The 49,193-nt window shown below is 45.2% G+C and carries 43 protein-coding genes (1 of these 43 only partly in view); 12 read left to right on the top strand and 31 right to left on the bottom strand.

The features are described from left to right. Positions 1 to 189 precede the first annotated feature (189 nt). Positions 190 to 1,800 carry a CotH kinase family protein gene (locus K6G33_RS09145; protein WP_296778593.1) on the top strand — a complete coding sequence of 537 codons (1,611 nt, stop codon included), beginning with the start codon at positions 190 to 192 and terminating at the stop codon, positions 1,798 to 1,800. Positions 1,801 to 1,860: 60 nt separating this feature from the next. Here the strand turns inward: K6G33_RS09145 and K6G33_RS09140 are convergent, their stop codons facing one another. The 15 genes from K6G33_RS09140 to K6G33_RS09070 all read right to left on the bottom strand — a co-directional run bounded on the left by K6G33_RS09140 (position 1,861) and on the right by K6G33_RS09070 (position 21,224). Continuing rightward, a complete protein-coding gene (locus tag K6G33_RS09140) occupies positions 1,861 to 2,130 on the bottom strand; it encodes an acylphosphatase (protein ID WP_296778589.1) in 270 nt (89 codons plus the stop codon). A gap of 39 nt (positions 2,131 to 2,169) precedes the next feature. Further along, on the bottom strand, positions 2,170 to 2,946 hold the full coding sequence (locus K6G33_RS09135) for a response regulator (protein ID WP_173450469.1): 777 nt from the start codon (positions 2,944 to 2,946) through the stop codon (positions 2,170 to 2,172). Positions 2,947 to 2,957: 11 nt separating this feature from the next. Next, positions 2,958 to 4,211 (bottom strand): sensor histidine kinase, encoded by a 1,254-nt coding sequence (locus K6G33_RS09130; protein WP_296778604.1) that lies wholly within the window; start codon positions 4,209 to 4,211, stop codon positions 2,958 to 2,960. A gap of 120 nt (positions 4,212 to 4,331) precedes the next feature. Continuing rightward, positions 4,332 to 4,763, bottom strand: a complete 432-nt coding sequence (locus K6G33_RS09125) for a hypothetical protein (protein WP_296778585.1) — start codon at positions 4,761 to 4,763, stop codon at positions 4,332 to 4,334. A gap of 10 nt (positions 4,764 to 4,773) precedes the next feature. Further along, positions 4,774 to 5,082, bottom strand: a complete 309-nt coding sequence (locus K6G33_RS09120) for a hypothetical protein (protein ID WP_296778582.1) — start codon at positions 5,080 to 5,082, stop codon at positions 4,774 to 4,776. An 85-nt stretch (positions 5,083 to 5,167) separates the two neighbouring features. Continuing rightward, a complete protein-coding gene (locus K6G33_RS09115; RefSeq protein ID WP_296778579.1) occupies positions 5,168 to 6,406 on the bottom strand; it encodes a sugar ABC transporter permease in 1,239 nt (412 codons plus the stop codon). 18 nt (positions 6,407 to 6,424) lie between these two features. Further along, the gene (gene mmsA / locus K6G33_RS09110; RefSeq protein ID WP_296778577.1) at positions 6,425 to 7,960 is read right to left on the bottom strand and encodes a multiple monosaccharide ABC transporter ATP-binding protein; all 1,536 of its coding nucleotides are present in this window, start codon (positions 7,958 to 7,960) and stop codon (positions 6,425 to 6,427) included. Between the two features lie 91 nt (positions 7,961 to 8,051). Further along, positions 8,052 to 9,269: a sugar-binding protein gene (locus tag K6G33_RS09105; protein ID WP_296778575.1), complete on the bottom strand. Its 1,218-nt coding sequence runs from the start codon at positions 9,267 to 9,269 to the stop codon at positions 8,052 to 8,054. A 335-nt stretch (positions 9,270 to 9,604) separates the two neighbouring features. Then, positions 9,605 to 15,256 (bottom strand): Ig-like domain-containing protein, encoded by a 5,652-nt coding sequence (locus K6G33_RS09100; protein ID WP_296778574.1) that lies wholly within the window; start codon positions 15,254 to 15,256, stop codon positions 9,605 to 9,607. Positions 15,257 to 15,258: 2 nt separating this feature from the next. After that, positions 15,259 to 16,233, bottom strand: coding sequence for a hypothetical protein (locus K6G33_RS09095; protein ID WP_296778571.1), 975 nt, complete (start codon positions 16,231 to 16,233; stop codon positions 15,259 to 15,261). Continuing rightward, on the bottom strand, positions 16,230 to 16,622 hold the full coding sequence (locus K6G33_RS09090) for a hypothetical protein (RefSeq protein WP_296778570.1): 393 nt from the start codon (positions 16,620 to 16,622) through the stop codon (positions 16,230 to 16,232). The genes K6G33_RS09095 and K6G33_RS09090 overlap by 4 nt, the downstream gene beginning before the upstream one ends. Positions 16,623 to 16,638: 16 nt before the next feature. Then, positions 16,639 to 18,339: a serine/threonine-protein kinase gene (locus K6G33_RS09085; RefSeq protein ID WP_296778568.1), complete on the bottom strand. Its 1,701-nt coding sequence runs from the start codon at positions 18,337 to 18,339 to the stop codon at positions 16,639 to 16,641. Positions 18,340 to 18,355: 16 nt separating this feature from the next. Further along, positions 18,356 to 19,135, bottom strand: a complete 780-nt coding sequence (locus K6G33_RS09080; protein ID WP_296778565.1) for a PP2C family serine/threonine-protein phosphatase — start codon at positions 19,133 to 19,135, stop codon at positions 18,356 to 18,358. Positions 19,136 to 19,149: 14 nt separating this feature from the next. Continuing rightward, positions 19,150 to 20,505, bottom strand: coding sequence for an FHA domain-containing protein (locus K6G33_RS09075; RefSeq protein ID WP_296778563.1), 1,356 nt, complete (start codon positions 20,503 to 20,505; stop codon positions 19,150 to 19,152). 263 nt (positions 20,506 to 20,768) lie between these two features. Continuing rightward, positions 20,769 to 21,224 (bottom strand): GNAT family N-acetyltransferase, encoded by a 456-nt coding sequence (locus tag K6G33_RS09070; protein ID WP_296778560.1) that lies wholly within the window; start codon positions 21,222 to 21,224, stop codon positions 20,769 to 20,771. A gap of 207 nt (positions 21,225 to 21,431) precedes the next feature. Between K6G33_RS09070 and K6G33_RS09065 the strand changes: the two genes are divergently transcribed. Continuing rightward, positions 21,432 to 21,944, top strand: a complete 513-nt coding sequence (locus K6G33_RS09065) for a GNAT family N-acetyltransferase (RefSeq protein WP_367270497.1) — start codon at positions 21,432 to 21,434, stop codon at positions 21,942 to 21,944. After that, positions 21,941 to 22,483 carry a GNAT family N-acetyltransferase gene (locus K6G33_RS09060; RefSeq protein WP_296778557.1) on the top strand — a complete coding sequence of 181 codons (543 nt, stop codon included), beginning with the start codon at positions 21,941 to 21,943 and terminating at the stop codon, positions 22,481 to 22,483. Before K6G33_RS09065 ends, K6G33_RS09060 begins: the two co-directional genes overlap by 4 nt. A gap of 12 nt (positions 22,484 to 22,495) precedes the next feature. Here K6G33_RS09060 and K6G33_RS09055 read toward each other — a convergent pair whose 3' ends face one another. Both K6G33_RS09055 and K6G33_RS09050 read right to left on the bottom strand, forming a co-directional pair. Then, a complete protein-coding gene (locus tag K6G33_RS09055; protein WP_296778554.1) occupies positions 22,496 to 22,969 on the bottom strand; it encodes an ATP-binding protein in 474 nt (157 codons plus the stop codon). Continuing rightward, the gene (locus K6G33_RS09050; protein WP_296778553.1) at positions 22,962 to 23,396 is read right to left on the bottom strand and encodes a GNAT family N-acetyltransferase; all 435 of its coding nucleotides are present in this window, start codon (positions 23,394 to 23,396) and stop codon (positions 22,962 to 22,964) included. The genes K6G33_RS09055 and K6G33_RS09050 overlap by 8 nt, the downstream gene beginning before the upstream one ends. A gap of 313 nt (positions 23,397 to 23,709) precedes the next feature. Here K6G33_RS09050 and K6G33_RS09045 point away from each other — a divergent pair, with 313 nt between their 5' ends. The 3 genes from K6G33_RS09045 (at position 23,710) to K6G33_RS09035 (ending at position 26,667) form a co-directional block, all read left to right on the top strand. Beyond that, a complete protein-coding gene (locus tag K6G33_RS09045; protein WP_296778550.1) occupies positions 23,710 to 24,663 on the top strand; it encodes a D-alanyl-D-alanine carboxypeptidase family protein in 954 nt (317 codons plus the stop codon). 217 nt (positions 24,664 to 24,880) lie between these two features. Further along, on the top strand, positions 24,881 to 25,456 hold the full coding sequence (locus tag K6G33_RS09040) for a sigma-70 family RNA polymerase sigma factor (RefSeq protein ID WP_296778548.1): 576 nt from the start codon (positions 24,881 to 24,883) through the stop codon (positions 25,454 to 25,456). Next, positions 25,453 to 26,667 carry a hypothetical protein gene (locus K6G33_RS09035; protein ID WP_296778546.1) on the top strand — a complete coding sequence of 405 codons (1,215 nt, stop codon included), beginning with the start codon at positions 25,453 to 25,455 and terminating at the stop codon, positions 26,665 to 26,667. The genes K6G33_RS09040 and K6G33_RS09035 overlap by 4 nt, the downstream gene beginning before the upstream one ends. Before the next feature lie 41 nt (positions 26,668 to 26,708). Here K6G33_RS09035 and bioB read toward each other — a convergent pair whose 3' ends face one another. From bioB to queD, 6 genes are all read right to left on the bottom strand, one after another. Beyond that, positions 26,709 to 27,659, bottom strand: a complete 951-nt coding sequence (bioB, locus tag K6G33_RS09030) for a biotin synthase BioB (protein ID WP_296778602.1) — start codon at positions 27,657 to 27,659, stop codon at positions 26,709 to 26,711. 99 nt (positions 27,660 to 27,758) lie between these two features. Further along, the gene (gene queF, locus K6G33_RS09025) at positions 27,759 to 28,256 is read right to left on the bottom strand and encodes a preQ(1) synthase (RefSeq protein ID WP_296778543.1); all 498 of its coding nucleotides are present in this window, start codon (positions 28,254 to 28,256) and stop codon (positions 27,759 to 27,761) included. Positions 28,257 to 28,258: 2 nt separating this feature from the next. After that, positions 28,259 to 28,945: a 7-cyano-7-deazaguanine synthase QueC gene (gene queC, locus K6G33_RS09020; protein WP_296778540.1), complete on the bottom strand. Its 687-nt coding sequence runs from the start codon at positions 28,943 to 28,945 to the stop codon at positions 28,259 to 28,261. Positions 28,946 to 28,955: 10 nt separating this feature from the next. Further along, positions 28,956 to 29,525, bottom strand: coding sequence for a GTP cyclohydrolase I (gene folE, locus K6G33_RS09015; protein WP_296778599.1), 570 nt, complete (start codon positions 29,523 to 29,525; stop codon positions 28,956 to 28,958). Then, positions 29,525 to 30,190: a putative 7-carboxy-7-deazaguanine synthase QueE gene (queE, locus tag K6G33_RS09010; RefSeq protein WP_367270496.1), complete on the bottom strand. Its 666-nt coding sequence runs from the start codon at positions 30,188 to 30,190 to the stop codon at positions 29,525 to 29,527. Before queE ends, folE begins: the two co-directional genes overlap by 1 nt. Then, positions 30,187 to 30,609 (bottom strand): 6-carboxytetrahydropterin synthase QueD, encoded by a 423-nt coding sequence (queD, locus tag K6G33_RS09005; RefSeq protein ID WP_296778537.1) that lies wholly within the window; start codon positions 30,607 to 30,609, stop codon positions 30,187 to 30,189. The genes queE and queD overlap by 4 nt, the downstream gene beginning before the upstream one ends. Positions 30,610 to 31,085: 476 nt before the next feature. On the opposite strand from queD, the gene K6G33_RS09000 reads away from it, so the two are divergent. The 4 genes from K6G33_RS09000 to K6G33_RS08985 are packed head-to-tail and all read left to right on the top strand — an operon-like array spanning position 31,086 to position 33,176. Continuing rightward, positions 31,086 to 31,418, top strand: coding sequence for a PadR family transcriptional regulator (locus K6G33_RS09000; protein WP_173449286.1), 333 nt, complete (start codon positions 31,086 to 31,088; stop codon positions 31,416 to 31,418). Further along, positions 31,405 to 32,073 carry a DUF1700 domain-containing protein gene (locus K6G33_RS08995; RefSeq protein ID WP_296778535.1) on the top strand — a complete coding sequence of 223 codons (669 nt, stop codon included), beginning with the start codon at positions 31,405 to 31,407 and terminating at the stop codon, positions 32,071 to 32,073. The genes K6G33_RS09000 and K6G33_RS08995 overlap by 14 nt, the downstream gene beginning before the upstream one ends. Continuing rightward, complete coding sequence (locus K6G33_RS08990; RefSeq protein WP_296778532.1) at positions 32,066 to 32,950, top strand: DUF4097 family beta strand repeat-containing protein; 885 nt, start codon at positions 32,066 to 32,068, stop codon at positions 32,948 to 32,950. The genes K6G33_RS08995 and K6G33_RS08990 overlap by 8 nt, the downstream gene beginning before the upstream one ends. 7 nt (positions 32,951 to 32,957) lie before the next feature. After that, positions 32,958 to 33,176: a hypothetical protein gene (locus K6G33_RS08985; RefSeq protein WP_296778531.1), complete on the top strand. Its 219-nt coding sequence runs from the start codon at positions 32,958 to 32,960 to the stop codon at positions 33,174 to 33,176. 14 nt (positions 33,177 to 33,190) lie between these two features. On the opposite strand, the gene K6G33_RS08980 is transcribed toward K6G33_RS08985, so the two are convergent. Genes K6G33_RS08980 through K6G33_RS08960 form a run of 5 tightly spaced genes read right to left on the bottom strand, consistent with a single transcriptional unit; the run spans position 33,191 to position 39,803 of the window. Continuing rightward, positions 33,191 to 34,501, bottom strand: a complete 1,311-nt coding sequence (locus K6G33_RS08980) for a sensor histidine kinase KdpD (protein WP_296778530.1) — start codon at positions 34,499 to 34,501, stop codon at positions 33,191 to 33,193. After that, complete coding sequence (locus K6G33_RS08975; RefSeq protein WP_296778527.1) at positions 34,494 to 35,183, bottom strand: response regulator transcription factor; 690 nt, start codon at positions 35,181 to 35,183, stop codon at positions 34,494 to 34,496. Before K6G33_RS08975 ends, K6G33_RS08980 begins: the two co-directional genes overlap by 8 nt. Positions 35,184 to 35,205: 22 nt before the next feature. Continuing rightward, entirely contained in the window at positions 35,206 to 36,606 is a 1,401-nt protein-coding gene (locus K6G33_RS08970) for a hypothetical protein (RefSeq protein WP_296778524.1), read from the bottom strand. 12 nt (positions 36,607 to 36,618) lie between these two features. Further along, positions 36,619 to 37,377: an ABC transporter ATP-binding protein gene (locus K6G33_RS08965; protein WP_296778522.1), complete on the bottom strand. Its 759-nt coding sequence runs from the start codon at positions 37,375 to 37,377 to the stop codon at positions 36,619 to 36,621. Positions 37,378 to 37,391: 14 nt separating this feature from the next. Continuing rightward, on the bottom strand, positions 37,392 to 39,803 hold the full coding sequence (locus K6G33_RS08960) for an ABC transporter permease (RefSeq protein ID WP_296778520.1): 2,412 nt from the start codon (positions 39,801 to 39,803) through the stop codon (positions 37,392 to 37,394). Between the two features lie 264 nt (positions 39,804 to 40,067). Between K6G33_RS08960 and K6G33_RS08955 the strand changes: the two genes are divergently transcribed. Both K6G33_RS08955 and K6G33_RS08950 read left to right on the top strand, forming a co-directional pair. Continuing rightward, entirely contained in the window at positions 40,068 to 41,336 is a 1,269-nt protein-coding gene (locus K6G33_RS08955) for a hypothetical protein (RefSeq protein WP_296778518.1), read from the top strand. Positions 41,337 to 41,543: 207 nt separating this feature from the next. Then, positions 41,544 to 44,882, top strand: a complete 3,339-nt coding sequence (locus K6G33_RS08950) for a leucine-rich repeat protein (RefSeq protein ID WP_296778517.1) — start codon at positions 41,544 to 41,546, stop codon at positions 44,880 to 44,882. 48 nt (positions 44,883 to 44,930) lie between these two features. Here K6G33_RS08950 and K6G33_RS08945 read toward each other — a convergent pair whose 3' ends face one another. From K6G33_RS08945 to rpoC, 3 genes are all read right to left on the bottom strand, one after another. Further along, on the bottom strand, positions 44,931 to 46,070 hold the full coding sequence (locus K6G33_RS08945; RefSeq protein ID WP_296778515.1) for a family 10 glycosylhydrolase: 1,140 nt from the start codon (positions 46,068 to 46,070) through the stop codon (positions 44,931 to 44,933). Positions 46,071 to 46,123: 53 nt separating this feature from the next. Next, complete coding sequence (locus K6G33_RS08940; RefSeq protein WP_296778512.1) at positions 46,124 to 46,588, bottom strand: GNAT family N-acetyltransferase; 465 nt, start codon at positions 46,586 to 46,588, stop codon at positions 46,124 to 46,126. Positions 46,589 to 46,698: 110 nt separating this feature from the next. Then, a protein-coding gene (gene rpoC, locus K6G33_RS08935) for a DNA-directed RNA polymerase subunit beta' (protein ID WP_296778511.1) crosses the window boundary here: on the bottom strand, positions 46,699 to 49,193 show its 3' portion. The gene runs 1,228 nt beyond the window's last position; only the last 2,495 of its 3,723 coding nucleotides appear in the window; its start codon lies beyond the right edge, outside the window — the gene reads right to left on this strand; it ends in the stop codon at positions 46,699 to 46,701.

The following is a 49,193-nucleotide window of genomic DNA, read 5'->3' as shown; positions in this document are numbered from 1 at the left end:
TCGTTCTTAATATGAACTGCAGCTCATCTTACCGCATCGACTCGACCATGAATAATGATTAGTGGCTCATTATTTTTTTATCAAAACCGGCTCACTTTTTTATTAGCGCTGTGGCTCAGTTTTTTATTGACAAAGGCATCATAAATTGTGATACAATGAACACATATTGATCTAAGAGGTGTTAATACTATGAAACAGCTTAAAAAGTTGATATCAATTTCTCTTGCAGCTGTACTGCTTTTTGGCTGCTCATCTGAAAAAGATATAACAGAAAATGCAAAAACTAACGACACACCTGCTCAGGAGAACCTGAGCGGCGAACAGAGCACTTTGCCTGTTCTCTCCATTGAAACTCAGAACAAGGACGCCAATGTACTGGATTTTGTGAATCTCCCCGTATCACGGCACGTTGCTGAGAGTATCACAACATGGGACAAAAGTTACAAGATCCCTATCGAGCCCTACTATGAGACCTGTACCGTCACTCTCAAGGACAGCGACGGCAAAAGCCTTCTTGCCCCTGCCGAAGCTCAGGTCAAGGTACGCGGAAACTGGACTACCACCTACGACAAAAAGCCTCTGCGTATAAAATTTACGGAAAAACAAAATCTGCTCGGACTCAATGACGGAGCTGAGCAGAAAAACTGGCTCCTTCTCGCTGAATACAAGGACGCTTCAATGCTGAGGAACAAGTCCGCCCTTTACGCCTCACGGGAGATAATGAAGGACGACGGGCTGTACGCTGCTGATTCAGACTTGGTAAGCGTGGAGATAAACGGAGAATACTACGGTGTGTACCTTCTGACCGAGATGCAGCAGATAAGCTCCGCAAGAGTCAATATCGCCGAGCCTGCAAAGGACTACACAGGTACGGACACCGGCTATTTTCTTGAATATGACGGATATTTCTACAATGAAGACGAACTCCACCAGTTTTCACTGGATTTTGCTGATAACGCTCCTCTTATACCTTTCAACGGCGAAGACGACAAGGGAAGCTATGTAAGATGTCTGCCCATGTCAAAGAACGACCCTAAGAAGGAAGTCGGCATAACCATAAAGAGCACCATAAATTCTCAGGAGCAGCATGACTTTATCGAAAATTTCGTGAATAACGTCTACAGGATCATGTACGAAGCTGCCTATAACGACAAAGCCTTTGTATTCGATAAAAACTTCAAAAACATCACCGAAAGCAAGGATATCACTCCTCAGCAGGCTGTGGAAAATGTCGTGGATATAGATTCTCTTGTTGATACGTACATTATCAGCGAACTCACCTGTGATGCCGATATATACTGGTCAAGCTTCTACATGGACGCTGATTTCAGTGCAGACGGAAAGAAGAAGCTCACCTTTGAAGCTCCATGGGACTTTGACTCGTCAATGGGCAACAAGGATCGCTGCCTTGACGGTACAGGCTTCTATGCAGCAAATCTCGTCCCCGATGTAAACGGCGGAACAAAAGGCGGCGGAGAATACGATACCATTAATCCGTGGCTCGTTGTGCTCGCTCACGAGGACTGGTATCAGAGCAAAATAAAGGACAAATGGACAAAAGCTTACGACAGCGGCGTGTTTGAACGCATGATAAAGCTCATAAACAAGGACAGCACCGAACTCGAAGATGAATTCAGGAACAATTACCGCAAGTGGAACAATATCATTATGAATTCCGACTTTGTGAACGAGCTCTCTGAGCCTGCAAAGGCTTGCATAAATGAATTGCAGGCAGCAGAGTTTCTGGCACAGTGGCTGCAAAGCAGAGTAGATTTCCTCAATAGCTGCTGGCACAAGTAAACAGAAAGTATCAAAGCCCGAAGGCGCATAAAAATGCACTTTCGGGCTTTTCATTAATATCTATCTTACTTCAAAGCTGTAATCTCCGTGTATGGGTACATACTCCGATTCAATTCGGTCAACGCTTCCCCATCTATGTTCTTCAAGAGCGCTTATGAGATCTTCGATATCCCTTTCATTGCCCTCTGCCTCCATTTCCACTGAGCCATCGTCAAGATTTCTTACCCAGCCGCTCACACCGAGCCTTGAGGCTGTGCTTCTCGCCTTCCAGCGAAAGCCTACTCCCTGAACATATCCGTAAAAGACAATATGTCTGCGAACCTTATCCATATTTCTCCTCCGTTCCGAACAGTATGACTTCGCAGTATATCAGTGCAGGAACGGATCAGCTCTCTCAGCCCACTGGTACTGCTCCATAAAGCCTATCGAGCGCTTTACAGGTCTTATGCCGTCTACGTGTTCGTACCAGTCGCACTCTATTTTGGATACATCTATACATATCCCGTTGCGCTTCTTGATGATAATATCATCAGCGCCAATATTCTTCATCTTTTGTCTCAACTCTGAGATTATCTGACGAAGGTACGAACTGTTGCTGGCAGTTACGGGTTTATCCTCCCATAATACGCTCATAAGCTCGCTCATTGTGACCATTGCACCGCGCTTAAATACAAGATAAGCCAGCAATTCAAGAGTTTTTGACTTGCTGAAGACTACGGGAACATCACCTTTAAAAACAGCAAAGCTGCCGAAGCACTGCACTCTGAGCATACTTTCGGTCTTTCCCTTTATGGGATATCTGAGGTGAGCCAGAGCATTGGCAAGATCACTTTCACTGACAGGCTTTACCAGATAGCCGCTCACAAAAAGATCAAGAGCTGCCGCCTTGTACTCCGAATGTCCCGTATAGATAATAACATTCAGATCAGGCTTCATCTTTGAAAGCTTCTTTGTGATAGCGATGCCGTCCGTATCGTAAAGATCCACATCTATGAAAGCGATATCCACCTCATGATTCTTTATGTACTCAAAAAAGTCCTCAACGTATACCGTTCCAACATGATTTCCGTTGGGATCTGCCTTTTTCATCATTCTAAGCAATGAATTCACAGCAAATCTTTCATCGTCCACTGTTATAGTATTCACTTTAATTCCCCCTAATTTTTATCGCATATCCTTATCCTTATTACAGTCCAACCGTCATCACGGTCGATATTGAGTTCACCTCCGCACATAAGTTCAAGACGCTTAGCAGCATTTTTCAGTCCGATGCCTCCCTTTCCAAGCGTTTCCTTGTTCATATCGAAGCCCTTGCCATTGTCTCTTATCTCAATAAAAACATTATCCCCTTGTTTGTATGAGATTATTCGCACTTCCGATTTTTCCGAATATCTATCCACACCATGCTTTACAGCATTCTCCACCAGCGGCTCAACGCTGAGCGAAGGAAGCTCAAAATCAGTATACCCAAGCTCGAACACCGTTTTGAAAGCCTTGCTCGAATCCGCATATTCAAGGTTAAGATACTCCTTTACCGCATCTATCTCTTTAGTGAACGGTATCATCTGATTATCCGCAGCCTCGATGTTATTTCTCAGATACAGTGAAAAGTGGTTGATAAGCTCAGCAGCCTTTTCGGGGTCTTCGTAGCAAAGCTCCCGAACGGCTATCAGCGAATTATTGATAAAATGCGGCTTGATCTGAGTCATCAGCAGCGTCAGTTTGCTCTGTTCCAGTTCAAGCTCCCGCTTATGCAGAGCTGCATCGACCTTACTCTGATGAACAGTCGCCAGATAGCAGTAGTACACAAACAATGACAGCGCGACCACTTCATCTGCATATCCTGATGCAAAATTCATGTATTCAGCCAATATCGTGACGATTATCATTACAATGATGAACTGCATGATAAGTCCCCTCGCCTTGTTTTCAGACCGTATATACCTTACGGAATAATAAGCAAAAAGCACGGAATAAAAACATATTACGAAAAACTGCATACCTCTCATAGGTCCGCCGTGAAAGCTGTGATCCTGCGAAAAACTGTACACAAAGCCCGTACCCGTAAGATCGACTGCCGTAATGACCATATTCACGAACTGAGGAACTGCCAGAAGCAGCTTATTCTTAATATGAACTGTAAGATATATACCGAGCAGAGCCATCAGCGGATACAGCCAGTACACCAGCATAGTCTTGACGTAAAGGATACGGTAATCCTTATTATACTTATCGCACCAGTCCTCTGTGAACTCGCATACCACTATCACAAGGGATATCATCATCATGATAACAATGATGTTAAGCTTATCTATCTTGCTTTTTCTGTTGGCGTAGATTACAGATGCAAGTCCGAAAAGTATCATAAGCGTCATGTATCTTTCAGAGATAAAATCGAGAATGACATACATAGTTATCACACTCCCCTATCCGACTATTAATATTATACCACTTTCCACACTGTTTTTCAATGATTCTCACAAAAATATGCCATATAAACAAAAAAGCAGCTCTTAATGAGCTGCACGATGTTATTTTTTTCTCAGCCTGTCAAGTTCAGAGAATATTTTCTTCTGAACAGGCAGCCTTTTCCAGCGGGGATACTCTTTTCGGTACATCACATATAGCCTTTCCGCGTCCGCCTTTTCGAGCTTCTGCACCAGCTCTGACGTAAAACCTTGTACTGCATTCATCAGCCAATACACACTGAGGGGCTCCTTATGTTCCGCAGGAGCACTGTAGATATACTCCAGCACCTCGTATACCTCCGCAGGGGCGGGATCTCCGTCAGCGAACTCCTTCAGCATCGCTTCCAACTTCTCCGAAAAGCGGTCATGGCACGGATCGTCCGAGGGCTTTCTGCCCATGCCGAAAAGTCCGTCGGCAGGTTTGCTTTCACGCTCTACCTTTTCTGCTTCGGCTGTATATTCCTCGTAAAGAGCCTTTATATCTGCAATTGTCATACAGTTGTATTCACTCCTTATCGGTATCGTCTGTATTGTTGTCAGCTGCATCGTCTTCCATAGCGTTCAGCGTATCTTCAGCTATGTCAGCTTCCCTGATATCTCTGCGGTAGGTATAAAGGGAATACACTGCAAATGAAAGAGCTGCCAGCATAAAGACCGCACCTATCACACGACAGAGCACAATGCTCATGCTGGTATCCTCTTCTGATGCTATCTTGAACGCAAGATAGCATATATATACCGCCACAACAATTCTCAGGGTAAGAGCTGTCAATGCCTTGGAACGTTTACCGGAATCGTTTTTAGTATTATTCATATACGGATATCCTTTCAGAGTTGATGTGTAAATTTTCGGCTCGGGCAGCATATGCTGCTCCGAGCCGTTGTAAAAAACTAATTTATCAGCCTGCCTTACCTGTCTTCTTATTTGAAACAACGTCAAATATAACAGCAACAAGAAGAACTGAACCCTTGACAACATACTGCCAGTTGTTATCAAGACCCTTGATAGACATACCCTGGTTGATAACACCGAGGAGGATAGCTCCGACCATGATACCGCCGACTGTACCGCTTCCGCCGTATGCTGAAGCACCGCCTATGAAGCATGAGCCGATAGCGTCCATTTCAAATGAGTTACCTGTATCACCGTTTACAGAACCAACACGAGCAGCAACAAGGAGACCCGAAAGACCTGCAAGCAGTGACATTGATGTATAAGCCAGGAAGTAAACCTTCTTTGTGTCGATACCTGAAAGCTTTGTAGCCTTTTCGTTACCGCCGACAGCATAGAAATAACGTCCGAAAGCTGTCTTTGATGTAATGAAAGCATAGATGAATACTACTGCGAGTACCCAGAGTGCCATTACAGGGATACCCTTGTAAAGTGCAAGCTTCCATGAGTAAGCAAGTATAAGTACATCAATAATGATGATCTTTGCGAACTGCGATACGATAGGTTCCTGCTTATAGCCCTTCTTAGCCTTCTTAGCACGCTTCATCACAGTAATCGCAATAAGAGCTACTGCAATAGCGATACCTGCGATGAATGCAGATAACCTAACTGTTACCTCTTTTCCATCGACCATGACCTTCCATGAGTTGTCGATGGAGGGAACTTCTATATAAGAAGTAAAGATATCAAGGAACTTCTTACCGTTAGAACCTTCTGTCTGCTGGAATGCGATAGTCTTTGATTCAAGTATCGCACGTCCGAAACCTCTGAAGAGGAACATACCCGCAAGAGTACAGATGAACGGCGGGATATGAACGTAACCTATCCAGAAGCCCTGCCACATACCGATAACAATGGATATCAACAGACAAATTATTATAGCGGCTATAGGATTCATATTATGTTTCGTCAGCATCTGCGCCGATATTGCACCGATGAGACATACGGTCGAACCTACTGAGAGGTCGATGTTACCACCTGTAAGGATACACATAAGCATACCGCAGGCAAGAACCAGAACGTATGCATTCTGTATCAGAAGGTTGGAAAGATTCTGTGCATATAAAAGACGTCCTTCTGTCCAGTAAGAGAAGAAGATAAATACCACGACCAGGGCTATGACCATGGTATAATTCTTTACTAACGTCTTAATTTTATTTCTATCAAATAACGTATTTGTATTCATGTTGCATTCCTCACTGTTTTATTTTTTGTCGGACTGGAGGATAGCGGCCATGATCTTTTCCTGCGTTGCCTCGGCAGCAGGCATTTCCGCCACCATTTTGCCCTCGTTCATGACATAGATGCGATCGCACATACCAAGAAGCTCGGGCATTTCCGAAGATATCATTACCACTGACTTGCCCTGAGCGACAAGATCATTCATGATGCAGTATATCTCATACTTAGCGCCGACATCTATACCACGGGTCGGCTCATCAAGGATAAGCACTTCAGGATCGGCAAACATCCACTTTGCCAGAAGCACCTTCTGCTGATTACCGCCTGAGAGATTTCCGACAGCCTGCTGAACGGAAGGAGTTTTTGTGTGAAGTTTCTCCTTATATTCTTCAGCCACCTTGTTTTCCTCATTGAAGTCGATTATACCCTTCTTGCAGACTTTTTCAAGTCTCGCCATAGTTGTATTTTTAGCGATAGTTTCCTCAAGAACGAGACCGTTACCCTTTCTGTCTTCGGTAACGTAAGCAAGACCTGATTCGATAGCAGCACGAACATTTTTCAGTGATTTCTCCGAACCGTCTATCCTGAGCTCACCGCTGATATTCGTACCGTATGATTTTCCGAAAATAGACATAGCCAGCTCAGTACGTCCTGCCCCCTGCAAGCCCGAGAAGCCTACTATCTCGCCGCGGTGAACGTTGAACGAAACGTTGTCAACGACCTTTTTCTCTGTATACAGCGGGTGGTAAACGTTCCAGTTCTTAACTTCTATGCCTATCTTATCGCTGATATTATGTTCACGGGCAGGATAACGGTCGCTGATCTCACGACCAACCATTCCGCGTATGATACGCGCCTCGTCGATATTGTGCTCGGCATTGTCGATAGTCTCGATAGTCGAGCCGTCACGCACTACAGTGATCTTATCGGCAACGTAAGATATCTCATTGAGTTTATGAGAGATGATGATAGAGGTCATTCCCTCTTTCTTGAAGCCTATAAGGAGATCAAGGAGCATACGCGAATCCTCTTCGTTAAGAGAAGACGTAGGCTCGTCAAGGATCAGCAGCTTAACGTTCTTACTGAGCGCCTTGGCTATCTCGACAAGCTGCTGCTTACCTGTACCGATATCCTTTATAAGCGTGGTAGCTTCTTCTTTAAGACCTACCTGACGCATATGCTCTCCGGCCTCGTGATAGGTACGATCCCAGTCGATGCCGAATTTACCTTTTCTCTCGTTGCCGAGGAACATATTCTCCCCTATTGAAAGCTCGGGGATAAGAGCGAGTTCCTGATGTATGATAACAATGCCTTTTTCTTCGCTGTCATGCAGTGTTTTGAACTGACAGGTCTGACCGTTGTAGATGATATCTCCGGTATACGAACCGAATGGATAGGTACCGCTGAGAACGTTCATAAGGGTAGACTTACCCGCACCGTTCTCACCAACAAGCGCATGGATCTCTCCGCGCTCAACCTGAAGGTTTACATTGTCAAGAGCCTTAACACCGGGGAACTCCTTTGTGATATTTTTCATTTCCAGAATGTAATCTGCCAAGTTGTATCCCTCCTCGCATCTTATTGCCTTTTATTCATAAGAAGGGCGGGCAAAGCCCACCCTTTTAAGACAATGTGATGCAATGTTTTTATCAGGTCGTTGAAGCTGTAGACTCAAGGTACTTATTGTCGCTGTCCCACTTATAAAGGCCTGTATCAACGAGAACGTCGAGGTTATCCTTAGTGATAACATAAGGAACGAGCAGGTAAGAAGGAACTGTCTTAACACCGTTATCGTAAGACTCTGTATCATATGTAGCTTCAGCTGAAAGTGAGCTTATAAGACCTGCATCAGGAGTCTCGCCTGAAAGGATAGCCTTGGAAACTTCAAGAGTTACACCGGCCTCATCATTTACGTTCTTGTAAACAGTCATAGACTGTCTGCCGTCAACGATGTTCTTGAGGTTAGCGATATCGCCGTCCTGACCTGTAACGATAGGTGCATTGCCGCCTGTATAGTCAGACTTGATAGCCTGAGCAACACCAAGAGCAGTAGAGTCGTTAGAGCAAAGTGCAACATCAAGGATAGTACCGTCTGAGTAATATGAAGCAAGAGTATTCTGCATATTCTCAAGAGCGTTATCTGTTGACCATGATGGAGTAGCTACCTGCTCGAAAGTCTTCTTGCCTGAAGGAATTACAAGCTTGCCTTCCTTGATGTAAGACTCAAGAGTCTCATAAGCACCGTTGAAGAAGTATCCTGCGTTATTATCAGCAGGATCGCCTGCGGTAAACTCGATATTGAAAGGTCCTTTCTCGCTGTCGAGCTTGAGCTCGTCGATTACGTACTGACCCTGGAGCTTACCAACTGTATAGTTATCGAATGAAACGTAGTATGAAACAGCATCAGTGTTCATAATAAGACGGTCATAAGCGATAACAGGGATATTAGCGTCCTTTGCCTCAGCAAGTGTCTGAGAGAGTGTATTTCCGTCGATAGCAGCGATAAGGAGAAGGTCAACGCCGTCAGCGATCATACCCTGGATATCGTTGTTCTGCTGGTTTGTATCGTTATCGGAATACTTCAGTTCAACATCATAGCCTGCTGCCTTGAACTGAGCCTCAAGATACTCGCCGTCTCTGTTCCAACGCTCAAGCGACTTTGTAGGCATTGCGATACCAACAGTTTTCTTGTCACCTGACTTTGTGTCAGAATTAGAATTTGAATCAGCGTTTGAATTTGAATCAGAATTGGAATTTGAACTTGAATTTGAATTTGTACTTTGATCTGTGTCTGATGATCCACACGCTACGAGTGAACCTCCCATAACAACAGTCATCAGAACTGCCAGAAACTTTTTCATTTTCATATCAAATGTCCTCCTTTGTAAATAATTTATGTGAAAAAATTGTTGCCTTGTAAAAACAAGTTATAAGTTGCTTCCTACTTAGTATTTTACACAATATCAATCACAATGTCAATATGTTTTATGTTAAATTTGGTTGATTGAATAATACAAGCAGCTCAATTATGTGCACTTTGTCAATTGACTATGACATTTCGTGCATTTTATATTTCCCGATAAAATCTGTTACTTTCAGACTGTTTATTCTTATTAAATTAATGTCCAAATCGTTGTGGAATTTTGTTGAACTTTTCAACAAAAAAGCCGCTCTGAAAACCAGAGCGGCTTTACTTATGATATCAGCGTAAACGTCTTCTTCTCCTGATAAAGAATGTGGCAGCTCCTGCCAGCAGCAGTGCAGCTATTCCAGCTATCTTGAACCATGTCTTGCGGATAAGAAGTCTGAGCACACTTGTTGTGACAAGTATGTTCCTGTAATTGTATTCGATCTCGTTGTCTGCCATATCTGTCAGCACAACCGATATCTCCTGAGCATGAGGAGAGTTGTATATCTCGAATGAATACTCGTCATTATCTATTCTTGTCGGAGCCGGATCGCCGTTGACATATACCTTTACCTCTTTCAGTGCAACGTTGTCGGAGATGCAAAGCTTTGCTGTATGGCTCTCGCCCTTGTAAGCACTGTTTTCGGAAATGTTCAGCGGTATACAAAGAGGAGCTGTCTTATCTACACTGAACGATACAGCAGCATTCTTCTTCAGAGCAGCGCTGACGTTTATATTGCCGGCTTCGTCCACCGAGTGGATAGAGACCGTATACTTAGCGTCCTTATCGAAGTTCTTTGCATAGATGACGTATCTGTACTCAGCCCATTCATTTTTGCCGCCCTTTTCTTCAACGGCATAATCCTTTCTCTCGGTGAGCTCTATCATCTCGGTATCTCTTGTGATGTACACCTTGCTTGGTTCAGCGTGTTTATCGGCATTACGCTCAGTGATGACGATATCGCGCGGCTCCGAGATGAACCTGCCGATAACGAACGCCGTAGCCTCATCAAGTGAGAATGTGGAACCGAATCTGTTTACTGAGAAGCTCACATTCTGTTCGAGCTTATTGTTGGCATTGTCCTTTGCACTTGCCCTGATGGTATAAATATCGTCATACTCGGCGGTCTGCGGGAAATTATCGAAGACATACTCGTAGCCGTCCTTCTTCTCGATAAGCTCACCGCTGTACTCCAGCGACTTGCCTCGGTTAGCGCCGTCCAGCTCGATCTTGATGCTGTCCTTATTAAGATTAGTGTCGGTGAACTCGATACGCGGACGTATCTCGCTTCCGTTGTTAGATCTGCTCACATTATCTGTACGGATAGCAGGCTTCTTGGTATCAATGCAGAAGCTTCCGTTATAAGTCTCAAGCGCATTGCCTGCCTTATCGCGGCCCGATACAGTTATCTCGTACTCGCCGTTCTTCTCGAACCTTATGGACGAAACATACTCATTTCCCGACTTTGTCCATGCAGAAGCTGTCGGGAAGCCATCGGACTTGTTATTGTAAGTACCTGTGATATTTATGCTCTGAGCATCGAAATTCACATCGGATATCCTTAATGTTGCTGTAACAGGCTCATTATAGTAATGAGAATTGGTCACAGACTTATCGAAGCCTACACTCAGCGATGGCGGAGTGCGGTCGATCTCAAAGCTCTGTTTATACTCATTGGCAGTTCTGCCGCCCATATCTGTACACTTGACATTAAGATCATAATTTCCGTCAGCCTCAAATGTTACCTCTGCACGATACTTAGCGTCATCAGTGCCCTCAGTTCCGCTGACGTGAGACCACGAAACGCTGCGTCTTGAACCGTTTACAAGCACCTCGGCAAGTGAGCTGTCGAAATTGCGTTCGGTAACAGTTATCAGCGCACGTCTTGCGGTATTGTAAAGGGTCTTGCTGCCGTTTTCGGGATTTCCACTCAAATCGGTATATGTAACATCTATCTTCGGGTCGGTCTTGTCGATGCTGAAATTAACTGTCTCATGAGGAGTATTCAGCGGATTTCCTGCCTGATCCTTCAGACTTATGTCAACAACGATATTGTTTGAATCCTGAGCTATGTCCAGCTTGCGCGAGAGTCGGGAAACAAGGTTGTATTCCCTGTTATTCGGAGTATCGTGCCATTCACCTGCATCGGCTCCCGATACTTCACCTGCCGCATTAACAGTTACGGAGCTGCTGTTTCTTCCCGTAACGGAAGTAATTATCTCCGCGATGCCCGAGAACTTATCCTCCGCAGTGATATCAACGGAGATATCGCTGCTGTAGAGAGGTCTGCCGTCCCTGTCCTTGTGGCTTGTCGAAGGGAGCACGAAGTTTATATGCGGCTCCTCCGAATGTTTTTCCTCACTCTCTGTGATTATGCCGTTAGTACGGACTTCGGGGGAAATCCTTCCCACATTGTCAACTGCATATATCACAAGGTAGCCCTTGAAATCAACAGGAACTCTCACATTCCATATATCCGCAGACTCCAATCTCTCGGCAATGATCTTCTCAGCAGCAAGCTCATCATTTTCGTTGTAAAGTGAAGCATACACACTTGCGAAACCTGAGCTTGGAGCATCGTCAGTCACTCTGATGCTGACAACGGCTTCACTTCGTCCGAAAATATCATAGCAGTAATCGCCGCTCCTGATGAAATTCCTGCCGTTCACCTCTGCCGAAACTACCGTAGGATCAGAAAGATCCACGTAGACTGTCTCGTACTTGACCGCGCTGTAATTATGAGCAAAGTCTTCAACGCAGAAGCCTATTCTTACGCTGCCATTTTCGATATTCTCACTCTGATCGCCTTCGCTGATACAGGGAACATTTTCGCATATGAGCACGTTGAGTTTCTTGTCATCGCTGCTTCTGAGGAAAGCGTTGAAGAAGTTCTCATCTTCTGCGGATTCAAGCGCTACATAGTATTTTCCCGCAGCATTCAGCTTTTCCTCACTGATGCCGTTGTCGGCAAGAACTATGTTCTTTTCGCGTCCGTTGACACTGATACTGAGACTTCTTATACCCGAACATTTGTCAGGATACAAATCAGCCGCCCTGATGTCCATTCTTACATCGCTGTAGTTCCTGAACCACTTCTTTTCCTGCTTGTCTTCACCCTCGCCTGTCACCTGAATGAAACAGTTCTCGGAAACAGAGCTATTGAGGATCTCGCTTTCCGGAGCGGTTTTATCAATGATAACCTTTATCTTTTCGGCAGTTTCGCCGCTGTTCAGCGAAGCATCGTTGCCAGCCCTGTCGGAAGCCTTTATGCTTATGAAGCTCTTGAGCTCTTTGTCAAGTTCTTCATCACTGAATGTATAGGTGAATTTGCCGCTGTCATCGCCGCTCATGATGAAAGATGGTTCTTTTTCGGTGCCGAAGCCGCATTTTCCCTTATCAAGACCCATGCCTTTATCAGTGATATACGCACTGATAACAGAGCCCGCCCTGATGACATACTCACTGACACCATCTTTCTCTCTGACAAATTCAGCTGTTCCGCCCACGCTTATCTTCTTATCATTTTTATCGTGGATCACAGGAGCTTCGCCGTCAAGATTAACAGTGACAGTCTCCGACTTGCCTGTAGGGTCTGAATTTCCGTTATTATCGACAGCATATACGACAAGTTTCTTGTTCTCGATCACTGTGTCCTTCAGCTTGTCAACAGCTTTTACCTTTATAATGAATTTGTTTTCCTCAGCGTTATATACAAGTGTTGGGACAACCTTTCTCTTTAATGCTGCCGCCTCAGTTTTTTCGCTGTCAACAGCTTTATTATAAGCTGCAAAAGCGTGTTCAAAGGCAATTGCCTCTGCGGGCATCTCGTCCTCGGGAGTGGTCTTTGCCAGCTTTGTGTAGTAAGCTGAAAGGCTTGTACAGCCGCCGCCCCTGACAAAGCCCTGATAGAATACATCTGTTTCGGGGTGAGAAGCGTATTCCGATCCAAGTATTGAAAGGTCTGTCTCCGCAAGAACGGTTATAAGCGCATTTTCAGCCTTTGTAATGCTTAACGTCTCGACTGTGCCTTCCTGTTCAACGCCATCCTTCCAGCCATCAGCAGGACGATCGAACCTGTAATCGCCTACATAAAGAGCGCTTATCTGCTGCTTGTCATCGGACTTATCATTGATGTACTTATCAAATACTTCCTTTATGAGATTCTGCTCATAGAAAGATTCACCGCCGCCGCTTACGGGACATTCTTCGCTGTCATCGGTATTTACTCTGAATTCGAGACCGTCTTTTCCGCTCCAGCCGTCTTTCGGTTCAACGGTAACACCCGGAGCATTTTTGTCGTCATAGAAGCAGATACTGTTTTCAAGACCGCCCTCCAGCACATCACCGTTCTTTAAGATATTAGTAACGAAAATGAACTTAGGATAGCCGATATTCTTAACATCTACAGCAAACGTCCTTGATCTCTCAACAATGCTGTACTTTCCGCTTTCCAAAGAGTTTTTGTCTCTGAGAAAGCTGTAATAGATGTTGCTTCCGTCAAAATCAGCGCTGAAATTCATAAATTTCGGAGTCGGTGACGCTGAGTCGTACACATAGCAGTGTTCGCTCCTTCTGTATACATCTTTTGTGGGAACGAAGGAGTATTTTCCGAACATACTGATCTGTGAATAATTGAGAGTTATGTTCTTTTCCTCACTGTCAACAGTTATCCTGTAGAAATTTTCCTTGTCGATCAGTTTGTCCTGATATTCATTATTGACATAGAACGTGTTGCCCTTGTAGTCATAGCTTACAAGGCGGTAATTGTTGCTCTCAAGGTACGGCACACGTATGATATAGTCGCTGCCGTCGCCCTTCTCAACATTTATATCCGACTCTTTTGTCGTTTCAGAGCCGTCAAACATAGACTTTACGTGAAGCTTATGATTGACACCTGTGATGTTGAACCTTGCTCCGTTGATGTATTTGAATTTCTCCGATTTCAGGAGATCCTTCAGGTAGAACCTCTCATTTTTGAGCTCGTATGTCTCAACCTTGTTATCATAGGAAACTATAAGGGCGCACTTATCTTTACTATAGATATAGAAATCATCTATCTCGTTCCATTTGAATTCTCTCTGACCTGTCTCATCGGACTGGTTCTCATTAACCTCATGATAGACCTTATGATAATTCGAGATATTTATGCTGAATTTCTTGGGCTTGACGCTGTGCTTCTGGTTGCTTATATCGAGATTGAAGCCTTCGCCGTTCTCGTCGGTCACCTTGACCCACATCGCAGTATCGAGCGTAAAGGACTTCGCATCGTCGCTATCATCAAGCATATACGCAGGGAGCGGCTTGACATTGACTTTCGAGCCGTGCGGCAGATATACGCTTTCGTTCAGCTTTTCGCCGTTTTCATCGGTAATTTCGACGTTCCTGACGTTTTTATCCACGCTCACCCTGTAGCTGACATCATAGACAAGCTCGTTATTCTTGAAGGAAACGAGGGTAAACTTTATGCTCTTCTGGTAGATGTAGATATCTCCGCGATTCACCGTATTTGCCTTCGGTACCTTTACGGTATTGCTGTAATTACGCTCAGGATCGACATCTATGATGATATTATCTCCCAGTGCCTTTGATGCAAGGCTTGAAAATCCCTCATAATCAAGCTCGATCGAATTGACTGTAATTTTATATTCATTATACGGATTCTGCGTTGTTGTGACAGCAGCTGTAGTTTCCGATACAGTAGTTGTTGCAGCAGCAGCCGATGTGGTCACGGCAGAAGTTGTGACCGCAGCCGAAGTCGTTGTTTCCGCAGGAGCAGCTGGCTCTTCGTTATTCTCTTCCGCCTTTGTCTGTCTGTTGACATTCTGCACCTTCACAGACACAGGAGCAGCCGAAGCTATGGGCATAGCCCCGACAGAATGTGATACTACAATAAGTGCCGCAGCAAAAGCTATTTTTCTTTTAAGATCAAATCCGCCATTATTCATTATCAACTGCCTCCCTTAATAATAGATATAACGACTGCCGCACAAACAGCGATCATTATTGCCGAACAGATAACAGGAAACAGGAATCTTTCAAGTGTATTGTTTTCCTGTTTCTGAGATGCTATTTCCTCATAGTCTGTACTTTGAGGATTTATGCTGCTCTGAACGTAGGACACTGTAGAAGACACTGTTACTGCTGCATCCTCAGATGTCACGCTCGTTTTCTTTGCAATCCCGCTTGTAGTTACCTTTGCAGTCACCTTAGTCGTTTCCGAGCCTGCCGATGTAGTCACAGGATCAGGCGCTTCATTCTGGGGATCATCATTTTTCTTTTCGTCGTGCTGATCCTCATTATTCTGCTGTTCCTGAGGATTCTCCTCATTGATCTGCTGTACCGGCGGACGTTCCGAAAAATGCTCGACAACATCTATCACACCGCCGTCAACAACAGAAAAACATTCCAGACCGAATACAGCCGCACTATTGTTATGAGTCATTATCGTGGTACTGAAATCTCCGCATGATTCCCAAATATTTACACGATAAGTGCCTACCGGAGTACCTGCGGGAACGGTAACGATGAACGAACCTATCTTACCTTCATCATTAAAACGGTTCTCCGCAATAAACGAAGCTGATATGGTATTATCACGCCCTGAGCAGCCGTAAATATTTACTCCCATGAGACCGTTGACATCGCTTTTGATAACGTGATCGCTGTCAAATCTCAGTCTTTCATCAACATCAAAGATGACATTCAGTGACACGAATCCCGGATTGTTCCAGATGTATACAGGTATCTCCACTACCCTGTCAGTATTCAGCGTCGATCTGTCTATCTCGGCGCTGCCCATATTCAGCTCTATATCTGACGGAGCAGTATAGCTTATCGCATCTGCTGTCGGGTATGAATTCATACCCGCTGCCATAGTTAAAGCAGCAGCGGAAATTCCAAAGGCTGTTCTGATAACTTTCATTTTTTACTCCTACGGTCGTCGATCACATCAGGATCGGCGTTTATAACAATAATATTTCTTATTATCCTGAAATCGTTTTCAGGACTGTTATTTCTGCTGACCACAATTGTATCATTCACGGTTTCGGCTTTTTTTCTGCCAACAACAACGGTTATATTTTCATCGTCATTCTGAGCGTTAACGGCAGTTTCTGTAACGCTTCCCGAGCCTGACATCACCGCAGAATGGACTTCCTTCAATGGTTCTGAAGGGCTCTTTTTAGCCTTGATCTCAGATACGAGATTGGCGACGACCTTATACCTTGCCGCGATCACAACGGTACATATGAGCAGCAGTATCCCCAGCCACAGAAATATCTGTGAGATCATCTGCCAGCTATGTGAATCCATTCCGCACCTCCGTTCATTATGCGCCCTGTATCTCCTCAATTATGTCATTATAGAAGCGAAGCACGTACTTCTTTGCTTCATTTGCAGAATCATCTGCGGTATTGATACTCTCGGTCTTTTCCTTTATATCATCAAGAAAGCTCTTCTGCTCATCATAGTTTATACCTGACTTTGCAAGCTCTCTCATATTGGCGTATTCAAGATTAATAAGAGTTTTATATGTCTCCAGGATTATTATCTCAGAATCGGCATTAGCCTCCTCCACAAGTTCGCTGAGAGCCTTCATGCTGTCCCAGAGATCGCTGCAGTAGTTCTTTTTGAGCAGCTCATTCTCCTTTTTCTGTGTCTGCGAGCAGAAATCACCAATAGCACAGTATACCTGAGCTATCTCGTACTTATCGGGCGAGCGCTTCTTGAAATTCTGCGTCTGGGCTTCCCTGAACCACTTTACGGAAGCTATCTTGCCCGAAGTACTGCCGCTCTGCTGAGAAACATCGTCACTTGTATTCCCGTAAAAATAGTAATACCAGTAAAGTATGCCCAGCTCATAGGCGACTTCCTCATACTGCGGATCTTTTTTGAGCAGATTGATATTCTCATTGATGAGGGCAAGTATCTGTTCGGTTTCATCGGCATCGAACACCATATCGTTCTTGTACAGCTCGATGAGCTTCAGGTAAGCATCGGCATAAGAACCGTCAGCGATTATCACCTTCTCAAAAGCGTCTGCACGGGCAGAATACTCGGCGGTATTTTCAGCTCTTTCGACAAGCTTTGTGAAGTCCTCGCTCCTGCTCTTATTCGCCATTATTCCTGCGAAAAGGGATACGCACAGAGACAGTGCCGCCAGTCCCGCAACGATGCCTGTTGCTCTGAAGTATGTATGATTATCCGTTCTTTCGAGCTCCTCATAAAGCTCATCACACGAACGGTAGCGTTTTGTCTTATCATCGCTGACACATTTACGGATTATCCTGACAAGGCCTGCATTTGCACCCTTGTCGAAAACGAATCTGTCCGCAGAGCTTACAAGCTCACCGTTTGCAGAAACGTTTTTCGGCTTTTTTCCCGTGAGCATATGGTACAGAGTAGCACCTATATTGAAGATATCGGTCTGCTCGTCCAGCTCCTCCTGATTGAACTGCTCGGGAGCTGCATAGGCGGGAGTATAGGCAAAAGTACCTTCCTGTCTCTCGATAACAGAGCCGAAGTCTATGAATTTCAGCTTGCCGAACTTATCGGGGCGCTTTGCGTTCTCAAAGTCCTCCTCATTCCTCACGACCATGATATTGTCGGGCTTCATATCGCTGTGTATGAAGCCGCACTTATGTATGAACGACATTACATAGCATATATCCTTGGCATATCTCAGCACGGTCTTGTGACGGAAGGGATCATAGGCAAGGAGCTTCTCCATAGAGACTCCGTTGATATAGTCCTGCACGATATACAGTGCATTCGGGTCATTGTCAATGATCTCGATTATATTGGGAAAGAAGGAGTTTTTCACGTCCTTCTCATAGAATTCTTTTATCAGGAGCGACTCCTGTCTTGCATTGTAAGCGTCCGTACCATTTGTCTTCATGACCTCTTTTACGGCTCGCTGAGCGTTATTCGCCTTCAGATCAACGGCTCTGTACACCACAGATGTACCGCCCTTACCTGCGACATTAACGATCTTGTATCTATTTTCAAGGACAAAGCCTTTGTTGAGCAAACGGATCTCCTCGCTTTCAGCAGAGCTTGACCATAAGGGCAGTAATATTGTCCTTTTCTCCGCACTGAATGACCTTATTTTTCAGCTTTTCAAGGTTAGACCTTATCGTCTTTTCATCTTTGTTTGCCGACGGACAGAGCGCCACCTTCAGCTCATCTGCGGACACCTTTTTCCTGAATCCGTCCGAGCAAAGCATATAGCACTCGCCTTTGCTGAATTCGGAAATGCTGTAATCGTAAGAAGTGTCCTCCAGTCCTGCACCTATACAGTTTGTGAGCTGGTTCTGTCTCGGATCTTTTTCAGCCATTTCCTCGGTTATAGTGCCGTTCCTCAGCTCCTGACCGACAACGGAGTGGTCTGAGGTGAGTATCTTTATCTCGTTCTCGGTTATCTTGTAAAGGCGCGTATCGCCCACATGAGCTGTCAGGAGCACGTTCATATGCGGGATTATAAGTATTCCCGTAAACGTCGTAGCCATATCCGAGGCGTGTTTCTCCGCATATGAATTTATGCAGTCATTGAGTTCGTGGAGCCTGTCGTCGATAGACTCCCTTATCTTCAGTACCGATGCAGAGCAGCGCAGCAGCTCGGGAAACTCGTCGGCGAACCACTCGTTCATGCGCTTGCAAACGAAGCCGCTGGCTTTTTCGCCTGACGAAAGGCCGCCAACTCCGTCACAGACAGCTGCAAACAGCACCTTGTCGTCCTCGAAGGCAGCCTCCGCGATAAACAGCGAATCCTGATTGACCTTTCGTACAGCGCCTTCGGTCGTCACATAAGAAAAAACATATTCCATATCATTTCCCACCGTCAGTTTTCTTCGTAGAAGGTATACACGATACCGTGATACAGGAAATTACAGCCTGAAAATATACTCGTCTTTTCACCCGACGGCACTTCACAGCCCTCAACGCTCAGTGACGGACAGGATATATTCTCGATGAATATGCTGTGTCTGCTGCCGTTGTTTTCACGTCCGATGATAAGTCCCGAAAGCTCGGCACAGGTGAAAGGATAAACGAACACAGGTATGCGCTCCTTGCTTGATGAATTCACAAGGTAAGCGATTTTTTTTGCCATTGCAGGATCGGCTTTTCTGGCAGCTGCACTGTTTTTGTCCCCCACTATGACAGTGGCGGAATCACTTGCATTGACTGTAAACACGTAAGGCACATCGCAGAAATAGATCACGTCGCCGCTGTTGAGCTGTTCCTTTGATATCCTCTTTGCATTATCCGTACAATTATTGAGGAAGGTGCCGTTAGCAGATCCCTTGTCCTCGATATAGAAGCTTCCGTCCGAACAGGTTATAACAGCGTGTTCCTTGGAGACAGTTCCCTTATCGGTAAGCGCAAGATCGTTGTCGGGTCTGCGTCCGATAGTGAACGGGAAGCGTGTGATAGGTATTTCCCTGTTGTTCTCGTCTTTCAGGAAAGCAGGGCAATCCGCATTCCTGTTCCTGTTCACAAGAATGGTATGGTCAGAGTCGTCGTCCGCAGGCGCAGTGCTTTTGACCTCCGCAGCAGCGATATTCACGGGAGCGGCATTGCTGCTCATCTGCTGCTCGGCTGCCTCAGGCACCATGAGCACATCATGGAGCACGGTGTGAAGGCTTTTCGGCGAGATAAAGCCGCCCTTGTCCTTCTGAGCGTTCATCTGCTCCTCAAGGAAGAAGCTGTACTTCTGCATGACCGTTCCGTTGGTGATAGTGATATTTGCATTCTTGTTCAGCTTATTGAGGAACTTTATCATATTGGCACTTCTATAGCCGTTTTCGAGGAGCGGCAGATAAGCTACATAGAGCTTCTGCTTTTCCACATCAAAATACACGTTCTTCAGATCATTCAGCAGGATATTGTCATAGGGGATAGTTGCGCTCATACAGAACTCCACTATCTTCTGAAACTGGCTCAGTATAGCGAAATACTTATCCTGCGGCATAGTCTGCTTGATATATTCCGACAGCGCAGTCATGTTGCTTACATTATACTTCAGCACATTTCTTGTAGCCGTTTTTTCCCATCTTACATTCAGGAAGCCCTTATCAGTATTCCCGTTGATGAACTGCAACTGTTTCTCGTTTATTTTATCTCTTTTTTTCAGAACTGCCTGCAAAAACGTATCGCAGCCCTGATAAAGCAGCTTTGTAGTGATATTACCAGCCATCTTCTCACCCCTAAATGAAACTAACGCGAAATCTCGCCTTTTTCTGCACTTCACCCACCTTATTGACACACAACGTACAGAAAAAAACAAACTTACGAATTATTATACCACTTTGAACACGATTTGTCAATATTTTGAATAAGTTTATTGCACAACTCACAAACATATATAATGCAAAACGCACAAAATACCGATATGTCATTATTTACGCAAAAACGCTTCCGCAGCCTCAGTGCTGCAAAAGCGTTTTTTTCAGTATATTATCACTGTTTATCGTCCGGTCGGCGTACAAGAGAAACATGGCCTTCAAGCTCTCTGAAGCCGTTTTTTACGTAGAAATCAAAAGCAGGCAGAGATCTGTCAGTCTGCAAAAAGATATGATCCACGTCAAGTCCTCGCACATATTCGTCTATCAGGCGCATGAACTCACTGCCCAGACCCTTCCCCTGCTTTTCCGTCTTTACGCAGAACTCATGGATATAGTACTCCGTGCCCGCAAACCAGTGCATGATATAGCCAAGCGCCAGTCCCACAAGCACATTATGTTCGTAAAGTCCCAGCGAAAGAGAATTGTTATTCCCTATCAGGTCAAGGATATAGCTGTTCAGCTGAACAGGGTCGCTCCAGTCATCGAACCACGGTTCGCTGGTAAAGACTGATATAAAAAGCTCTTTTATAATATCAATATCATCTGCCCCAAGTCTTCTGATCTCCGTCATAATATCTCCTCCTGTCTGTTGAAAATGCGGATCGTATACGTTAAGCGTTATGGTATGAACGCACGGTATGCCGCAGCATTAAATCAATTATAATAATTATATCACGCAATAAACAGAAAAGCAATGTATAAATATTTAATTTTGTTTAGCTTATCTATTGAAAAAGCGGCTCATTCAATATATAATATTATAAAAGGAGAAACTATCATGATATACCTGAAAGCAGCAAATACAGACGATATCGAAAAAGAATACCTTTTCGTCCGAGATATCCCCTCCGACGAAAACGGCTATATCAATGAATATAACGGCATTTCACGTCAGGACTTCGTCGATGCTCTCGACTGTATCATCGCAAACTCTAAAGGCGGACGCCTCCCCGAAGGCTATGTTCCGGCAACTTCCTACTTTTTATGGGACGGCGAAAATATCGTCGGGAAATTCGACCTCCGCCACTATCTTTGCGAGTCGCTTATAACGGGAGCAGGTCATATAGGATATTACATAGCTCCGGAACACCGCAGAAAAGGCTATGCTTCGGCAGGTCTTGCACTTCTGCTCAAAGAAGCTGCCAAAACAGTTCCCGAAGACGAGGTATATCTCTGCGTTCACAAAAATAATCCCGCCTCTCTCAGAGTTATGCTGAAAAACGGCGGATATATCAAAGATGAAGACGATATATCATACTATGACCGCGTTGCAAAGGAGCGTATCAGATGAAACACTGCGGCACACAAACCATAAGCACACCACGGCTCACACTGCGCAGATTCGCACAAAACGACCTCGAAGATATGCTCACCAACTGGGCAGGCGATGAGGCTGTGCAGAGCGAATACGGCGAGCCTTCATATCCCACAGCCGAAGAAGCTCAGGCGCTTCTTGACAAATACATGAGCGGTTACGCCTCTGACAGCTTTTACCGCTGGGCTGTGATTGAAAAGGAAAGCGGTCAGAACATCGGTCAGATAGCCTTTTGCAGAGTATACGAGGACATACGTACAGCCGAGATCGAATACTGCATAGGCAGAGCTTTTCAGGGGCATGGCTACGCAGGAGAAGCTCTTTCGGCTGTCATCGCCGAGATAATGAAAAGCACGGATTTCAAGCGGCTCGAAGCCTATCACCGCGCTGAGAACACAAAGTCGGGACGAGTTCTCGAAAAATCAGAAATGCACATCACCGACAATGTTGAGCGCTTCCGTCAGCAGGGAGAGCTCCCGACAGGTGAGGTGTGCTACTGCATCGAACGCGATTAAACGCAAAACATTTTAAACAAGTACATCGACCTCAGATCTGTCAGGCATCTGGAATATCGACCTGAACTTTTCCGCAAGTCCCTCGTCGATGAAGTACGCATCGTTCGTGCCTGCTTCCACTTCGGCATTGCGCTGAGCTATACGCCGCTGCCACTCCTCATCACTGACGTGTATATAGTGCAGCTGACAGTCGATACCGCGCTCGGCAAAGAAGCACCTTGCGAAGCTGCGCTGCTCCCTTGTCCAGAATCCCCAGTCGAGGATAACATCAGTTCCCGCAGAGACTATCTCTGCGGCTTTTTTGTACAGGTACTTCTCGCTGCGGCGAACATATTCATCATGCATATCGCCTGTTTCCTTTCCGAGAATTGATATCATAAGCTCGTCGATAGAGAGTATCACTGCACCGAGCTCCATGCCGAGCTTTTGTGCGTAGGTACTTTTTCCGCTGCATATCCTGCCGCAAGTCATAATTATTTCAGGCATTTTTTCCTCCGATCAGTACTTTTGTGAATCCTGCTCCGCTTCTTTCATGGGGGTGTGCTTTATAGCCGCATTTCAGGTAAAACTCCTCTTTATCCTTAGCACTCATAAGCTGTAGGTACGACCACCATCCCTCTTTAAGCTGACTGCGGATATACTCCTCAATATGAGTGAGCAGCCGCCTTCCCACACCTTTCCCCTGATACTCAGGCAGCACAACAAGATCTTTCAGAAAGAATGCCATTGCGCCGTCACCGATAAGCCTTGCCATAGCTATAGTCTTTTCGCCGTCCCTAACTTCAAAAGTAACATAGCTGTTCTTCAGTGAAGTTTCAACGAGTTCGCGGTCGAGGCTGCCCCAGCCCGCAGACTCCCAAAGCTCAATAAAGCGATCTGTTTTCAGTGTATTTTCGTGTATCGTGTAGTCCATGAATTACCTCCGCCGTGTTTTTTATGATTATATCATAAAAACATATTTATTTCAATGGGATATTTTTTTCACAACCTGACAATTGAATATCGCTGCAAAATGTGATATAATGAATGCAAAAGAACTTGCAGATACGCAAATCTTAGATTTACTCCCTGCAATCGGGACATTATAGCATAACGCTTCGCTTATACGCTATAATGGCTGAAAGAAATATTTTTCAAAAGTTGTTCTTTTATGTCACACCTTGTTTTTTAGATTCGATTATTGGTATGAAAGCACTTGAAGTTCATACCAAAAGGAGATTTTTAAAATGAAAAGACGTTTATTTATTACATTATTACTCGCAGCTGTCATTTCATGCACAGGCTGCGGAAAAGACATCGTAGGTCAGTCTGACGTGCTTCCTTCTGCGTCAACTGCAAAAATAACATCGGGCACTGCCAAGGTGCAGAGCGAAACAACTTCGACTACAAAGGCAGCTGCATCTGCAACCACTTCAGCTGCCAATATCGAGACAACTGCGACCACCACTGCTGAAACTCCCACACAGGCACCAACAGCTGCTCAGTCAAACGAAGCTGCTCCCGCAGGCGGCGGTGCAGCCGCACAGCAGCCCGTTCAGCAGCCAGCTCAGCAGCAGGAACAGCCGCAGCAATCCGCACCTGCTCCGTCATATACTCCTTCCAACACCACAGCTCCTTCACCGAACGACAGCAATTACGGTGCTGCACCTACAGTATACAACTACGACGGCATGACATACATTCAGGGCGTACTCATCGCAAACAAGTCCTACAGCCTCCCTGCCGGCTTTGCTCCAGGTCTTGACCAGACCTGCCTCAACCAGTTCTACAAGCTCCAGAATGCAGCTTCACAGCAGGGTCTCAACATATGGCTGTCATCAGGCTACCGTTCATACGATTATCAGGCTCAGATATACAATAACTACGTAGCCCGTGACGGACAGGCAGCAGCAGATACATATTCCGCACGTCCAGGATATTCCGAGCATCAGACGGGTCTTGCCATTGATGTCAACCAGATAGACGACTCCTTCATAGGCACTCCCGAAGCTGTCTGGCTCGAGAATCACTGCCACGAGTATGGATTTATCCTCCGTTACCCGCAGGGCAAGCAGAACATCACAGGCTATAAGTATGAATCATGGCATATCCGCTATGTAGGTACTGATATGTCTTACGCTATCCATAACAGCGGTCTTACTCTTGAGGAATACTTCGGTATAGACTCATACTATCACTGATAAATGCTTTTCCACGAGCTCTGAGGTGCGCCTCGGAGCTCTTTTTCTGTCAGAAAACGCCCTTCTAAATAATGAGTTCAAGGTGAACGCCGCAAATCTATGATTAAAACAAAAAAATATATATTTTCCTGTTACGTTTATGATGCTTTTGCGGAATAGATATTATGAAAGCCGTCGCAATGCATTGAAAAAGCTTTACTTTACGAGGTGATAGATAATGACCAAAGATGAATTCCGCAAAAACGCAGACCGCTCGTCTGAACAGGCTCAGAGAGCTCTGTTCGATGAATACTTCAGCTATGTATATACTATAGTTTACGGTAAACTCCGCAGCTGCGCAAAACCTGAGGATATCGAAGAATGTGTGGGAGACGTTTTCGCCGATGTATACATATACTACAACGAAAACAAAGCTCCTATCGGTAATATATCAGCTTTTATCGGAACTGTTGCAAGACGAAAAGCTATAGATGTTTACAAAAAGCTCACAAAAAATAATCTCGCAACGGTCTCAGTTGATGACGAAGAAACCGCTGAACTAAAAGCTCCTGACAATACAGTTGAAACTGTCGAGAAAAAAGAGCTTCGCTCCATTCTTCTGAAATGTATAGAGCTCCTCGGCACCCCAGATTCAACGATAATAATGCAGAAGTATTTCTTTATGCGAAGCTCGAAGGAGATAGCTGAACTTGTATCAATGACTCCCGAGGCTGTACGTGTACGCAGCAGCCGCGCACTTGAAAAACTCAGGAAACAACTTAGCTCAATGGGAATAAAGGAGGGCTTAATATGAAAGACATGGAACTTGATCTCGATATACTCGAAAATGCAGATGACAGCGAAATAAAACGCATCGCCGAATTCAACAGCGTCCCCGACAGTGCAAAGGAGAGAATGTTCGATATCAGCAGAAAGATATACAACGAAAAGACCAACACCAACGCCAGATCAAATGGCATTGAGGTATCGGGCGTTGAACAGTACAGAAAAACTGTATGGCAGAAATTCGTCGCTGCCGCTGCTGCTCTTGTACTCACAGCAGGAGCTGTCTCAGGCGGTGCTTGGCTTATCAGAAACCGCAAAAATGTCCATACCATATCCACAGAAAACGAGACAACTCTCCCCACCGAAGAAAATACCGCAACAGAAGCAACTACAGAGAATGTTACCACGCTTCCAACAGAATCCGTCACTGTATCAGAAACAGAGAATGAACCTCACTCTTTTTATGATCCTATAACTGACTCATTCATTGAATGTGATCTGAGTTGTTTTTCATTCAATTTATATAACTACAAAGATGATACTCATACGGATTTCAATAATAGATACCCTCAATGGATAAATCTTCTGAATTCATTTGACTATGAAGAACTGCCGTCGGACTACGATATTATCGATCGCATGATTAATTACAATGGAAACACTCTTAACATCGCATACACACCATATGACGAATCTGATGATCCATACTATATCATTATCTATGAAAACGGCATTGTTTCAAACTCAAAAGATAATAATAACATATACTATTATCAGATAAGTGAAGAAAACGCAAAAAAGCTTATTGATATGGCTGAAACAGAATCAAAAAAAATGTATGACAATTTAAGTCCAGACCTTTTCCTAAAACTTTACACACCCGTTTCAGCTGATATCATATGTCAAAACACAGATACGCATGACGAAATACGTACTTTAAGCAATGAAGACTTTGATGCGTTCATAAAGTTCCTGACAGCCTCTGACCAGGAATACGCTCCGAAAGAGCTGCCAAGCACTGATGGAGCTGAATCGGATCATATACTTAATTCTTCCCCTGATTTTATCTTTAATATCGAAATAAAGGAAGATAACCTCAAAATGTACCATATATGGTTCTTTAACGACAATACTATATACTGTCTTTACGGCGGCAGTGCTACGAGAAGACTTTATCAGGCATCTCCCGAAGTTTATGAAGCAGCCAAAAAAATGTACGATAAATATTACACAAGATAAAAATATCCCCTCTGATAAGATTCAGAGGGGACTTTTTGCGGTTATATCGAAAATCCCATACCTTTCAGCATATCCACATCTCCGCGTATATCGTTGCCTGATGTGGTGAGCATATCGCCTGTGATAGTTGAATCAGCTCCCGATAAAAACGCCTTTGCGCCGCTGTCTTTCATGAGGTTCCTTCCTGCTGCCAGACGAATGTCAGCTTCGGGGACTATATACCTGAAAAATGCTATTGTACGAAGTATATCGTCCTCTGTAATACGCTCGGTATTTTCAAGAGGAGTTCCCTTTATTGGCATAAGAGCATTTATCGGTATGGACTTCACGTTCAGTTCGGAAAGGCTCACTGCCATGTCCAGCCTGTCCTCCCAAGTCTCACCCATGCCGATTATTCCGCCCGAACAGACCTCGACCCCTGCCTTCTGCGCTCTGCGTATACACTCTATTTTGTCATCGTAGGTATGAGTTGTGCATATATTCGGGAAATTCCGCCTTGAAGTCTCGATATTGCAGTGGTATCTGCTCACTCCCGCTTCACGGAGCTTCTCGAACTGCTCCTGAGTGAGAAGTCCGTGTGAGCCGCAAAGAGCAATATGACATTCCCTGCTGAGCAGACTGTAGGCATCGGCAGCTTTTGCGAAATCCTCATCGCTGAGAGTTTTTCCTGCTGTAACTATTGAAAAGCGATGTACGCCGCGCTCCTCATTGTGGCGGCACTCCGCAAGTATAGTATCATTATCGAGGAAACCGTACTCCTCTACACCTGTGCAGTGATGTGCGGACTGAGCACAGAACTTGCAGTTTTCAGAGCATTTGCCGCTCCTGCCGTTGATTATGCTGCAAAGGTCTGCGTGATCTCCGTGAAAATGCCTGCGTATCCTGTCCGCGCCCTTGCAGAGCTGTTCAAGGTTGGCGGTGATGAAGTATCCGAGCTCCTCGCCGCGCTTTATGCGTCTGCCGCCGATTATCTCGTCGGCAAGTTTATTCATATCCATTTTATACCTCCTCTTATTCATTGAGATAAGAGTATTATACCACTGGCAAAAAGAAATGTCAACCTATTTTGTATTAACGGGTTGACATTTTTATTATCTGTTATTGACTGATTCTGGGTACATATCATGCTGTGAAAGACGCTCCCATGCCAGCTGCTCCCACTTTGTACCTGCCTTGCCGTAATTGCAGTAAGGATCAATGGAGATGCCGCCGCGAGGCAGGAACTTTCCCCACACCTCTATATACTTTGGATCCATGAGCTTTATCAGATCCTTCATGATTATGTTCACACAGTCCTCGTGAAAATCGCCGTGATTGCGGAAGCTGAACAGATAGAGCTTCAGCGACTTGCTCTCCACCATTCTCTCGGCTGGGATATAAGAAATGTATATCGTTGCGAAATCAGGCTGTCCCGTGATAGGACAAAGACTTGTGAACTCGGGGCAGTTGAACTTTACGAAGTAATCGTTGTCGGGGTGCTTGTTCGGAAAAGTTTCAAGCACGGACGGGTCATAGTCCGAAGAATACTTTGTGTGCTGATTGCCGAGCAAAGTGATATCGCCCTTTTCGTTTTCGTTTCTTCCGCTCATAGTTATTCTCCTTTCATAGCAGGGTCTTTCATGCCGTTTGCTTCAAATGCTGCCATTCTGTCACGGCAGGTGCCGCATACTCCGCAGGGCTTGTCGCCGCCCTCATAGCAGCTCCATGTCAGTTCGTAAGGCACTCCGAGGGAAAGTCCCTTTGCGACCACCTGTGCCTTGTTCATGCCGATAAACGGTGCGACAACGCTCAGTTCGCAGCCGCTTCCGAGGTGTATAGCGCGATTTATGGCATCGTTGAAGTCACTGCTGCAATCGGGATAGGCATTGCCTGCCGCATCGTCGCTGTGAGCTCCGTAGTATATCTCCGTGCAGCCGTTGGAAAGAGCGATACTTGCTGCGGAAGCGAGGAAAAGTCCGTTTCTGAACGGAACATACGTGGAAACAGGCTTGCCGTCAGTCTTTTCGAGCTGTTCTGCGTAGCTCTCCTTCGGGATATCCGCATCAGAGCCAACAAGCAGTGAGCAGTCACTGTCCGCAAATATGGGAGCAAGATCGAGCTCCTTGTGCTTTACGCCGTAGTATGCAGCTATCTTACGAGCTGCTTCAAGCTCCTTGCTGTGCTTCTGTCCGTAAAAAAGTGACAGCGCAAGCACTTCGTCTGCGCCGTATTTATCTGCGGCAATGGCAAGACAGGTCGTGCTGTCAACGCCTCCGCTGAATAGTACCAATGCTTTCATATCATTCACCTCAATCAAAATCTACGAGTTCTTTCAGCTCTGTGCGGTCGCGGAATGCTCCCATGAATGTACCTGTGACAGTTTTAGCGGAGGCATTGCGGATACCGCGGGCGGTCATGCAGCTGTGACTGCCGCGTATCATCACTCCAACATCGGGAGTACCTGCGGCTTCCGAGATTATCTCAGCGATATCCCTGCCGAGGCGCTCCTGCAATTGCAGCCGCTTTGCTGCCATATCGCAGATACGCGCTATCTTGCTGAGACCGAGAACTCTGCCGCGAGGGATATAGGCAACATTCACCGTCATATCGTACATCAGTGCAAGGTGATGCTCACAGTAGCTGAACACCGTTATATCTTTCATAACAACAGCGCTGTCCATATCTGTGCTGCTGTCGTTGTCAAATGTCTTGCCGAACATTTCCGCTATCTGGTGGTTGGTATAGGCAGTACCCTCCAGCACCTCCTCCAGCATACGTGCCACACGGGCAGGAGTTTCTTTCAGTCCCTCACGCTCAGGGTCTTCGCCTATTGCTTCTATAAGTCCGCGTATATGGTACTCTATAGCTTCTTTGTTCATCATACTCCCCTCCTTGTGGGTTCCCATATAAATTTGTGGAGCTGCAATTGCAGACGGACATTGTTCATACGTCGTTCCTCCATGAAATCGACTATCTCAGACGGCTCTATCTCACCGAAAACAGGACTTATGTATACGTGGCAGCGTTCATCGAGCCTGTATGTATTGATTATTTCCGCTGCTTTTTCAAGGTCTTCGGTACTGCCCGATACGAATTTTACCGTATCATGACAGTCAAGAAGTCTGAAATTGTCCCTGCACATGAACTGCTCCATACCGCTGGACGGAAGCTTATAGTCCATTGTGAACACAGGGCGGTACTCAGAAGCTGCAAGCTTTTCAAGGCTGATACTGCCGTTGGTCTCTATTTCCACGCGGCAGCCCTGCTCCATAAGGAGAGCGATGATCTCGCTGCAATCCCTGTTCAGGAGAGGTTCGCCCCCTGTAATAGTAACGTTGCGTACTCCTGTTTCAGCCACCCATGCCGAAAGCTCCTCCGCAGTTTTGTAGTCAGCAGGAGCATTCTCGCTGTTAGCCCATCTTGTATCGCAGTACGAACAGCTGAGATTGCAGCCGCGGAAACGTATGAAAGCTGCAAGCTCTCCTGCGTGTGCGCCCTCGCCGTTAATGCTCACGAATTTTTCAACTACAGGAAACATATTCAATCCTCCTCATATACTGCGCAGTTTTCGGGTGTCTCGTATACCGTGACGCTTTTCACGGGAAGTCCGCTTTCTCTGAGCACTCCGAAGAAATGCTTTGCAAAGTTCTCGGCAGTGGGGCGGAACTCCACTTCGATCAAGCGGAAGTCTTCGTCGCGGAGAGCTGCAAGAGTTGTCTCACGCAGCGAGCCATTCTCATATATAAGTGCGTGGTCAAAGCTGTCGGCAAGAGCTCTTACCTCACGTTTAAGGTCGCCGAAATCTATTATCATTCCACGCTTTTCGCCGTCAGCGATAAGCTCGGGACTTTCCACGATGACCTCTGTCTTCCAGCGGTGTCCGTGGATATTGGCACATTTCCCCTTATATCCCGCAAGGAAATGGGCACTGTCAAACTCAGCAGATGTTTTGAGCCTGTACATTCTATCACCTCATACTATATATAAAAAATGTGCGCCTGCCATCAGCAGACGCACCTGTCCTTCATTACATTGCAGTTCATTCCTGCAAATACACAGATGCCCTGGTTTTGTTTTACGACAGGATGGCGCAAACGAACTGTCGGGAATAGTTCCGCTAATCATTATATCACCCAAAGTTTACCGTGTCAAGAGAAACAGCTTAAAATAGTCATTTTACTTGATACTGAGCCTGTTTTAACAATATTCTTCTTATTATTAATAGAACAAAAAAAGTCGTTTTTCAGCGCTTTTGTTAAATTTTACTAATTTAAAGTTGATTTGTCACGTCTGTATTGTCCAAACGCACAATATTGTATAAAACTTGCAATATTATATTGACAAACTATATTATACGAGATATAATATTATCAGAGCTTAGATATTACAGCTTATAAAATACTATATCTCTTTTAAATCAAACGGAAAGGAGTCAGAATATGGGTTTTTCAATCAATGCGAGCCTTCTCGACGCGATGGTGCTTTCCATAGTTCAGAAGAATGACACCTACGGCTACGAGATCACCCAATACCTGCAAAAAGCCGTGGACATCTCGGAATCGACACTGTACCCCGTGCTTCGGCGATTGCAGAAGGGCGAGATGCTCGAAACTTACGACAAGGAATTTATGGGACGTAATCGAAGATATTATCGGATAACGCCTCATGGGGTAACTTCTCTGGACGAGTACAGAGAAGAATGGCGAAACCATAAAAAGAAGATCGACAATATTTTAATGAATGAGGGAGCTGAAAATCATGAACAAACTTGAATTTCTTACAAGGCTTAGGAACCGTCTTGAAAACGGCGGTATGCCAGCCGATGATATAAATGACGCTTTAACATATTACGAAGAAGTATTTCTCGATGCAGGTTTTGGCAAGGAAGAAGAAACTGCCGCTTCTCTGGGTTCTCCCGAGAATATCGCCGTTGACCTCCTGCGTGAGAGCGGTCTCAATGTTGATCCTGCTCCGAGTATGCCGCCTCAGATGAACAATCCGCAGCCAAATTTCGGACAGTTCGCATACCAGGGCGCATATGCAGCAGCTGCTCAGCCTGTAAAGCAGAAAAGTGCCGGCTTAACAGCAGTAATGATATTTTTTGCAATATTATCATCACCAATATGGATACCTCTTTTAATAGCAGTAGCCGCAGTACTCTTCGCGCTTATAGTCGCTGCATTATCAATAGTATTTGCTCTCTTCGCAAGCGCGGTCGGTATGCTGTTCGCAGGCTTCTTCTGTCTGTTTGAAGCTCCTGCGATCGGACTGATGTTCCTTGGCATATCCCTTTTCTTAGGCGGCTTGATAATACTGATAACAAAACCTGTTTTCAACTCGGTTATCCCCGCTTTCGGCAATGCTATCAAAAAATTCTTCAACTGGCTCATGGGCCTGTTCAAAAAAGGAGAGAAAACAAATGAATGAGTATAATTATGTACAGACTGCACCTCAGCAGGCACCACAGCAGACACCTCAACCCGATAAAAAGCGTTCAGGCAGCAGCTCTGTCTGGATAATACTTCTTATCCTCGGCGCACTTCTTTTCTTCACAGGTCTCATTTTATACAAGACAGTGGGCAGCGGTGAAAAATACAACGTTATCAACTACAACAACAGCTTTGATGCTGATGATATAAATAAACTTGACCTCGATATCGCATGGTCAGACTTCACTATAAATATTAGCAATGATGATAAGATATACGTCGATGCTAAAAATGTTCCCTCAAACTTCAAAGCAGAGGTCAGGAACAATGTCTTCATGATAAACTACAAAAAAAAGGGAGGCTTTATCTCAAATATACATATCCCGTTCTTGCTCGACGACTCATACAAGGATTCGACTGTAGAGATATCTCTCCCTGAAAAGGTATACGATTCGTTCTTACTCAATATGGGTGCAGGCAAAACATATATCTCAGGTCTCAGCTGTGACCAGTTCAAAATGGAGTGCGGCGCAGGAGAAGTCAATATAAACAAGCTCAAGTGCTCAGGCGCAGATATCGACTGCGGTGCAGGTGAGTTGACTTTAAGCAATATTGACTGCGAACACAAGCTTATTATCGACGGCGGCGCAGGCGAAATAAATATCAGCGGCTTCCTCGGCGGCATAGACCTGGATCAGGGCGTCGGCGAATTCACATTCACAGGCGCTATCAACGGAAATATCGACGCTGACGGCGGCATAGGCTCCATGGAGTTCAACCTCACCAATCCGTCAAGCGACTTCGGCTCAAACGGCAAATACAGCATTGATATAGATACGGGAGTAGGTTCATCATCGGTCAACTACGACCAGTGATCCTGCCATGCTCGACCACACAAAAATAAAAAAAGGCGACAGAGTACGCCACAGACTTTTCGGTGAAGGTACTGTTACCGATACGCTCCCTATCGGTGATGATACGATCGTTACGATCAAATTCGACAACGGTGCTACCAAAAAGCTCTGCGCAGTAATATCTGCTCTTGAAAATGCAGACCCTTCTTTTTTACGATCAGCCAATAATAAAAGCTCCGCGGAATGATCTCCGCGGAGCTTTTATGCGTTTTCGATATATATAGTGAATTCCATTTCCGATGTTTCTTCAAGTCTTCTTACATATGCGCTTCCGCCGAGCGCCTTTGCGGTCTCATGAACTACATATAGTCCGATACCGCTGCCGTTCTTGTCTGACGCATTCGAGCCTCTCCAGTAGCTCCTGAACACGTATGGCAGTTCATTCTCGGGAAGAAGCTTTCCGCTGTTCCTGACAGTTATACAGAAGCCCTCATCGTCGCGCATTATCCTGACTGCTATGCTGCTGCCGTCACCGTATTTCACAGCATTCTCCAGAAGCTGGCTCACTGCGCGGTAAAGTGCATATTTATCGCTCTCAACAACTGCTTCGCCGCTGCATTCAACGCTGAATCCTATCATTTTCAACTTCATTCTGTCCTTGTACTCACGCCTTATAAGTTCGGCAAGCTCACTTATAGGGAAGCGGCTCACCTCAATGTCGCAGCCGTCTGCCGAGGCGTTTGAGGACGCGATAAGATCAGCTGCAAGAGCTTCTATCTTCTCTGCGTTGTGGTCTATCTTGTCGGTAATATCAGCAGTCATGCCCTTGTCCGAGTAAAGTCCCGTGCGCACGGCATCTGTGTAAAGGCGGATATTCGCAACAGGTGTCTTTACTCCGTGAGCTATTGCAGAAACGAACTTCTGCCGCTGACCTTCAAGGTCATGTATGCGTCTGCTGCTCGCCTTCAGAACGTCCGTCAGCATATTCATTCCCCAGATGTACTTGCCGAAATATCGGTTCCTGCTCTCAGGCAGCTTCTGAATGTCACGAAGACGCGCAAGGCGCTCGGGATATTCCGACAGCTTCCGAAACGGAGCAAGCACTGCGAAATAAATATACATCACTGCTGCAAGGATAATAATAAAGCATACTATGATAACAGTATTTGCTGCCGTGACAAATCCCATATCAATATCCACTTTATAGGTATATTCCACAAAGCCTTCCAATTCGCCGTTATTGTCATATATACTGCAAACTGCGCTGAGCTTATCCGTCGAGACATAAAAAGCATCTTCACTCTTCATTTTCAGAGGGATATATTCTATCCTTTCGGGAGCATTGCTCCCGTACTCACTGCGCCAGCTGCTGATATTCCGCGCAATGATAACATCTATATCATCAGCTGTAGTGTTATGCTCGCGCACGAGCTCATCATTTATCCTGTTTGTCGTTACATTACGCTCGCCGATGCGTCTTTCCGACAGCTCTCTGCACCAGTAATTCAGCCCTGTTATCAGGACAGCGAACACTGCTGCTATAGACAGTACTGTTTTAACAAATCTACTCATTGCATTCACCAAATCGGTAGCCGTACTTCCATACAGTCTTTATGATCTCAGGAGAATTCGGCGCACTTTCAAGTTTCTCCCTTAACCAGCGTATATGTACGCTGACTGTGCTTGGTTCTGTAAAGCAGTCAGTTCCCCACACCGCATTGAACAGCTCCTCCTTGCTGACGGCTTCACCTTCGTGCTGCATGAGGTACTGTAAAAGTTCAAACTCCTTTGTGTTGAGCCTTAGCTCTCTGCCGTCCTTGGTGACGCGCCTTGAAGCGGTATCGAGAACTATCCCGCAGCTTTCGAGAACAGCACTCTGTGAAGTCTCCGAACCGCTGCGCTTTATAAGTGCCCGTATCTTTGCAGTCAGGACTTTAACCGAAAAAGGCTTGTCTATGTAGTCATCGGCACCTGTATCGTAACCGAGGAGCTTACTGTCCTCGTCCGTCTGAGCACTCATCATGAGTATCGGTATCCCGCAGCTTTTACTGCGTATAACAGTACAGAACTCAAACCCGTTCATTTTCGGCAAAATAACGTCAAGAAGCACTATTCGGAAATCCTCCTCATCAAACAGCTCAAGGGCTTTCCCGGCATCAGCGCAAAGCCGTGCCGAGAAGCCCTCCTTTATCATGAAATCCCTTATCAGTGTTCCTAATTCATGGTCGTCTTCTATTATAAGTATATCAGTCATGTTTTTCTCCGTATATGAAGTATCAGCGGGCATACTCCCAACTGCCAAGATCTATGAATTCAGGGGTTTGCACAACTCCGTCCTCCCCTGTTAATACCGCCTGAAGTCTTTTCGTATCGTAGTCCGCAAGCACCATGTGGACTACACTGTCACTGCGGATATTCTCGCGGGTTTCACTTAGCTTCTCACTTGTTATGAGCTCCTTGAAACGTCCTGTGGTCAATCCCTTCTGACCGCAGAAAAGCTGTTCGTATCTTTTCCACCTTACGTTATTGTTTGCATCAAATGCGATATATCCCGGATTCCCGTCTGCTGCAAAGGAATTCACGACACAGACACAATGGGGATCGCTCCATTCGATCTTGTCCCCCAGCTTCGATGAACCGTCCCTGACAGTCGGTGTTCCGTCGCTGCTTTCCACAACGAGCTCTGCGACAAGCGCGTCATTTTCGTCTGTTGCAAGAACATTCACACAGTATGGATACTTTTCTGCGTTGTCAACGAGAAAATCAACACATTCTCTTGCTGTGGCATAATTCTCGACAGCATACCTCATATCGTAAGTATAGCTTCTTTTTTCCAAATATGTATACGGCTCTCCCATATAACTTCCCACATCGTACTCGCTTATCATCACGCCGTCGTCGCTGACCGCTGTGAGTATAGGGAAGAAGCCAAGATATGTAACAGATGTTAAAGTCTTGCTGCCGTTGATGAAATGCACCAGTGAATGTGCTCTGCAAAGCTGGTTTTCGCTGCCCAGCTGCCATTCAAGGATACGGTTGGATATCCTGCTGCCAGAAGCTGTCATGGTGCCGTCAAGGGATATTGCGCTGCAAGCCGTTCCCCTGAGTGCATCGGGAACGAACTGGCAAAGCCTCACTTCATCGGCACTGAGGATACCGTCCTTTTTTATGCCCTGAGAATCTCCCGAAACTGCGTCCGCAAAACCGTCAAGCTCCTGCTTGTAGTCGCTGTACAGCGCGTTGTAGAACGAATCCACTCTCTCCTTGATACTGGAATAATCGCCGTTAAGATTCATAAATACCGCACTAATATTCTCGAAAAGGTACTGTTCCATCATCTCGCCGTAATCCGCCCGAACTTTCAGTGTCATCTCTCCGTAGGCTTTTCCCACATCGTAATACGACCCTTTTTCGTAATCAAGGGTAATATCATAATAGCTGCTCATACATTTTATAGTGCAGAGCCCGTCAGCGGAAGTCTCTGTACTCTGAGCCTCCTCAACTGTAGGCTCAACGCCTTCATAGTGATTCTCCACAACGTTTTCCTTCAATGCCGTGAGCACACTGTTTCCCTGTTCAGGTATAACAAAGTCCTCGTATCCGTTTTTTCCGCAGCCGCAGAGCAAAACGGCTGATGCAGCGATAACGGCTGTAAATACGCATATTTTTCTTCTCATGATAAACTCCCCTTACCAGCCGCGCTCCATGAGCCAGCTGCTGAGCCTGCGCTCTCTTTCTGCAAGCGTTTCATCGCCTGCGAGCTTGCCGAGTTCAAGCTCTCCCTGTATCTCGCCGTCCATAAGGTACAGCACCTTATCGCTCATAGCTGCTACTTTGACGCTGTGCGTAACCATCATAACGCTTGTACCCCTTCTGTTCGCAGCAACTATCTCGCGCATAACGTCCATTGCAGCCTTAGAGTTCAGGGCACCTGTAGGTTCATCTGCGAATATCACCTTCGGCGAATTTATCAGCGCCCTGCAAAGGCAGGCTCTTTGCAGCTGTCCGCCCGAGACCTCGCTGACCTCATGCTTTGCGATATCTATGATATCGAGTCTGCGCATGAGCTCCTCTGCCCTTTTGTTAGCATCTGCCCTCGGTGCTCCCGCCTGATATGCAGGCAGAACGATATTATCGAACACACACAGTTTTTTCATCATGTACATCTGCTGGAATATAAATCCCATCTCAGTGAGCCGCACATTTGTGAGTTCCTTTTTGCTTATGCTGCCCAGGTCTTTTCCACAGAAATCAACTGTTCCCGAAGTCATTCTGTCCATACCGCTGATGGTATAAAGCAGTGTGGATTTTCCGCTTCCGCTGGGGCCCATAACAGTTATGAACTCGCCCTGCTCCAGCTTCAGGCTGATATTTCTGAGAACATTGTTGCTGTATTCCTTGATTATATATGTCTTGCAAAGTTCCTTAACGGATAAAACTGTACTCATTTATGCTCCTCCAATTATTCCTCTGATATCTTCCATATGTCTATGCCGTGTACGCTCCTGAGTGTGACCCATACCGTGACAAGCGCCGAACCAATGACTATGAGGGGTATCAAAACAAAGCTTACAGGCAGCTCAAGCAGGAAGCTTATTCCCGTTACCTCAAAGCTGTTCATAAACGTGCTCATGAGCAGCTGTCCCAGCGTCCTGAACAGTATCTCGGCTATTCCGACAGAAACAGCCGCCAGTATAATTATTCTCAGCAGATACCACTTCTTCACGGCTCGTTCGGTGAAGCCCATACTTTTCAGCAGCGCTATCTCAGGCATTTCCTCAGCGATAAACACGCTTGTATACAGGTACGTTATGAGCAGCAGCACCGCGATTATAGCTCCGCCCAGAACATACTCTATCAGAGCGAAAAGCCTGTCATATTCCGACATCCAGTCTTGCAGCAGCTCATCAATGTCGAGTATCCTGTCATTGCCGAAATAAGCCTTCATCTGCTTTATTATGCCTGCTTTCCTGCTCTCCTTTGCGTCTATCTCCATTCCTATGCAGTTTTCTCCATAAGAGTATCCCTTGTCATAAGCCTTGCCCATAATGAGCGTGGGAGTACCTTCCTCAAAGTTATCGAAAAACGCCGTTATTACAAGCTGTCTCTCATGTTCTTCGGCATCTGTATTATCCTCGTTTTTCTCATATATCAGGAACTTTACCACATCTCCCACAGCTATGCCGTATTTTTTTGCCGTAAAATAGCTCATAGCCGCTTCGTTTTCAAGCTTGGGGTATTTTCCTCCTTCTCTATAGTTCAGTTTCTCGATCTTTGCATCACCGAACAGCACTGAGAAATACTTTTCCTTTTCGCCGCTTTTATTGATATAGTATCCGTCGGTAACCTTCAGAGCGTCCATATGTGCAGGGAAGCCTGCTTCCTCAAACATCTCGTTGCATATCTCCGTGAAGCTCCTGCCCTCAGCCTCCATGCGCTGCTTGGCATCCTGATAGAGGTTTTCTCCGAAATCCACAGTATGATAGAGGAAAAGCTTGCAGTATTCACGGGAAATTATGCTGTTGCGGACATTGAACGCCAGAAGCATTATAGCTGCTCCCAGTGTATAGGCTATCACGAGGAAAATGTATCGCTTTACTCGTCCCAGTATATCAGAGAACGCAAGGAACATGGGCACGGACATCTTTTTTCTTCTGTGCAGGAACATGGGGAAGCCCTTGCCGAACCTCTCGCCGCGGTTCTCGCCGTGTATCGCGTCCATTACCGATATCTTGTTTATCCTGCGCATTACCAGAAGTGAAAAGGCTATCATAAGGAATATCATCGACATTACAGATACTACTCCTATGATGACCAGTATCATTCTGTCAGGTAGAATAGCATTCGCAGCAAAGGTGTTCACTGTCATCTCTGCCAGCGGAAGTCCCGCTGCGATGCCTATAATGCCGCCTATTACGGCAAAGGCTATATATTTCGCAGCAAACAGCCACCTGAACTTCAGCGAATCTACTCCTATCGCCTTCATCATGCCTATTTCCTTTTCCTCGCGTTTCAGATCCGCCACCATAGTGAACCTTATAGTCATGAAAATAATTATGATAAGGAACATACATATTATCACAACAAATACCGCTACTATGGACTGCATAACAAAGTCCTCGGAATAATCGTTTTGCTGCTTGAAGATCAAGGCATTGATCTCCTCAGAGATCATCTGGTTCCTGATGTCCTCAAGCTTATTCACGGAATCATCATGCAGCTTCAGGAAGTACACTGCGTGTTTGCCTGTCTCGTCCTTCGTAAGTATATCATAATCAGCATCTGACACTATGAACCTCAGAAAGTTCGGGTAGCTGTTTTCCTTGAACAGCGTGCTTACTCTAAGCTCATAAACATCTCCCATGGCAGTTGTGAACCTCACAATATCGCCGACCTGCACTCCGATATTCAGGCTGAGATCAACCGGAAGCGCTATCTTGCCGCTCTCAACGAAGAATGGCTGGTCGTTAAGATCATAGACCAGATCACCGTTACGGGGCTGCTTGCACAAAAAGTTCAAGCGCGAGGTGATATACGGACTTTTTTCGTTCTCCTCAAAGCGCGGATAATCCATGGAGATCGACGGTATCTTGGTCCATTCACGCTTCTCATACGAAATAACGTTGTCATTTTCATCAAGCTTATTTTCGACTGTCTCTATCACCTTTTCGTTCTGTGATTCTCCCTGGAGCAGAAATACTAACGCATCAGACAATTTACAGTATTCCTTAGTCTTGCTCTTGACTGTCAGAGTAGAAAATATCTCCACAGCTCCTGCAAATACGATAACCGATGCAACTGTTATAAATATGAATAGTATGACATTCAGACCTTTTTTGCGTTTAAGGTCACTTTTCAGCATTTTAAAGAACATATCTCTATCCTCCGCTGTATTTTTTCCTTGCTGCTGATATTATGATAACACATAAAAGATTAAAAAGTCTTTAAATATAAAAAATATTTTTCATATATGATTATATCACATAGTCCTCACATTTTCAATACGACGAACAGCTTAATATCAGTCTTTTCGGAGCATAGATGATAGTACGATGAAATATTCCGCGCCTGTGTTGCTATTTACGAAATAATATGTTATAATACTTACGATAAGTTTATCTTTTACGGAGGTCATTATATGAAGAAGCTTTTTGCTTTATTGTGCGTTACAGCACTGTTCTGCGGCTGCTCATCAAAAAACAACAACAGCGGCAGCAAAGATAATAACACCACAACCGCTTCATCTTCAGATAATACAACTACTTCTTTTAATATAGAAGATGTTACTTATGACTACAGCATCGACGATTCATACGAGGAGCCTGTTATCGGCACTTCCACAGATGTTACAGGCATCTCTGACGTAAGCTGGAACAAGCTTTACCGCAAAGCTCTGGAAGATTTCAAGAAGTCGGACAAGTTCGACGATACCGCAAGATTCACGGTATACGATATCAACGATGACTTGATACCTGAGCTTATCATATCATACGGTCCTTACGGAAACAAAAATTATCTCCTGAAATCTCTCGGAGATACTAATTACACTGAATTTGAAGAGATCAAGAATTGCACTGACTTATTGTATGTCATGAATAAGAGCCTTCTTGTCACTTTAAGACTTGATGACACAAATCACGTACAGACCAACCAGCTGTACAGACTGAAAAACGATAAGCTCGCCAACGTTTACACCTACGAGCTCGGACAAGACTATGCAAAGGTAAACGGTCAGGAAGTTGACTCGGATAAGTACGATGAGGAGTACAAATTCCTTATCAACGGCGTTATCAAGCAAATGGGCACAGACCACAGCTTCGACGACGACATTATCAACGCTGCACTCGGAGAAGCAAAGGACTGGAAGGAAGCTTACTGTGCTGTCCTGAACGACTACCTCAAATACAAGAAGGAAAACGATAACAATCATTTCTCACTCATGGACATAAACGGCGATGACGTGCCTGAGCTTTTCGTTTCAGGCGGCTACCACTACGCTCCATACGTTGATATCTATGCATGGAATGGCTGTCCTGTACCTGTAGGCAGCTTCGGTGCCGACGGAACCATTCTCTACTACAAGGATACCGAGGAACTCGCAACATATTATGACGGCCCCAGCTATACATCAGGAAGCTTCCACAAGTTCACTGATAACTTCAAGTTTGAGGAGGTATTCTCCTACGGTGATACCGAGAACAGCGCTAAAAGTACGTCAAATGACGGCGAAAAAGTAACTCCTGCTTATTATGTCAACGGCGAGGAGACCGACAAGAAGAACTATACAAGCACTGTTGAGGCAAAAACAAAGCCCAAACACTATGTACTGGGTCAGGATAACGACATCACTGAGGAGACTATCAAGGCTCTCGCAGAAGGTAAATACAAGGAAGCCGAAAAGAAATGATCGGTTAACTCAGATTCATTCGATACAGAATTTAAAGAGTACTTGCAGCAGCAGGTACTTTTTTGTTACTTATACATAATAAATACTGTTAAATAATGTTGCAAATAGCAGAATTTAGCTCATATTAAAATAACTTTCTTTTTAATTATTGTATGATTATAACAAAAGGTTTATAATAAATGTACAAATTATTCTGAGAGGTGTTATATGAAGAAAAAATTCATCAGTATTATATGTGCAGCAGCCCTCGCTTTAACAGGTACAGGCTGTAATATCATGATACCGTATACTTCTGAGGCAGTGTATTCATCTGACAGCATCGGCGAATACAAGGAAGCTTCAAACGATACATGGGAATGGAAGAATTTCGGAGATCATGTCATAATAACAAAATATTTCAGCAATCAGCCAAAGGTTACTATCCCATCTTCAATTGAGGGACTTCCTGTTACTGCTCTGACAGAGGACGTTTTCTGGTTAAAAGCATCAACAATTGAAGAAATTTTTATTCCGTCCACAGTTACTGATATAGACATTTCACTGAAATACTGCCCAAAGCTCGCCAGAGTTGAGATAGACAAGGACAATACGAGCTTTATTACAGAAAACGATATCATTTATAATTCCAACAAGACAAAGCTCATAAAATGTTTATCTCACGAAGCAGCAGAGATCACTGTCCCTGATACGGTCACACGCATAGAGGACGGAGCTTTCTCATATTGCAGCAAGCTGAAAAAAGTTAATATCCCCTCCACTGTAAAGAGTATGGGAAATGAGGCGTTTATCAACTGCGATAGCCTTGAAAGCATCAATGTCGATGAAAAAAACCTTTATTATTCTACCGTTGACGGCGTACTGTTCGATTACCACAAGGATATACTGTACAAGTACCCCAACGGCAGCAAAAACAGCAGCTATACGATCCCAAACGGCGTTACTCTCATATCTTCCTGTGCCTTTGAGAACTCCTTTAACCTCGAGGCCGTGAATTTACCGGACTCTCTTGAAGTCATTGGCATCGCCGCTTTCGAGAACTGCATCAAGCTCAACGGTGTTGTTATCCCTGACAGTGTTACCAAAATAGAGATCAACGCATTCAATGAATGCAAAAGTCTTTCCGATATTACCTTTTCCAAAAATATTACCGATATCCACAGCAGTGCTATGCTCAGTACTCCGTGGTTCGACAAGCAGCCCGATGGTGCAATATACATTGGAAAGGTATTATACAGGATAAAGGGTCAGCTGCCGAAGAACTCCACTGTTACTGTAAAGGAGGGAACTGTCGGCATATCCGATTACGCTTTCAACACCGATGGCGAGGATTACGAGCCGTGCAATAAAAATGTCGTTTCCGTAGTCCTTCCCGAAGGCATAAAGTATATCGGGCCGTATGCTCTCTGCGGCTGCGTGGACCTTACCGAGATAAACCTCCCCGACAGCCTGACTAAAATAGGCTACTGCGCATTTATGGACTGTTCTTCCCTGAAAAGCATCACACTCCCGCAAAATCTCTCTGAAATTGAGTCATTTACATTTTATGGCTGCTCATCACTCGAAGAAATAGATATCCCTCAAAATATCATCAATGTATCAGACGGCTGCTTAACAAACTGTTCCTCGCTGAGATCAGTTACTTTCAACTGTACCTATTGCACTATAAACGAACCTTTCAAGCAGGAGCAGGATCATTCTCTTGATGAAATAACTGAATTTACAGGTACTATCTGCGGATATGAGGATTCCTCCGCACAGAAATACGCCGAGGAAAACGGACACAATTTCACTTCTCTTGGCAACTATTCTTCCCCCAGTTTATTCGGTGACGGCGAATTAAAAGATGACGATACATGGAGATGGGTCGAATTCAAGGATCACGCTGTAATAGTGTCATGCATAAGCGAGGAAGAAGATATCACTATCCCGAATACCCTGAACGGTCTCCCTGTTACAGAAATAAGCACGTTATTTATATTCAATTACAATACTAAAAGCATAAAGATCCCTGCAAATATCACTGAACTAAATACTTGTCTGAACGGCATCGAAAAAATTACCGATATTGAAGTCGATAAGGACAACAAATCTTATATCGTGGAAAACGGTGTGCTGTACACCAGCGATAAGGCACATCTGCTGAGATGCTCAACAAAGGTATCAGGTGAATTAAATATCCCTGATACCGTCGTAAAAGTTGATGACTATGCATTTAATAACTGCTCCGAGCTCACTAAGATATATGTGCCTGCATCAGTAAAGTATTTCCCGGATTCAATTGAAGGCTGCTCTTCGCTCGAAGCTGTCAACGTTGCTAAGGGAAATGAAAAATACAGCAGTATCAACGGTGTGCTGATAGAAGACAACTCGCTCCTTAAATATTTCCCACCAAACCACCCCGACACCAGCTACATAGTTCCCGAAAGCATAAAATACATCGGTAACTGTGCATTCTATGACTGTGACAAGCTTGTAAGCATCACATTCCCTGACAGTCTCGAAATGATCTTTAATTCAGCCTTTGAAAAATGCGATAAGCTCAACAACGTGATGATCCCTGACAGCGTTACACATATTCACGATATGGCGTTTTACAACTGTAAAGGGCTCAGAAAGATAGTATTTTCAAAAAATCTGATCCACTTCGGCTCAAACGTACTTTACGATACTCCGTGGCTGCGCTATTATCCAAACGGTCCTGTTTACTGCGGTTCAGCCTTTTACGAAATGAGGGGAATATTGTCAGACTACCCCAACGTAACTATAAAGGACGGCATAAAGTGCATTGCAGATAATGCATTCGATCACAATATATTCATCGAATCCGTAACTCTTCCTGACAGCATTGTGCAGATAGGCAGTCGTGCATTCAGCGGCTGCTCTTCCCTTAAATCTGTAAATATCCCCAAAGGTACAACTCTCGAATACGACTCAACTTTCTACGGATGCTCTTCACTTGAAAACATAATATTAGCTCCTGATGCAACTACAATTATTTCACATGAGTTTGAATCCTGCAATTCACTGAAAAATGTTGTTATACCTGCAAATATTCAGAGTATAGAATATAATGCGTTTTCATTATGTGCTTCACTTGAATCAGTGACGATCCTGAACCCTGACTGTGACTTCTCTTTCAACTATCCTGAAATTATCTGCAACTCCATAAGTTTTTCTGATGACGGCGATAAGGTCGTTAACTTCAGCGGAACTATATACGGCTATGATGACTCCACAGCCGAAGAGTACGCATTAAAAAACGGCTATAAGTTCAGCTCGCTCGGAAAAGCTTATTCCCTCGGTGACGTAAATAACGACGGCATGATAAATTCTATTGACGCATCTTCCGTACTCGCATATTACGCTAAAAATTCCACAGATCAGAAAGGCGGTTACTCTGACAGACAGAAAGCTGCCGCAGACGTTGACCATGACGGTGCTATCAACTCAATTGATGCTTCAAAGATACTTGCATACTACGCTTACGAGTCAACTACTTCAGATAATGTGAAATCTATAGACGATTACCTTAAAGACAAAAAATAAGCAAAAAGATGCCTGAGAAATTCAGGCATCTTTCTTTATATCCCCTACTCAGTAGAGTGCATATCCGTCCGCAGCCGACTTCTTTACCGCTTCAATCTGCTTGCGGATAATGTCGGGATCGTTTATCCATTCCAGCTCGGCGGCTTCGCCTGCCCATTTGTCCTCTCGTCCCAGTTTATAGGCAGCAAGCCCGATTATCAGTGAAACTCCGCTGTCTCCTACAAGCTCCACCCATTCGTCGAGCGTAGGCAGAAATGGACTGTTCACATTCTCGAATCCGTAATAGATCTGCGGAACGATATAATCGCAGTAGCCCTTTTCTCCGCCCCAGAGTCTCACATCTGCATACTGAGTATCATAGTCAACTCTGATATTTCCCTGCGGACTTATGCCGAAAACAAGTCTTTCGTCCCGTGATTTCACAGTGTCGTATATCGCCTTTACAAAGCGGTCAACGTTTCCTGTACGCCATTCAGCAAGATCAGTGCAGCCGCTCGCTTCAAAAGCTTCACGGTCGAACTCAGGGTCGGTCGTAGGATAAAAGTAATCATCTATCTGCAAACCGTCTACCCTGTAATTATCAAGTATCTCACTGACTGTCCTCGTCATCAGCTCAACTGATTCCTCATACGCAGGGTCAAGATACCACCTGCCGTTCACGTTTTTGACATAGGGTTCACCGTCGTTTATCCACCTCTTTATGATGTAATCATCAGGCAGAGTTCTCATGACCTCATCGGTTTGCATACGAAGAGGATTTATCCACGCATGGACAGATATTCCACGTTTATGAGCTTCATCAAGAACTATTCCAAGCGCATCAAATCCGCCGTCAAGGTATACTCCCGTGGGATATATCTCTGAGCTGTAGTATGAATCTCCCATGGGGTGTACGTGGAAGTACAGGGTGTTGACATTATCAGCTGCCGCATCTTCAAGGAACTCTCCCAGCGCTTTTCGGAAACCGTCAGCATTCTTGCCCTGCATTATCTCGGGAAATTTAACATACGGAAGCCATACTCCCACCTGCTCGCGGAAATTCATCGGAACATATTTCGTGCCGCAGCTCTCAGGTGCAAGTGATTCATTATATTCGGCAGTTCGCTGTAGACCGCTGTCACTTTTCACAGCAGAGCACCCACTCAAACAAATAGCAGCTGCACAGGCAGCTGCAATGAACTTTTTCATTCATCTCACCTCACTGAATTATATTCAGTGATCGAACATGATATGACAAAGAGCTATTTTTTGTAGCCAATAATGGTCATTCGCTCATTAATATGCGTTGTCTCATTGGTTCTGCGATAGCCCATTTTCTCATACAGACAGCAGTTTCCCTTTTCCTGCAAGATAGTATCCAGCGACCAGTTTTCAGAGCCGTGTATCTCCTCGGCAGCTCTCAAAGCAGCCTTTGCATAGCCATTTCTTCTGAATTCTTTCATTATAAATATCGGAGAAATACGCTTGGGACTGCCGTCCTTCATATCCACAACGCGAACAGCTCCCACGGGCGTTTCGCCGTCAATTATGAAGTAATAATATGTAAACGGCTGATCCAGTCTTGCTGCCACTCTGCTCATAGGCTCATTTGCAGGACTTGTGTCGTAGTCCTGATATTTTTCAAGCAGCTCGGAAAAGGCTTCTACCTGCATTTTCCAGAGCTTTTCGCAGTCATCAATACCGATTCGTTCAAGTTTTATATCCATGTTTCATGCTCCTTTTTATACTTGAGATCTGCGACGACAGATCAAACACGACAAAATACTTCAACTCTGTTTCAACTAAAAAAGCTCCCGAAATATCGGGAGCTTTTGCGTTATATCTGGTTAGACATCGGAGCAGCTGTATTGTGCTCGCCGTAGCCTTCGTTCTTAACGACCTCAACGTTTCTGTAGCACTCCATACCTGTACCAGCAGGAATGAGCTTACCGATGATAACGTTCTCCTTAAGACCAAGGAGTCGGTCGCTCTTTCCTCTGATAGCAGCATCTGTAAGAGCCTTTGTAGTCTCCTGGAATGAAGCTGCTGACATGAAGCTGTCTGAATTTGATGAAGCCTTAGTGATACCCTGAAGGACAGGACTTGTCTGAACAAGCTGTACATCGTACTCGCCTGCGTCGATACGTGCCTGAAGCTCTTCATTGATAGCGTCGATCTCCTTGCTGTCAACGAGAGTACCGGGGAGCAGATAGCTGCTGCCTGTTTCCTCGACCTTGATCTTGCGGAGCATCTGACGAACGATAACTTCGATGTGCTTATCGTTGATATCAACACCCTGTAAACGGTAAACCTTCTGAACTTCATTGATGATGTAGTTCTGAACAGCCTGTGTTCCGAGGATATTGAGGATATCAGCAGGATAGATGTTACCTTCAGTAAGACGGGTACCCTTTTCGATGACCTCGCCCTCCTGAACTCTGATCTTGAGGTTATATGGGATCATATAGCTCTCAGATTCGCCTGTTTCGTCGTTGCTTACAATGATATTTCTTGTAGTCTTGACTTCTTCGATGTGAATCTTTCCGTTGATCCTTGAAAGGATAGCAGCACCCTTAGGACGTCTGCTCTCGAAAAGTTCCTCAACACGAGGGAGACCCTGTGTGATATCTTCAGCGTCGGCAGAAGCAACACCACCGGTATGGAAGGTTCTCATGGTAAGCTGTGTACCAGGCTCACCGATAGACTGAGCAGCGATGATACCAACAGCTTCACCGACGGAAACCATATTGTTGTTTGCAAGGTTAGCACCGTAGCACTTAGCGCAGACACCTGTTCTTGACTTACAGGTAAGGACTGAACGGATCTTGATCCTTTCAACACCTGCGTCAGCGATCTTCTTAGCGTCAGCGTCTGTGATGAGCTTGTTGCGTGAAACGATGAGCTCACCAGACTCGTTGTGGAGATCCTCAGCAAGGAATCTGCCTACAAGACGCTCCTCGAACGGCTCAACGATCTCGTTGCCGTTCTTGATCTCGAATACCTCGATACCTTCTGTTGTTCCGCAGTCGTCCTCACGGATAATAACGTCCTGAGAAACGTCAACGAGACGACGTGTAAGGTAACCTGAGTCAGCGGTACGGAGAGCGGTATCAGCAAGACCCTTTCTCGCACCTCGTGACGCGATAAAGTACTCCAAGATGTTAAGACCTTCACGGTAGTTAGCTCTGATCGGGATCTCGATGACAGCACCGGATGTGTTAGCGATAAGTCCACGCATTCCTGCAAGCTGACGGATCTGTGAGATAGAACCACGGGCACCTGAGTCAGCCATCATCCAGATAGGATTGTATCTGTCGAAGTTTGCCTTCAGTGCAGCTGTAACTCGGTCGTTGGTATCTGTCCAGAGAGCGATGATCTTCTTTGATTTCTCCTGCTCGGAGATATATCCGTACTCGTACTCAGAAGTGATCTCTGCGACCTCTGCATCAGCTTCGGCAAGGATATCCTTCTTCTGAGGTGGTATAGTAGCGTCACATACCGCAACGGTAAGAGCTGCTCTTGTTGAGTACTTATAGCCGAGAGCCTTGATACGGTCAAGAACTTCGGAAGTAGTTGTTGTGCCGTGTATCTTTATGCAGCGCTCGATGATATCGGAGAGCTGCTTCTTGCCTACGAGGAATGCGACCTCGAGGTCGAACTGCTTGTCTGAGTTTGTTCTGTCAACATATCCGAGATTCTGCGGGATATTCTCGTTGAAAATAAGTCTTCCGACAGTAGCGTCGATGATCTTTGATACCTTCTTGTCGCCGATATCCTTTGTGATCTTTACCTTGATATTAGCGTGGAGAGATACATCGTGCTCGTGATAAGCCATAAGAGCTTCGTTCACGTCGCGGAATACCTTGCCCTCGCCCGGCTCACCCGGCTTATCCATAGTTAGGTAGTAAGAACCGAGTACCATATCCTGTGAAGGAACGGCAACAGGCTTACCGTCCGAAGGCTTGAGGAGGTTATTTGCTGCGAGCATGAGGAAACGAGCCTCAGCCTGAGCTTCTGCGGACAGTGGGAGATGTACAGCCATCTGGTCGCCGTCGAAGTCAGCGTTGAATGCAGAACATACCAGTGGGTGGAGCTTGATAGCACGACCCTCAACAAGGATAGGCTCGAATGCCTGGATACCAAGTCTGTGAAGCGTGGGGGCACGGTTGAGCATTACAGGGTGATCCTTGATAACGTCTTCAAGAGCGTCCCAAACCTTGTTGTCTGCACGGTCGATGAGCTTTCTAGCGCTCTTTATATTAGCGATAGCCTTTTTATCAACGAGTCTCTTTAATACGAACGGCTTGAAGAGCTCGAGAGCCATCTCCTTAG

The sequence above is a fragment of the Ruminococcus sp. genome (assembly GCF_024691275.1).
Classification (GTDB): Bacteria; Bacillota; Clostridia; order Oscillospirales; family Ruminococcaceae; genus Ruminococcus.
This window is presented reverse-complemented; position numbering and strand designations above follow the sequence as displayed.

What these genes read in the sequence shown, in the direction of transcription:
- K6G33_RS09145 (WP_296778593.1), top strand. Translation starts at nt 190, where the DNA reads ATGAAACAGCTTAAAAAGTTGATATCAATTTCTCTTGCAGCTGTACTG.
- K6G33_RS09140 (WP_296778589.1), bottom strand. Translation starts at nt 2,130, where the DNA reads ATGGATAAGGTTCGCAGACATATTGTCTTTTACGGATATGTTCAGGGA.
- K6G33_RS09130 (WP_296778604.1), bottom strand. Translation starts at nt 4,211, where the DNA reads ATGTATGTCATTCTCGATTTTATCTCTGAAAGATACATGACGCTTATG.
- K6G33_RS09125 (WP_296778585.1), bottom strand. Translation starts at nt 4,763, where the DNA reads ATGACAATTGCAGATATAAAGGCTCTTTACGAGGAATATACAGCCGAA.
- K6G33_RS09120 (WP_296778582.1), bottom strand. Translation starts at nt 5,082, where the DNA reads ATGAATAATACTAAAAACGATTCCGGTAAACGTTCCAAGGCATTGACA.
- K6G33_RS09115 (WP_296778579.1), bottom strand. Translation starts at nt 6,406, where the DNA reads ATGAATACAAATACGTTATTTGATAGAAATAAAATTAAGACGTTAGTA.
- K6G33_RS09105 (WP_296778575.1), bottom strand. Translation starts at nt 9,269, where the DNA reads ATGAAAATGAAAAAGTTTCTGGCAGTTCTGATGACTGTTGTTATGGGA.
- K6G33_RS09100 (WP_296778574.1), bottom strand. Translation starts at nt 15,256, where the DNA reads ATGAATAATGGCGGATTTGATCTTAAAAGAAAAATAGCTTTTGCTGCG.
- K6G33_RS09095 (WP_296778571.1), bottom strand. Translation starts at nt 16,233, where the DNA reads ATGAAAGTTATCAGAACAGCCTTTGGAATTTCCGCTGCTGCTTTAACT.
- K6G33_RS09090 (WP_296778570.1), bottom strand. Translation starts at nt 16,622, where the DNA reads ATGGATTCACATAGCTGGCAGATGATCTCACAGATATTTCTGTGGCTG.
- K6G33_RS09080 (WP_296778565.1), bottom strand. Translation starts at nt 19,135, where the DNA reads ATGGAATATGTTTTTTCTTATGTGACGACCGAAGGCGCTGTACGAAAG.
- K6G33_RS09075 (WP_296778563.1), bottom strand. Translation starts at nt 20,505, where the DNA reads ATGGCTGGTAATATCACTACAAAGCTGCTTTATCAGGGCTGCGATACG.
- K6G33_RS09070 (WP_296778560.1), bottom strand. Translation starts at nt 21,224, where the DNA reads ATGACGGAGATCAGAAGACTTGGGGCAGATGATATTGATATTATAAAA.
- K6G33_RS09065 (WP_367270497.1), top strand. Translation starts at nt 21,432, where the DNA reads ATGATATACCTGAAAGCAGCAAATACAGACGATATCGAAAAAGAATAC.
- K6G33_RS09060 (WP_296778557.1), top strand. Translation starts at nt 21,941, where the DNA reads ATGAAACACTGCGGCACACAAACCATAAGCACACCACGGCTCACACTG.
- K6G33_RS09055 (WP_296778554.1), bottom strand. Translation starts at nt 22,969, where the DNA reads ATGCCTGAAATAATTATGACTTGCGGCAGGATATGCAGCGGAAAAAGT.
- K6G33_RS09050 (WP_296778553.1), bottom strand. Translation starts at nt 23,396, where the DNA reads ATGGACTACACGATACACGAAAATACACTGAAAACAGATCGCTTTATT.
- K6G33_RS09045 (WP_296778550.1), top strand. Translation starts at nt 23,710, where the DNA reads ATGAAAAGACGTTTATTTATTACATTATTACTCGCAGCTGTCATTTCA.
- K6G33_RS09040 (WP_296778548.1), top strand. Translation starts at nt 24,881, where the DNA reads ATGACCAAAGATGAATTCCGCAAAAACGCAGACCGCTCGTCTGAACAG.
- K6G33_RS09035 (WP_296778546.1), top strand. Translation starts at nt 25,453, where the DNA reads ATGAAAGACATGGAACTTGATCTCGATATACTCGAAAATGCAGATGAC.
- bioB (WP_296778602.1), bottom strand. Translation starts at nt 27,659, where the DNA reads ATGAATAAACTTGCCGACGAGATAATCGGCGGCAGACGCATAAAGCGC.
- queF (WP_296778543.1), bottom strand. Translation starts at nt 28,256, where the DNA reads ATGAGCGGAAGAAACGAAAACGAAAAGGGCGATATCACTTTGCTCGGC.
- queC (WP_296778540.1), bottom strand. Translation starts at nt 28,945, where the DNA reads ATGAAAGCATTGGTACTATTCAGCGGAGGCGTTGACAGCACGACCTGT.
- folE (WP_296778599.1), bottom strand. Translation starts at nt 29,525, where the DNA reads ATGAACAAAGAAGCTATAGAGTACCATATACGCGGACTTATAGAAGCA.
- queD (WP_296778537.1), bottom strand. Translation starts at nt 30,609, where the DNA reads ATGTACAGGCTCAAAACATCTGCTGAGTTTGACAGTGCCCATTTCCTT.
- K6G33_RS09000 (WP_173449286.1), top strand. Translation starts at nt 31,086, where the DNA reads ATGGGTTTTTCAATCAATGCGAGCCTTCTCGACGCGATGGTGCTTTCC.
- K6G33_RS08995 (WP_296778535.1), top strand. Translation starts at nt 31,405, where the DNA reads ATGAACAAACTTGAATTTCTTACAAGGCTTAGGAACCGTCTTGAAAAC.
- K6G33_RS08990 (WP_296778532.1), top strand. Translation starts at nt 32,066, where the DNA reads ATGAATGAGTATAATTATGTACAGACTGCACCTCAGCAGGCACCACAG.
- K6G33_RS08985 (WP_296778531.1), top strand. Translation starts at nt 32,958, where the DNA reads ATGCTCGACCACACAAAAATAAAAAAAGGCGACAGAGTACGCCACAGA.
- K6G33_RS08980 (WP_296778530.1), bottom strand. Translation starts at nt 34,501, where the DNA reads ATGAGTAGATTTGTTAAAACAGTACTGTCTATAGCAGCAGTGTTCGCT.
- K6G33_RS08975 (WP_296778527.1), bottom strand. Translation starts at nt 35,183, where the DNA reads ATGACTGATATACTTATAATAGAAGACGACCATGAATTAGGAACACTG.
- K6G33_RS08970 (WP_296778524.1), bottom strand. Translation starts at nt 36,606, where the DNA reads ATGAGAAGAAAAATATGCGTATTTACAGCCGTTATCGCTGCATCAGCC.
- K6G33_RS08965 (WP_296778522.1), bottom strand. Translation starts at nt 37,377, where the DNA reads ATGAGTACAGTTTTATCCGTTAAGGAACTTTGCAAGACATATATAATC.
- K6G33_RS08960 (WP_296778520.1), bottom strand. Translation starts at nt 39,803, where the DNA reads ATGTTCTTTAAAATGCTGAAAAGTGACCTTAAACGCAAAAAAGGTCTG.
- K6G33_RS08955 (WP_296778518.1), top strand. Translation starts at nt 40,068, where the DNA reads ATGAAGAAGCTTTTTGCTTTATTGTGCGTTACAGCACTGTTCTGCGGC.
- K6G33_RS08950 (WP_296778517.1), top strand. Translation starts at nt 41,544, where the DNA reads ATGAAGAAAAAATTCATCAGTATTATATGTGCAGCAGCCCTCGCTTTA.
- K6G33_RS08945 (WP_296778515.1), bottom strand. Translation starts at nt 46,070, where the DNA reads ATGAAAAAGTTCATTGCAGCTGCCTGTGCAGCTGCTATTTGTTTGAGT.
- K6G33_RS08940 (WP_296778512.1), bottom strand. Translation starts at nt 46,588, where the DNA reads ATGGATATAAAACTTGAACGAATCGGTATTGATGACTGCGAAAAGCTC.